Annotated in this window: 43 protein-coding genes and 2 riboswitches (2 of these 45 only partly in view); of the genes, 35 read left to right on the top strand and 8 right to left on the bottom strand. The window is 46.5% G+C overall.

Going from position 1 to position 57,671, the window contains the following annotated elements; all coding sequences use genetic code 11:
- The 7 genes from BS614_RS26820 to ptsP all read left to right on the top strand — a co-directional run.
- Positions 1-644 carry the 3' portion of an iron-containing alcohol dehydrogenase gene (locus BS614_RS26820; RefSeq protein WP_074096188.1) on the top strand. 520 nt of this gene lie to the left of the window's left edge, so only the last 644 of its 1,164 coding nucleotides appear in the window; the start codon falls outside the window, past its left edge; it ends in the stop codon at positions 642-644.
- A 278-nt stretch (positions 645-922) separates the two neighbouring features.
- A complete protein-coding gene (locus tag BS614_RS26815) occupies positions 923-1,459 on the top strand; it encodes an NfeD family membrane protein (RefSeq protein ID WP_017686844.1) in 537 nt (178 codons plus the stop codon).
- 63 nt (positions 1,460-1,522) lie between these two features.
- The gene (locus tag BS614_RS26810; protein ID WP_074096187.1) at positions 1,523-3,073 is read left to right on the top strand and encodes a flotillin lipid rafts scaffold protein FloT; all 1,551 of its coding nucleotides are present in this window, start codon (positions 1,523-1,525) and stop codon (positions 3,071-3,073) included.
- A gap of 165 nt (positions 3,074-3,238) precedes the next feature.
- Positions 3,239-4,093, top strand: coding sequence for a glucose PTS transporter transcription antiterminator GlcT (gene glcT, locus BS614_RS26805; protein WP_047844046.1), 855 nt, complete (start codon positions 3,239-3,241; stop codon positions 4,091-4,093).
- Between the two features lie 287 nt (positions 4,094-4,380).
- Complete coding sequence (ptsG, locus tag BS614_RS26800; protein ID WP_074096186.1) at positions 4,381-6,432, top strand: glucose-specific PTS transporter subunit IIBC; 2,052 nt, start codon at positions 4,381-4,383, stop codon at positions 6,430-6,432.
- Between the two features lie 77 nt (positions 6,433-6,509).
- The gene (locus tag BS614_RS26795) at positions 6,510-6,785 is read left to right on the top strand and encodes an HPr family phosphocarrier protein (RefSeq protein WP_036617010.1); all 276 of its coding nucleotides are present in this window, start codon (positions 6,510-6,512) and stop codon (positions 6,783-6,785) included.
- Positions 6,778-8,490 (top strand): phosphoenolpyruvate--protein phosphotransferase, encoded by a 1,713-nt coding sequence (ptsP, locus tag BS614_RS26790; protein ID WP_047844045.1) that lies wholly within the window; start codon positions 6,778-6,780, stop codon positions 8,488-8,490. Before BS614_RS26795 ends, ptsP begins: the two co-directional genes overlap by 8 nt.
- Before the next feature lie 771 nt (positions 8,491-9,261).
- Here the strand turns inward: ptsP and gcvPB are convergent.
- The 3 genes from gcvPB to gcvT all read right to left on the bottom strand — a co-directional run bounded on the left by gcvPB (position 9,262) and on the right by gcvT (position 13,327).
- Entirely contained in the window at positions 9,262-10,701 is a 1,440-nt protein-coding gene (gene gcvPB / locus BS614_RS26785) for an aminomethyl-transferring glycine dehydrogenase subunit GcvPB (RefSeq protein ID WP_074097008.1), read from the bottom strand.
- A gap of 137 nt (positions 10,702-10,838) precedes the next feature.
- Entirely contained in the window at positions 10,839-12,194 is a 1,356-nt protein-coding gene (gene gcvPA / locus BS614_RS26780) for an aminomethyl-transferring glycine dehydrogenase subunit GcvPA (protein ID WP_074096185.1), read from the bottom strand.
- The gene (gene gcvT, locus BS614_RS26775; RefSeq protein WP_036617019.1) at positions 12,191-13,327 is read right to left on the bottom strand and encodes a glycine cleavage system aminomethyltransferase GcvT; all 1,137 of its coding nucleotides are present in this window, start codon (positions 13,325-13,327) and stop codon (positions 12,191-12,193) included. Before gcvT ends, gcvPA begins: the two co-directional genes overlap by 4 nt.
- A gap of 216 nt (positions 13,328-13,543) precedes the next feature.
- Positions 13,544-13,644, bottom strand: a riboswitch (glycine riboswitch).
- Between the two features lie 3 nt (positions 13,645-13,647).
- A riboswitch (glycine riboswitch) is annotated at positions 13,648-13,770 on the bottom strand.
- A gap of 343 nt (positions 13,771-14,113) precedes the next feature.
- On the opposite strand from gcvT, the gene gcvH reads away from it, so the two are divergent.
- The 5 genes from gcvH to BS614_RS26750 all read left to right on the top strand — a co-directional run bounded on the left by gcvH (position 14,114) and on the right by BS614_RS26750 (position 20,094).
- Positions 14,114-14,506 (top strand): glycine cleavage system protein GcvH, encoded by a 393-nt coding sequence (gene gcvH, locus BS614_RS26770; RefSeq protein ID WP_074096184.1) that lies wholly within the window; start codon positions 14,114-14,116, stop codon positions 14,504-14,506.
- Between the two features lie 419 nt (positions 14,507-14,925).
- Entirely contained in the window at positions 14,926-16,380 is a 1,455-nt protein-coding gene (locus BS614_RS26765) for a PTS mannitol transporter subunit IIBC (protein WP_074096183.1), read from the top strand.
- 38 nt (positions 16,381-16,418) lie between these two features.
- On the top strand, positions 16,419-18,521 hold the full coding sequence (locus BS614_RS26760) for a BglG family transcription antiterminator (protein WP_074096182.1): 2,103 nt from the start codon (positions 16,419-16,421) through the stop codon (positions 18,519-18,521).
- Positions 18,518-18,952 (top strand): PTS mannitol transporter subunit IIA, encoded by a 435-nt coding sequence (locus tag BS614_RS26755; protein ID WP_017686856.1) that lies wholly within the window; start codon positions 18,518-18,520, stop codon positions 18,950-18,952. The genes BS614_RS26760 and BS614_RS26755 overlap by 4 nt, the downstream gene beginning before the upstream one ends.
- Positions 18,949-20,094: a mannitol-1-phosphate 5-dehydrogenase gene (locus BS614_RS26750; protein ID WP_074096181.1), complete on the top strand. Its 1,146-nt coding sequence runs from the start codon at positions 18,949-18,951 to the stop codon at positions 20,092-20,094. Before BS614_RS26755 ends, BS614_RS26750 begins: the two co-directional genes overlap by 4 nt.
- A 60-nt stretch (positions 20,095-20,154) precedes the next feature.
- On the opposite strand, the gene BS614_RS26745 is transcribed toward BS614_RS26750, so the two are convergent.
- Positions 20,155-20,406 carry a cysteine-rich CWC family protein gene (locus tag BS614_RS26745; RefSeq protein WP_074096180.1) on the bottom strand — a complete coding sequence of 84 codons (252 nt, stop codon included), beginning with the start codon at positions 20,404-20,406 and terminating at the stop codon, positions 20,155-20,157.
- 138 nt (positions 20,407-20,544) lie between these two features.
- Positions 20,545-22,548, bottom strand: coding sequence for an endonuclease MutS2 (locus tag BS614_RS26740; protein WP_074096179.1), 2,004 nt, complete (start codon positions 22,546-22,548; stop codon positions 20,545-20,547).
- Between the two features lie 527 nt (positions 22,549-23,075).
- Here BS614_RS26740 and BS614_RS26735 point away from each other — a divergent pair.
- From BS614_RS26735 to BS614_RS26670, 14 genes are all read left to right on the top strand, one after another.
- Complete coding sequence (locus BS614_RS26735) at positions 23,076-25,412, top strand: AraC family transcriptional regulator (protein ID WP_167544425.1); 2,337 nt, start codon at positions 23,076-23,078, stop codon at positions 25,410-25,412.
- Between the two features lie 282 nt (positions 25,413-25,694).
- Positions 25,695-26,648: an ABC transporter permease gene (locus BS614_RS26730; protein WP_017686861.1), complete on the top strand. Its 954-nt coding sequence runs from the start codon at positions 25,695-25,697 to the stop codon at positions 26,646-26,648.
- Positions 26,649-26,693: 45 nt separating this feature from the next.
- Positions 26,694-27,566, top strand: a complete 873-nt coding sequence (locus BS614_RS26725; protein WP_074096177.1) for a carbohydrate ABC transporter permease — start codon at positions 26,694-26,696, stop codon at positions 27,564-27,566.
- Between the two features lie 62 nt (positions 27,567-27,628).
- Positions 27,629-29,128: an extracellular solute-binding protein gene (locus tag BS614_RS26720; protein ID WP_036674498.1), complete on the top strand. Its 1,500-nt coding sequence runs from the start codon at positions 27,629-27,631 to the stop codon at positions 29,126-29,128.
- Positions 29,129-29,152: 24 nt separating this feature from the next.
- Complete coding sequence (locus tag BS614_RS26715) at positions 29,153-30,265, top strand: glycoside hydrolase family 88/105 protein (protein ID WP_074096176.1); 1,113 nt, start codon at positions 29,153-29,155, stop codon at positions 30,263-30,265.
- 179 nt (positions 30,266-30,444) lie between these two features.
- Positions 30,445-31,956: an extracellular solute-binding protein gene (locus BS614_RS26710; protein WP_084174766.1), complete on the top strand. Its 1,512-nt coding sequence runs from the start codon at positions 30,445-30,447 to the stop codon at positions 31,954-31,956.
- Positions 31,957-32,301: 345 nt separating this feature from the next.
- Positions 32,302-33,570, top strand: coding sequence for an S-layer homology domain-containing protein (locus BS614_RS26705; protein ID WP_074096175.1), 1,269 nt, complete (start codon positions 32,302-32,304; stop codon positions 33,568-33,570).
- 407 nt (positions 33,571-33,977) lie between these two features.
- Positions 33,978-37,262, top strand: a complete 3,285-nt coding sequence (locus BS614_RS26700; RefSeq protein ID WP_244898209.1) for a DUF5704 domain-containing protein — start codon at positions 33,978-33,980, stop codon at positions 37,260-37,262.
- A gap of 173 nt (positions 37,263-37,435) precedes the next feature.
- A complete protein-coding gene (gene pulA / locus BS614_RS26695) occupies positions 37,436-39,484 on the top strand; it encodes a type I pullulanase (protein ID WP_074096173.1) in 2,049 nt (682 codons plus the stop codon).
- 486 nt (positions 39,485-39,970) lie between these two features.
- Complete coding sequence (pulA, locus tag BS614_RS26690) at positions 39,971-42,847, top strand: type I pullulanase (protein WP_074096172.1); 2,877 nt, start codon at positions 39,971-39,973, stop codon at positions 42,845-42,847.
- Between the two features lie 280 nt (positions 42,848-43,127).
- On the top strand, positions 43,128-43,757 hold the full coding sequence (locus BS614_RS26685) for a 50S ribosomal protein L25 (RefSeq protein WP_074096171.1): 630 nt from the start codon (positions 43,128-43,130) through the stop codon (positions 43,755-43,757).
- Between the two features lie 158 nt (positions 43,758-43,915).
- Positions 43,916-44,437, top strand: a complete 522-nt coding sequence (locus BS614_RS26680; protein WP_074096170.1) for a hypothetical protein — start codon at positions 43,916-43,918, stop codon at positions 44,435-44,437.
- A gap of 272 nt (positions 44,438-44,709) precedes the next feature.
- Positions 44,710-45,681, top strand: a complete 972-nt coding sequence (locus BS614_RS26675; RefSeq protein WP_074096169.1) for a helix-turn-helix transcriptional regulator — start codon at positions 44,710-44,712, stop codon at positions 45,679-45,681.
- 42 nt (positions 45,682-45,723) lie between these two features.
- Positions 45,724-46,086 carry an HIRAN domain-containing protein gene (locus BS614_RS26670; RefSeq protein WP_074096168.1) on the top strand — a complete coding sequence of 121 codons (363 nt, stop codon included), beginning with the start codon at positions 45,724-45,726 and terminating at the stop codon, positions 46,084-46,086.
- 20 nt (positions 46,087-46,106) lie between these two features.
- Here BS614_RS26670 and BS614_RS26665 read toward each other — a convergent pair whose 3' ends face one another.
- Complete coding sequence (locus BS614_RS26665) at positions 46,107-47,210, bottom strand: glycosyltransferase family 4 protein (RefSeq protein WP_074096167.1); 1,104 nt, start codon at positions 47,208-47,210, stop codon at positions 46,107-46,109.
- A 215-nt stretch (positions 47,211-47,425) separates the two neighbouring features.
- Here BS614_RS26665 and BS614_RS26660 point away from each other — a divergent pair, with 215 nt between their 5' ends.
- From BS614_RS26660 to msrA, 6 genes are all read left to right on the top strand, one after another.
- Positions 47,426-47,737 carry a DUF3817 domain-containing protein gene (locus BS614_RS26660; protein WP_036617062.1) on the top strand — a complete coding sequence of 104 codons (312 nt, stop codon included), beginning with the start codon at positions 47,426-47,428 and terminating at the stop codon, positions 47,735-47,737.
- 274 nt (positions 47,738-48,011) lie between these two features.
- Entirely contained in the window at positions 48,012-48,833 is an 822-nt protein-coding gene (locus BS614_RS26655; RefSeq protein WP_082219174.1) for a TerC family protein, read from the top strand.
- A 501-nt stretch (positions 48,834-49,334) separates the two neighbouring features.
- Positions 49,335-50,798 (top strand): RtcB family protein, encoded by a 1,464-nt coding sequence (locus tag BS614_RS26650; RefSeq protein ID WP_074096166.1) that lies wholly within the window; start codon positions 49,335-49,337, stop codon positions 50,796-50,798.
- Positions 50,798-52,102, top strand: a complete 1,305-nt coding sequence (locus BS614_RS26645) for an AAA family ATPase (protein ID WP_074096165.1) — start codon at positions 50,798-50,800, stop codon at positions 52,100-52,102. The genes BS614_RS26650 and BS614_RS26645 overlap by 1 nt, the downstream gene beginning before the upstream one ends.
- Positions 52,103-52,412: 310 nt before the next feature.
- Positions 52,413-52,670 carry a GlsB/YeaQ/YmgE family stress response membrane protein gene (locus BS614_RS26640; protein ID WP_017686880.1) on the top strand — a complete coding sequence of 86 codons (258 nt, stop codon included), beginning with the start codon at positions 52,413-52,415 and terminating at the stop codon, positions 52,668-52,670.
- A gap of 178 nt (positions 52,671-52,848) precedes the next feature.
- The gene (gene msrA / locus BS614_RS26635) at positions 52,849-53,364 is read left to right on the top strand and encodes a peptide-methionine (S)-S-oxide reductase MsrA (RefSeq protein WP_074096164.1); all 516 of its coding nucleotides are present in this window, start codon (positions 52,849-52,851) and stop codon (positions 53,362-53,364) included.
- 77 nt (positions 53,365-53,441) lie between these two features.
- Here the strand turns inward: msrA and BS614_RS26630 are convergent, their stop codons facing one another.
- The gene (locus tag BS614_RS26630) at positions 53,442-54,713 is read right to left on the bottom strand and encodes a PQQ-binding-like beta-propeller repeat protein (protein WP_074096163.1); all 1,272 of its coding nucleotides are present in this window, start codon (positions 54,711-54,713) and stop codon (positions 53,442-53,444) included.
- 262 nt (positions 54,714-54,975) lie between these two features.
- On the opposite strand from BS614_RS26630, the gene BS614_RS26625 reads away from it, so the two are divergent.
- The 3 genes from BS614_RS26625 to BS614_RS26615 all read left to right on the top strand — a co-directional run bounded on the left by BS614_RS26625 (position 54,976) and on the right by BS614_RS26615 (position 57,214).
- On the top strand, positions 54,976-55,572 hold the full coding sequence (locus BS614_RS26625; protein ID WP_036617077.1) for a restriction endonuclease: 597 nt from the start codon (positions 54,976-54,978) through the stop codon (positions 55,570-55,572).
- 117 nt (positions 55,573-55,689) lie between these two features.
- Positions 55,690-55,917 carry a hypothetical protein gene (locus BS614_RS26620; RefSeq protein WP_074096162.1) on the top strand — a complete coding sequence of 76 codons (228 nt, stop codon included), beginning with the start codon at positions 55,690-55,692 and terminating at the stop codon, positions 55,915-55,917.
- Between the two features lie 49 nt (positions 55,918-55,966).
- Positions 55,967-57,214, top strand: a complete 1,248-nt coding sequence (locus BS614_RS26615) for a DNA glycosylase AlkZ-like family protein (protein ID WP_244898208.1) — start codon at positions 55,967-55,969, stop codon at positions 57,212-57,214.
- Between the two features lie 187 nt (positions 57,215-57,401).
- Here BS614_RS26615 and fabV read toward each other — a convergent pair whose 3' ends face one another.
- Positions 57,402-57,671: the final stretch of an enoyl-ACP reductase FabV gene (gene fabV, locus BS614_RS26610; RefSeq protein WP_074096161.1), read on the bottom strand. Its footprint extends 924 nt past the window's final position; only the last 270 of its 1,194 coding nucleotides appear in the window; the start codon falls outside the window, past its right edge — the gene reads right to left on this strand; its stop codon occupies positions 57,402-57,404.

The following is a 57,671-nucleotide window of genomic DNA, read 5'->3' as shown; positions in this document are numbered from 1 at the left end:
TCCTGGATCCAGTGAATACATACACTGTTCCACTGGACCAAACAGTATACGGCATGGTAGATATGATGTCCCACGTATTGGAGCATTACTTCCATCTGGATGCCAATACACCGGTTCAACTTGGCTTCTGTGAGACGATTCTGCGTACTGTCATGGGAGCAGCGCCTCGTCTGGTTGAAGATCTGGAGAACTATGAACTGCGCGAAACGATTCTGTATTGCGGAACAATGGCACTGAATGGCGTGCTGAATATGGGTCTCGCAGGCGACTGGGCAACACATAATATTGAACATGCGGTATCCGCAGTGTATGATATCCCACACGGCGGTGGACTTGCAATCTTGTTCCCACACTGGATGAAACATAACCTGGACGTGAATGTGGATCGATTCAAACGTCTGGCAATTAATGTGTTCGAAGTGAACCCTGAAGGCAAGTCGGACAGACAGATTGCCGAAGAAGGTATCGATGCGCTCAGCAAATTCTGGACATCCATTGGTGCACCTAACCGTCTGGCAGATTACGATATCGATGATAGCCAGATCGACGTAATGGCAGACAAAGCGATGCTGTTTGGCCCATTCGGTAACTTCAAGAAACTGCAACGGGAAGATGTTGTATCCATCTACAAGGCTTCTCTGTAATTCTATAATCACTGCAAAGTGAAAGGACACATTCCGTTGTCCAATAACCGCAAGTCTCCTTTATGGGGGCTTGCGGTTTTTTCATGTATTTGCCTCTGCACGAGAATTATGGAGGAACATGAAGCAAGAAGAACAGAATGTCGTGATAATACCCATTATCGGGTTCAGAATACATTTGAGGAAAGATTTTGAAACATTTTGATGTCAGCTACGTATTTATTTACATGTGGAATGCCCAGTTAGGATGAATTTGCGGCAGAGGAGAGGAGGAACAGGGGATGGAGACAATTTATTGGGGGTGTCTGATCGGAGGAGCAATATTTGCGGTTGTCAGCCTTGTGCTGGGTGACTTGATTGATGGCTTGCTGGACGGAGCCTTCGAAATGCCAGGTCTTGATTTTTTCAAACCCGTTGTGTTAGCTGGTTCCATTACAACCTTCGGTGGGGCAGGCATTATGCTGACACGTTATAGTTCATTAAGTGCGATGTCGGGTCTAATATTATCCCTGCTTATAGGTATTGCTGCAGCCATGCTGGTATTCTTCGCATATATCAAACCGATGCGTAACAGCGATGTCTCGATTGCATTTTCAATGAAAGAGTTATCTGGGAAAATTGGGGAAATCACCATTCCGGTGCCGGAAAAAGGTTTTGGCGAAGTGATGATTCGTTTTGCATCCGGTAGTACGATTCAAACGGCATCCAGTTTTGAACACCTCCCCATTGCGGCGGGAGCACGTGTTGTGGTGGTGGATGTTGTAGATGGTGTACTGCGTGTGTCGGAATGGGATGAAAATGTACTTAAAGATTTATAAAGTATTCTTATCACCTAAGTAGTTTAAGCACTCATCATGAATGAATAAGGGGAGAGATGTGGAATGGAAAATTTAGATTGGGATGTTTTGTTGATTCCCATAGTTGTAGTAGGTGTCATTCTAATTTTAGGTTTGGCTTTCTGGGCGAGATACAAAACGGTTGGACCGGATGAGGCAATGATCGTTACGGGATCATTCCTGGGTAGCAAAAATATCTCCGATGATGATTCTGGCCGAAAAATTAAGATTGTTCGTGGTGGCGGTGCATTTATCCTGCCAGTATTCCAGCAATCCGAGTTTATCTCCTTGTTGTCCCACAAGCTGGATGTCTCCACACCTGAAGTGTACACGGAGCAAGGAGTACCGGTTATTGCTGACGGTGTAGCTATTATCAAGGTTGGAGGCGCTGTAGAAGACGTTGCTACAGCAGCTGAGCAATTCATCGGTAAACCGGTAGAAGCGCTGAGAAGCGAAGCACAGGAGGTACTGGAGGGGCATTTGCGGGCCATCCTCGGTACAATGACGGTGGAAGAAGTATATCGGAACCGGGATCGGTTTGCGCAAGAGGTTCAAGGCGTAGCAGCTAGAGATCTGAAGAAAATGGGCCTTCAAATTGTTTCATTTACCATCAAGGATGTTCGTGATAAACAGGGCTACTTGGATGCTCTCGGTAAACCGAGAATTGCTGCTGTGAAACGTGATGCCGAGATAGCTGAAGCGGAAGCGATGCGTGATGCACGTATTCAGAAGGCCAATGCGGAAGAGCAGGGGCAAAAAGCGGAGTTGCTGCGGGATACCAATATCGCTGAGGCAGCCAAAGAGAAAGAATTGAAAGTAGCCACGTTTAAGCGTGATCAGGATACAGCAAAAGCGGAAGCCGATCAGGCTTACCATATCCATGAAGCGCGTGCTAGACAGACTGTGGTGGAAGAAGAAATGAAGGTTGAACTCGTTCGTAAAGAACGTGAGATTGATCTCCAGGAAAAAGAAATCGTCGTACGTGAGAAACAATACGATGCCGAAGTGAAGAAAAAGGCAGAAGCGGATCGTTATGCGGTAGAGCAGGCTGCCGAAGCGGATAAAGCCAAAAGAATGCGTGAAGCCGATGCAGTACAGTATTCCATCGAAACACATGCCAAAGCAACAGCTGAACAGAAGCGACTTGAAGGTCAGGCCATGGCGGATGCGGAACTTGCCAAAGGTACAGCAGATGCAGAAGTTATTCGTTTGCGTGGTCTTGCAGAAGCAGAAGCAAAAGAAAAACTGGCCGAAGCGTTCCAGAAGTTTGGCGAAGCAGCTGTACTCGATATCATTGCCAAAATGCTGCCTGAACTGGCTGGCAAAATTGCAGAGCCAATTGCATCCATTGATAAACTGACGGTGGTAGATACAGGTAAAGGTGAAGGTGCAGCACGAGTGAGTAACTATGTTACCGAACTTATGGCGACCGCTCCAGAGATGCTCAAAAGTGTATCCGGCATCGATGTAGAGCAGCTGATTAAAGGCCTTACGAAGTCTAAAACACCTGCGCCAGTTGCCATTCAACAGAGCGAGGCTGTTACAACTCCTTCTATAATCGACAAGATTGTGGAAAGAGCTGGAGTTGACGAGTAAGAAGCACTTCGAATCTTGCATGGTTGCTCTATTGACCTTAAGGCGAATTTTTGTTACTTTTTAAGCGAGACGTCCGGCGCGGTTTGCCCGCTCCGGGTGTCTTTTCGTTCGTAACAGGGTGTGACTTAATCACACCTAAGATGGTGTGAAAAAGAGGTGCAAACAATGAGCAGCTTGCATGTAGATAAAGCGCTAAATAATAATGTAATCATTGCACAGCATCCAGAACACGGGGAAGTCGTTGTTATTGGTAAAGGCATTGGCTTTAACCGAAAACCGAGTGATCACATTCCATTGATGGCTGTGGAGAAAATGTTCATTTTGAAAAACCAGCAGGAGCAAGAGCAGTACAAACAGCTTCTTCCACAGGTGGATGAAGCACTGATCGAGATTATTAACGAAGTTATTACGTATATTGCAGAGCGTACGGACGTTCCTCTGAATGAACATATCCATATTGCATTAACCGATCACATTTCTTTCGCGTTAAAACGCAAGGAGCAGGGCATTATCATACAAAATCCATTTTTATATGAAACCCGCGAGATTTATCCTGAAGAATATCGAATGGGAGAATACGCTGTTCGTCTGATCAAAGAGAAAATGGGTGTAGATCTGGGGATGGACGAGATTGGTTTTGTTGCCCTCCATATCTATAGCGCAATGACCAATCAAAATATATCCCAGGTACGTGAGCATTCACAATTGATCACTGATTTGGTGAACCTGGTGTCCGACCAACTCGATTATTCATTTGAAACGGAATCGCTTGATTACTCTCGTTTGCTGACTCATCTTCGTTTCGCCCTTGAGCGTGTTCGCCGTGGAGACAAAGTGGAAGAGCTTCATAAGTTGGATTCCCTGCTTAAATTGGAGTATCCCGAAATGTACTCGCTTGCATGGAAACTGACCAAAGTAATGGAGAAAAGACTGAAACTGCCGGTTTATCCTGCGGAGGTAGGTTATCTGACCATTCATCTGCAAAGGCTGAATCAGCGGAAGGAAGAAGAGAATAAGTGAGATCATTCCAGTGATGGAATGCGGAAATTATTTTTTTGGTGTAAAGGCTTGCAATAGATTAGAACTGGTGCTACAATGGTTTCCGTAATCAAGCAACTGAATAAACATAAGCGACGTGTTACTGACTCGATCAGGCATGAGTTAATTAAAGTGTGATTGTTCTTTCCTTGTACAGGGTATGCTATACCCCAAGGTTGGCACAGTTTACTTTATTAATTCATGCCTTTTTTTGTGTTCCCTTGCTTGCATCACAACATATAAATTAGACGAAAGGGAGAAACGACGCGATGTTCAAAAAGCTTTTTGGTGTATTGCAAAGAGTAGGTAAAGCTCTCATGTTGCCTGTAGCCATTCTACCTGCGGCAGGTTTGCTGCTCGGAATCGGTAACATGCTGGTTAATCCAGATTTCTTGCAATATGTAACGGCGCTCGACACCCCTTGGGTGAACTCGATCGCAACAATTATGATGAACGCAGGTCAGATCGTATTTGATAATCTGGCATTGCTGTTCGCCGTCGGTGTAGCCGTCGGATTGGCCGGTGGCGAAGGGGTTGCAGGTCTTGCAGCGATCATCGGTTATCTGGTCATGAACGTCACACTGGGTACCGCAGTAGGGGTTACTCCGGCAATGATCGGTGAAGTACCGGGTTATGCCAGCATCTTGGGTATCCCAACATTAAGTACAGGCGTGTTCGGAGGTATAATCATAGGTATTGCCGCCGCGCTGTGTTACAATCGATTTTTCAAAATCGAACTGCCGTCTTACCTCGGTTTCTTTGCAGGTAAACGTTTCGTTCCGATTATCACTTCGGTTGTTTCCCTCTTAATCGGGTTGCTTCTGGTGATTATCTGGCCACCGATTCAAAATGGATTGAATACTGTATCTCACTTCATGGTAGATACAAGCCCGACATTGTCGGCATTCATCTTCGGAGTTGTGGAACGGTCATTAATTCCGTTTGGACTTCACCACATTTTCTACTCCCCATTCTGGTTTGAGTTCGGTGAGTATGTGAACAAAGCTGGAGATGTCATCCGTGGTGACCAGCAAATCTTCTTCAATCAATTGCGTGATGGTGTGAACCTTACAGCAGGAACATTCCAAGTTGGTAAATTCCCGTTCATGATGTTCGGTTTGCCAGCAGCGGCACTTGCGATGTACCATGAAGCAAGACCGGAACACAAAAAGTATGTTGCAGGGATCATGGGTTCAGCTGCGCTGACCTCGTTCCTGACAGGAATTACAGAGCCACTTGAGTTCTCGTTCCTGTTTGTAGCACCAATCCTGTTTGCAGTACACTGTATCTTTGCAGGTTTGTCTTTCATGACCATGCAAATTCTGGGTGTCAAGATCGGTATGACCTTCTCCGGTGGGTTCATTGACTTCCTGATCTTCGGGATTATTCCGAACCGTACACCTTGGTGGGATGTTATTATTGTCGGATTGATTCTTGCGGTGATCTATTACTTCGGTTTCCGGTTTATCATTCGCAAATTCAATCTCAAAACACCAGGACGAGAGGATGCAACGCCTGAAACCGAATCTGGCGGAGGCTCTGGTTCGACGGATGATCTGCCCCATAACATTCTTGAAGCTTTTGGCGGCAAGGAAAATATCAAACATCTGGACGCTTGTATTACTCGTTTGCGGATTGAAGTTAATGAGAAATCCAATGTGAAAAAAGATCGTTTGAAACAATTGGGTGCATCTGGTGTACTTGAAGTGGGTAATAATGTTCAAGCCATCTTCGGAACACGTTCCGACACGATCAAATCTCAAATGCAGGATATTATTGCAGGACGAACACCGGCACCAACGCCAGCAGCTGCAAAACCAACTCCTGAAGAGGAGAAGGCACAAGGTGAGCAAGGCGAGCGCATTGTTGCTGAGGATATCGTCATGCCAGTCAATGGTGAATTGCTGGACATTACAAACGTACCTGATCCGGTCTTTGCTGAGAAAATGACAGGTGATGGGTTCGCAATTTTGCCACATGATGGTACGATAACTTCTCCTGTGTATGGTAAAGTGTTTAATGTATTTCCAAGCAAACATGCCGTGGGCATCATGTCCGATGGTGGCAAGGAAGTGCTTGTTCATATAGGTGTTAATACGGTGAAGCTGAAAGGTCAAGGCTTTAACGTACTGGTACAGGAAGGTGATCTGGTATCGGCAGGTCAGCCGATTATGGAAGTGGATCTGGAGTATGTGAAAGCAAACGCTCCTTCGATCATTTCACCAGTTATTTTCACCAACCTGCCAGAGGGCTCCACGGTAACTCTGAAGAAGAGTGGAGTGCTGAAAGTTGGCGAACAGCCAATCATTGAGATAAAATAAGAAGTGTTACGACGATGGCAAGCAAGTGTAAATATATGCAATGCCTAAACCAAACTACTGAAAGTGAGATGATTGTAATGCAACAAACATTCAGAATTACAGACGAAGATGGTATCCATGCACGTCCGGCGACAGCCCTGGTTAATACAGCAAACAAATTCAAAGGTGCAGAATCCTTTGCAGAAGCTAACGGTAAAAAAGTAACTTTGAAATCCATTCTGGGTGTTCTTTCCCTCGGATTGGAACAAGGCGACACCATCAGCATCATCGTTGAAGGCGAAGGCGAAGCTGAAGCTCTTCAAGCTTTGACTGACGTTATGGTTAACGAAGGGTTGGGCGAAATTAATGCTTAATGTCTCCGGGATCGCGGCTTCGGCGGGTATTGCTATCGCCAAGGCGTTTATCTTGGAGCATCCTGATTACTCTGTAGAAAAACGCCAAATTAACGACGTTGACGCAGAGATCGCAAAACTCGACTCAGCTCTGGGTAAATCCCAGGCTGAGCTTGAGGCGATCAAAGAGCGTACTTTACAAGAGCTTGGCGAGAAAAAAGCTGAGATTTTTGCTTCGCATTTGCTCATTCTGAATGACCCGGAACTGATTGATCCGGTTAAAGCTAGAATTGCAGATGACATGATCAATGCAGAATTTGCTTTGAACGAAACGGCATCGCAATTTATCTCCATGTTCGAGAACATGAAGAGTGCATACCTACAGGAACGTGCAGCAGATATGCGTGACGTTACCAAACGTGTGCTAAATCACTTGCTTGGTATTGACTTCATGAGTCCGGCTGAGATCAATGAAGAAGTGATCGTGCTTGCGGAGGATCTAACACCTTCCGACACGGCTCAATTGAACCGCCAATTTGTTAAAGGTTTTGCAACCAACATTGGTGGACGTACTTCTCACTCGGCGATCATGGCGCGCTCACTTGAAATTCCAGCTGTTGTTGGAACCAAGGACATCTTGGCTCAAGCGAAACAAGGCGATATGATCATTGTTGACGGTTTGGATGGTCACGTACTGGTTAACCCTACTGATGAAGTTATTGCTGAATACCGTGCCAAACAGGAACAGTATGATGCACAACGTGCAGAGTGGAGAAAACTTCGTGATGAGCCAACGGTAACGGTGGACAACGTTCATGTTGAACTTGCAGCCAACATCGGTACACCGAATGATGTAACGGGTGTTCTGGAAAACGGCGGCGAGGCTGTAGGTCTGTACCGTACAGAGTTCTTGTACATGGGCAGAGACAAGCTTCCTTCCGAAGACATTCAGTATAATGCTTACAAAGCGGTACTGGAAAAAATGGAAGGCAAACCTGTCGTTGTTCGTACACTCGACATCGGTGGAGACAAAGAGCTTCCATACCTGGATCTGCCAAAAGAAATGAATCCATTCCTCGGCTTCCGCGCAGTTCGTCTGTGTTTGGACCGTCTGGATATCTTCCGTACACAATTGCGTGCATTGCTGCGTGCAAGCGTACATGGAAACCTGCGTGTCATGTTCCCAATGATCGCAACACTCGGTGAATTCCGTGAAGCAAAAGCTGTCTTGCTCGAAGAGAAAGAGAAGCTGGTTGCTGAAGGCATTGCTGTTTCTGACAGCATTCAACTCGGAATCATGGTCGAAATTCCTTCGACTGCTGTTCTGGCGGATCAATTTGCCAAAGAAGTGGATTTCTTCAGTATCGGAACGAACGATCTGATTCAATACACGATGGCTGCAGACCGTATGAACGAACGAGTAGCGTATCTGTACCAACCTTACAACCCAGCCATTTTGCGTTTGGTTAAAATGGTTATCGATGCAGCGCATCGTGAAGGCAAATGGGTTGGCATGTGTGGTGAGATGGCAGGAGACGAAACAGCAATTCCATTGCTGCTTGGTCTTGGATTGGATGAGTTCAGCATGAGCGCAACATCCATTCTGCCAGCTCGTAGTCAGATCACCAAGCTGTCCCGTGCGGATATGCAGGAACTGGCTGCTAAAGCTCTGGATATGCAAACGGCTGAACAAGTCGTTGAATTGGTTCAAAGCATTCAAGCGTAATTTTGCCGGGGTTTCCTCCGGATTTGAGGTTTTTTCTTTTTCCGATAATGAGCTGCATTCATGCAGCGATTTTGCCGGTATCCGCGATTCATTGTGGATATCGGCTTTTTTTGTTATAAACAGGACATTTTGATTCGGACTCTAGTATGTATTCAACCCTTCTTCAAACCTACGGTCTGAGAACTGAATGGAGCTTGAATGTGGTTAAAGCAGACAAGTGCGCTGTATTCTGAATTGCCAGATGGCGTTCTTCAGTACGAGAATGCGTACTTCATAAGCGAAAGTGCAGAGAACTAAGAGATTAGTACTGGGGGTTAAACTTTGAGCATTAGGCGTGGGTGCTCATTGTTAAGGAACCTGAGACATTTTATTCCGGGATTTGAAGCACCCGCAGAAATCTAAAGAATCTGAGACACGTTATGTTGGAGTAAACAGCCATTTTAGCTTTTTTTTGAGGGGATTTAGAGAAATAACGTGTTTGATGTTCCTAAGAATTGAAAAAGTGAACCTGGAGGCCAAATAAGATTTCCTGGATTCGTTAGAACATCTTCTGGCTTGGTACTATCCATCACAGGCATCCGAAAGTCTGGGCTTCCAGACCTCAGACCTGTATGCTGGCATACGTCGGAGCATAGCTTGCCTACGTTTGAGACATACTCTAGCAGGAGGATGGTGGGCTGTAAGATTGACATCAGTAGACCGGGAAGGCAACACAAAAAGCTCTTGCTGATTGGAATATCAGCAAGAGCTTTCGTTATAACAATGATTTGATTAACTGCAAGCGCAGTTCAGTACAGGTTTGCGGGCCGCGGTAGTCTCATCGAGTCGAGTAACCGGTGTGCCATAAGGTGCGTTCAGTACCAATTCAGGTGTCTCTTCCGCTTCTTTGGCAATCCGTATCATCGTATCAATGAACCCATCCAACGTTTCTTTACTTTCGGTTTCCGTCGGCTCGATCATGATGCATTCCTCCACATTGAGCGGGAAGTACACTGTAGGCGGGTGATATCCAAAATCAAGCAATCGCTTGGCAACATCAAGTGTGCGCACACCGTATTGCTTCAAACCCCGACCAGACATGACAAATTCATGTTTGCATACACCCGGATACGGAATCTCGTAGTATGGTGCGAGGCGGGCCATCATATAATTAGCATTCAGTACCGCGCATTCAGAGACTCGGCGTAACCCTTCCGGTCCATAGGTGCGAATGTAGGCATAGGCACGTACCAAAATACCGAAGTTGCCGTAGTAGGCTTTTACCCGCCCAATGGATTGATCGCCTTCACGATCGAATGCATACATACCGTCATCATTTTTGATTACCATTGGCTTAGGCAGGAACGGAACTAAACGACTCTTCACGCCGACTGGTCCGGCGCCTGGTCCACCACCGCCATGCGGTGTGCTCATCGTTTTGTGCAAGTTCAGATGCACCACGTCAAAGCCCATATCACCCGGACGGGTAATGCCCATAATGGCATTGGAGTTCGCGCCATCGTAGTACAACAAGCCACCAGCCTGATGTACGATGGATGCAATCTCCTGAATGTCTTTCTCGAACAAACCAAGTGTATTCGGGTTTGTCAGCATCAAGGCTGCTGTATCCGAACCAACGGCTGCACGGAGTGCGTCCAGATCGACCAGTCCGTCTGCACGGGACGGAATTGTCACAGTCTCAAATCCTGCAACGGTTGCACTTGCCGGGTTGGTACCATGAGAGGAATCGGGCACGATGACTTTGGTACGTTGTTCGCCACGACCTTCGTGGTAGGCACGAATCATCATAAGTCCAGTCCATTCTCCATGAGCACCAGCGGCTGGTTGCAGGGTCACAGCGTCCATACCTGTCAGACCTGCAAGGTCGTTTTGCAACGTATATAACAGTTCAAGTGCACCTTGAATGCTGGATTCATGCTGGTACGGATGGATTTTGGCGAATCCATTATAACGAGCAACATCCTCATTGATCTTTGGATTGTATTTCATCGTACAAGAGCCCAGTGGATAGAATCCGTTATCTACGCCGAAATTGCGACGGGATAGCGCGGTATAGTGTCGAATAACATCTACCTCGAACACTTCCGGCAGTGCTGCTGCTTCCGAACGGAGCATTTCCCGGGGAATCAACGTATCGGCAGCCTGACGAGGAACGTCACATTCTGGCAAGGAATAAGCGACACGTCCAGGGCTGCTGAGTTCAAAAATCAATGATTGTTCAGGAGCAGGAGATAAGGTCTTTGCACTAAATGTTGTATCCTTCTCAGGTTGAACCGAAGTGGAGACAGAGGTACCTGTTTCCGATTGTCCTTGTACCGATGTTGTCGTTGTCGTCGTCGTTTCCTGAGTCACAGCGATCCCTCCAATGCTCGTGCGAATTCGTCAATCTCTTCCTTAGTGCGCCGTTCGGTAACAGCAATCAGCATATGTCCGGCAAGCTCAGGATAATCACGTCCAAGTTCATAGCCACCAATAAAGCCCGCATCCAGCAGTTTCAGTTGAAGGGCATCCACATCTGTTCCTTCAGGAAGTTTAATCACGAATTCATTAAATGTTGGTGCATTAAAAGTAAGGCTAACTCCAGGAATCGCAGTTAATGTATTCAGGGTGTAATGACTCTTTTGCAAATTCAGATCCGCAACATCGATCATACCCTGTTTACCCATGATGGACATATACACAGATGCGCTGAGTGCAAGCAAAGCTTGGTTGGAACAGATGTTGGATGTCGCCTTTTCGCGGCGGATGTGCTGTTCACGTGCTTGCAGTGTGAGTACAAAACCGCGTTTGCCGTTGCGATCCGTGGTCTGGCCTACAATTCGGCCAGGAATTCGGCGCATATGAGGCTGGGATACGGCGAAATATCCGCATGTTGGGCCGCCGAGTGAAGCGGCGATGCCGAGGGGCTGCGCATCACCTACAACGATGTCGGCACCCAGCTTGCCTGGGGCTTCCAGCAGACCCAGCGATAGCGGGTTGGCACTTACAACGAGCAGGCCCTTGTGCGCATGCACGAGGTCGGCAGCCTGCTTCACATTTTCCACGGCACCAAAGAAGTTCGGACTCTGGATCATGACAGCAGCGGTATCGTCCGATATGGCGGCTTGCAGGGCATCCCAGTCAGTGATGCCATCCTTATAGCCAATCTCGACAATATCCAGACGGAGTCCGTGCGCATATGCCTGCAATACCTGACGGGCTTCCGGATGAACAGTACGGGAGACGATAAGCTGTTTGCGACGTGTTGCCGCTGCGGCCAGATTACCGGCTTCTGCAAAGGCAGTTGCGCCATCATACATACTGGCATTGGCTACAGCCATACCGGTTAATTCACAGATGTAGGATTGAAATTCGAAAATGGCTTGTAGTTCACCTTGGCTGATCTCAGGCTGATAAGGTGTGTAGGCAGTGTAGAACTCGGAACGGGAAATGACATGATTGATGACTGAAGGAACATGATGATCGTATATACCTGCGCCGAGGAAGCTGGCGTGTGTTTCGAAATTGGCGTTGGCGCCGGCTTGTTTGGACATATGACGTGTCAGTGCATATTCATCAAGTTTGGAGGATACGGGCAGCTCGCCCTGATAACGAATCTCCTGCGGAATGTCCTGAAACAGTTCCTCCAGCGTATCCACACCGATGGTTGCGAGCATGGCGCTCTGATCTTGCTCAGTCATGGGAATATAACGGTGCTTGCTCATGCTTGATCAGCTCCTTGAGTAGGTGTCTTCGACGTACGTGTCCGTTTATGAAAAGGGGTCTTCACGACCTCGGCTTTTAATTTCTTGCCGCGGATCTCAATCTCAAGCGGGGTTCCCAGCGCAGCGTATTTGCTGTCGATGAGGGCAAGCCCCAGATTACGTTTCAATGTAGGTGATTGCGTTCCTGTTGTCACTTCACCAATCTGTACGCCTTCGGCGTAAATCGGATAGTGGGGGCGGGGAATACCGCGCTCCAACACTTCGATGCCGACCAGTTTGCGGGCGGGCCCGTCAGTTTTTTGCTGTAACAAGGCTTCGTGTCCGATAAAAGGTCCGGCATTCAGCTTCACAAACATACCTACGCCAGCTTCGAGTGGAGAGATAGTTGCCGACAATTCCTGTCCATACAGAGGGAGCTTTGCTTCAAAGCGCAGTGTATCCCGAGCACCGAGGCCTGTCGGTACAAGTCCGTGACCTTCACCGGCTTGCATTAACCCATTCCAGACCACAGCGGCCTGATCTGCAGGAACATATAGCTCAAAGCCATCTTCACCGGTATAACCGGTACGGGACAACAGTAATTTTACTCCACATACTTCAGCATCCTGCACAAAACGAAACGGTTCAATCGAGCTTACATCCGTATCTGTAACTTTCCCGATAATGTCTACAGCCAGTGGACCTTGCAAGGCGAGTAGCGCCGTCTGCTCAGAATCGTTGGTCATGCTTACGCCGGGGATCAAGTGCTCTTGCAGCCACGCCCAATCCTTGTCGATGTTGGAGGCGTTAACCACAAGCATATAATGCTGATCTTCCAGCTTATACACGAGCAGATCATCCACCACACCGCCATCAGGATAACACATCAGGGTGTACTGAGCTTGACCGGGAACCAGCGTTGTCACATCATTAGTCATCATTTGTTGCAAAAAAACTTCAGCCTGCTCACCCTGTACTGTGAATTCGCCCATATGGGATACATCAAACAGTCCAGCACGCTCACGCACCGCTTCATGTTCTTTCTGGATTCCGCTAAATTGCACCGGAAGCTCCCAGCCTCCAAAATCAATGCACCGTACGCCTTCGTATTGCTGATACAGTGGGAAGAGTGGTGTTCTAAGCAAATCGGACATCAAATCACCTCGTCATGGGCCGTCAACCGGCCGGATATACAATCGTGGATCAATGAACCAGGGTATTTTTAAATTTTTCAGCAGAGATTTTTAGTAGATAAGTATGGTAAGGCAGCTATGGCAGCGCTGATCTGAATCCTGTTTTTCGTTTTTTGGGAAAAAGGAAAAGGACAGGCCAAAGAATCGGCATGCCAAGTAGCACGCTGTATTCTAAGGCTCTGTCCCTTGTACCTGAGAGTTACCCCGCTGCCTTGTGCAGCAGGTTTCCCCTTGGGTGATCATAACGCCCGCTCAGGGCGAATAGATGCTCTCCAGAGTTGCGTCCCGTAAAAGTCCTTTTGCCTGAGAGATTCACCCCCGCTTATCGGTGGTTTACTCCTTCGGCGTTACCTCATGTACATCCCGAATCGGGTGTCACGGGTAATCTCTCCCTTTACATTCATCCGCGGGTATAACATAGTCCAATAAACACATTTACTCCTCTCATTAAAACGTGAATCCACTACCGATGTCAAGAACGATATCATATATAATGATTAAAAACCGAATATTTAATTTGTTTTTAATGTTATTGTTCGTATATTTAAAAAGACTGCGCTTACTATTCTAATATTCACCAGTATATGAAGAAAGAGTGTAATCCGGTTACAGGATTTAGAGGTGTTCAGCAAATAAATTGTGAGGTATCTTGACATTTGATTCATAAATATCATACGCTATGTTCTGGGAAAAAGGTTAAGGTCAAAGAACGCATGTACTCATTAATGAAAAGCGAGGCGGATATCGATGAGCGAATTGAAAAGTGATTTCCTGTACAGTGAAGAGCACGAATGGGTGCAAACCGTAGGGGAGGATACTGTACGTATTGGCATTACCGAGTTCGCGCAGCATCAGCTGGGTGACATTGTGTTTGTGGAATTGCCTGACCTTGAAACCAATGTAAAAGCAGAGGACAGCATTGGAACGATCGAATCGGTCAAAACGGTGTCGGACTTGTTTTCTCCAGTCACTGGTTCAATTATTGCAGTGAATGATTCATTGCAGGACTCCCCTGAACTTGTCAACAGCTCTCCATACGAGGAAGGCTGGATGATTGAAATCCGTGTTGATGGAGATCTGACAGCGGCATTGTCTACATTGATGAATGCAGACGCGTATCGTAAACATACGGAAGAATAGTATCAACGAACTTGTACTTATTAACATATATTTTATAACAAAATGAGATGTGCTTCATATTGTTTCGACCTGTGTGAGCCTGAGGCTTGCACAGGTTTTTTGTGCTTTCCGAGAATGGTTTCTAATGCGGATTGAAGCAGATTGTGGATGTGAATCGCCTGATTAGACCAAGCTATAGGTTAGAAATTGATTTTGGAAATGATAAAAGTCATAGGCAAGAAAAGCCTTGTGTACCAATGGGTTCAGCCATTATGCATCCATTAAAACGATTACATAACCTAATGTTGTCATCATTGTTCATGACGAAAGTACGCTTTCATTTCATTGAACAGGAGAGCATTCTCGCTTAGGATTACAGCAGGGGAGAAATGATACCCCTTTCATAAATCATAATCACTTGATCCAAGGAGGATAATACAATGAGTAATTTGGACCAATCGTCCAATTCCAAAGGTGGGCTACGGGTAGGTGTTCAGCGTTTTGGCCGATTCCTGAGTGGTATGGTCATGCCGAATATGGGCGCATTCATCGCCTGGGGATTAATTACGGCTCTGTTCATTCCAACAGGCTGGTTCCCTAACGAGACGCTTGCACAGCTAGTTGATCCGATGATCAAATATTTGCTGCCACTGTTAATTGGTTACACCGGGGGTACGATGGTGCATGGTCAGCGTGGTGGTGTCGTGGGTGCCATTATGACCATCGGGGTCATCGTGGGTAGTGATATCCCGATGTTCCTCGGTGCCATGATTGCCGGACCACTGGCAGCATGGATCATCAAAAAATTCGATAAATCCATTGAAGGTAAAATTAGAGCCGGATTTGAAATGCTGGTTAACAACTTCTCAGCCGGTATTATTGGCGGGATCTTGGGGATTTTTGCGCTACTGGGCATCGGGCCTGCTGTAGAAGCAATTAGCAAAGTATTATCTGCCGGGGTACAAGGCTTAATGAATCTGGGCTTGTTACCACTGGTCAACCTAATCATTGAACCAGGTAAAGTATTGTTCCTGAACAATGCAATCAACCACGGGATTCTGACACCGATTGCAACAGATCAAGCGAGAGAATTAGGGCAATCCGTATTATACATGCTTGAATCGAACCCGGGTCCGGGACTTGGTATCTTGCTTGCTTACTGTTTCTTCGGACGTGGAATGGCCAAATCTTCTGCACCAGGTGCCGTTATCATTCATTTCTTCGGGGGAATTCATGAGATCTACTTCCCTTACATTTTGATGAGACCGATTCTGATTCTTGCCGCAATCGCGGGTGGCGTCGCAGGTACATTAACATTCATGCTCACCGGAGCAGGACTTGTTTCGGCACCATCACCGGGTAGTATTATCGCGTATTTCCTCTTAACACCAAAAGGTGGATACCTGCCGATGCTTGCAGGGGTGCTTGTAGCAGCCGTCGTTTCTTTCCTGGTTGCAGCGGTATTACTGAAAACGGGTAAACAAAAGGACGAAGATCTGGAGTCCGCATCCAGTCGGATGAAAGACATGAAGAGTCAAGGAACCGTGCCAAACGCTGGCATTACGGCTAATCATCGTGAAGCAGACAGAGCCGCAGATATGGCTTCTTCTACAGTCAAGACAGACGTGAAGAAAATTGTCTTCTCCTGTGATGCAGGCATGGGTTCGAGTGCCATGGGTGCTTCCATTCTACGCAAGAAGATGAAGGCAGAGGGGATTGACGTTACGGTGACCAATACGGCCATCAGTGATATCCCACCGGATGCAGATGTGGTCATCACACAACAAGTATTAACCGATCGTGCCCGCTCCGTTGCGCCGAACGCAGAACATATATCCATCGACAACTTCCTAAAAAGCCCGGAATACGATGCGCTCGTTGAACGTCTGAAGTAATTGTACGCATTTGTTTTCCCTGAGCCGGAGGCTGAGATATGAGTATTACCAAAAGACAACGTGAAATCGTGGAGTTCCTGCTAGAGCATCCACATGAAGTAACTGCCGGCGAAATCGCCGTTGAAGTAAAGGTCAGTACCCGAACGGTTCACCGGGAGCTGCAAATGATTGAACAATGGCTTGAACCTTTGGGCATGAGGCTGGAAAAAAAATCAGGAACCGGTATCCGAATTGATGCCGGTTCCGATGATCTGGCTGTATTGCGCCAGCAACTAGAGGGTAAAGAATATGTAGAGTTTACGCCAGAAGAGCGTAAGCTCTTCATGCTTTGCATCCTGCTGGATGAACCGGAGCCTGTAAAGTTACTCGCCTTGGCTTCGGATCTGAAAGTGACCGTATCCACCGTAACCACTGATCTGGACGATCTGGAGTCACGAATTCGTCAGGCGGGACTGAAGCTGGTTCGCAGACGTGGATATGGCGTCAAGATTAACGGAAGTGAGACGATTCATCGCACAGCCATAGCTGCACTTGCTCTCGAATTTCTGGATGAGTCTGACTTGTTCGGAAGACAGCCAGAACAGGGAGGCTCCATCGTAAACCAAAAATTGTTGGATATGATTGGACACGGTGATGTGCTTACGGTCGAAAATGCATTATGGCAACCAGACATCGAATGGCTGGAGAACATCCCGGAACGCCAATACATGAAGTTGCTGATTCAATTATCCGTAGCGGTTGTACGTATTCGTAAAGGCTTTGGCATTGGCCGTATACCTCCCCTGGAGAACAAGGGAGATGAAGTCGCAGAGCAGGCTGAAATGAAGGTTCCACCTTATATGGCTTCCCGCTTGTGTGGTGTGTTATCCACCCAGCTGGGGCTGATATTCTCCCAAGATGAGCAAGCTTATTTTCATAGACTATTAATTGAGACAGAGCAGCGGATTCACTCTTCGCGGCTGTTGCCAATAGACGACTTGATTTTACTGGACAGGGTACATTCACTGATTGATCAGATGCAGGTGAGAACACATTACGCCTTTCATGAGGATCGTTTGCTTCGTGAAGGTTTGCTTGGTCACATGCAACCTGTCATGGAGCGAATTGAAGGACAACAGATGATTCGTAATCCGCTTTTGCAGCAGATTCGCAAGGATTATGATTCCCTCTTTGAAGAGGTTAAACAATCCGTGCATCAAGCTTGGCCAGGTACTGAAGTTCCTGATGAGGAAATTGGTTTCCTGGTCATGCATTTTGGAGCTTCCATCGAGAGGTTACGTGCATTGAAACGGGAGATCAGGGCGATCATCGTGTGTACAAGCGGAATTGGATCATCACGCATGCTTTCCAGCCGATTATCCAAGGAGATTCCCGAGATTCGGATCATGGATAGCGTGTCCTGGTATGAAGCTGCCCGGATGCCTACAGATCAATATGATCTGGTGTTATCCACTGTTGATCTGCCGATGGATGAGCATCAGTATTACAAAGTGAGTCCACTGCTTACGGCAGAAGAGAGCGAACGTCTGCGTCATTTTATTAGAACCACAACGCTACAACAGCAGCATAACAAGCCCCGTGAAACAGAGGTTCAGACGACGAGTCGTTACTCGGACCCTGACGGAATGGAAGCTATTTTAGTTGAAATCGTCCGAATTATTGGCAAGTTTCAGGTGTATCCGCTGGATAACCAAGATATCGGATTCTATAAAACGGTGTATGCGATGTGCAACGTACTCCATGGATCTGGTGTGTTGAAGGAACCGGAGGAGGTCGCGAAACGGTTGGAGGCACGCGAGGCAGTGGGGAGTCAGAAGATTCCCGGCACAAGACTTGCATTATTTCATACACGCAGTGAGGGAATTTACAGGCCGTCCATTAGCTTGTTTCAGCTCACGGAGCCACTTCTTCGTACGCCGGATGATCCGGCAGGAGTTACCCATATCCTCTTGATGCTTGGTCCCAGAGAATTATCCAAGGAAAGCCTGGAGGTTCTCAGTGAGATCAGCGCCCTGTTATTGCAGGAAGAAATGATTACATTGCTGGAAAAAGGAATCAGGGATGAACTCATTCATTACCTGTCCCAGGAACTTGTTGGATTTTATCGCAGTAAAACCGAAATTGGAGGTCAACCATTATGAGTATGTTAACAACAGATAAAGTCATCATGAATGCGACGGCTCAGGACAAATACGAAGCGATTCGCATGGCAGGACAGATTCTGAAGGATGCGGGACATATTACCGCTGATTACATTGAAAAGATGATTGAACGAGAAGAGATTGTCTCGACCTATGTAGGGAACGGCCTGGCTATTCCGCACGGTACAAAGGAATCCAAAGCTTTCATTTTATCCACAGGTATCTCTGTCATTCAGTATCCACAGGGTGTTGATTTTGGCGAAGAAAAGGCTTATATGGTCATTGGTATCGCGGCTCAAGGCGGGGAGCATATGGAGATCTTGACCAGCATCGCGGTAATCTGTGCTGAGGATGAGAATATGGAGGCTCTGCGTCTGGCGAAAACAGCCGAAGAAGTAATCGCTATTCTGGAAAGTGAAATGGAGCTATGAAGGCTCTACACTTTGGCGCAGGTAACATTGGACGCGGGTTTATCGGATTGATTCTCTCCCGTGCAGGGTATGAGGTGATTTTCTCTGACGTGAATCAGGCCTTGGTAACAGCTCTCCAGCAACGGGGGCAGTATACGGTGGAACTGGCCAACGAGAGCAAGGATCAGGAGACCGTCACAGGTGTAAATGCAATCGATGGAACCCAGCTGGAGACGGTTGCCCAAACCGTTGTGGAAGCTGATCTGATTACAACCGCGGTGGGTGTAGGCGTACTGAAACATATTGCACCAGGCATTGCGAAAGGACTTGAGAAAAGACTGAAATCCGGTCCTGCTCAAAACCCTCTTCACATTATCGCTTGCGAGAACGCCATTGGAGCCAGTACGCAATTGAAAGAGCATGTATATGCTCTGCTCAATGAAGAGGTACGTTCCCTTGCGGATCAGTACGTTTATTTTCCAGATTCAGCCGTAGACCGGATTGTACCTATTCAGCATCATGAAGATCCGTTGCATGTACAGGTGGAGCCTTTTTACGAGTGGGTGGTGGATCGTTCCCAGATGGCTCCTGCATTCAAACCGGTTGAGGGCATCGTATATGTCGATGATCTGGAGCCGTATATCGAACGTAAACTGTTCACTGTTAATACAGGACACTGCGTTGCTGCGTACATCGGTAATGTGCACGGTTATGACACGATTCAGAAGGCTATTGCCGACGAGAAGGTGAAATCGATTGTATACGGTGCTTTGCAGGAAACTGGAAAAGTTCTAGTGAAGCGTTTTGCATTCAACCCGGAAGAACATGAGCAGTATATTGTCAAAATATTGGGACGCTTTGTCAACCCGTATCTTACCGATGAGGTTACTCGTGTTGGTCGTTCCCCGCTGCGCAAGTTGTCTCCGAATGATCGTCTGGTTCGCCCGGCCCTTCAGGCATATGCGGATGGAAGCGAAACGACCTATCTGGCTATGGGCATGGCATCAGCCTGCAAGTTCGATGTCTCCGATGATCCCGAAGCAGTTGAACTACAGGACATGATCCGCCAGAAGGGGATAACAGCTGCGCTCCACCATTATACGTCTATGGATGAGCATCATCCGGTGCTTGAACAGGCTGTTGCCCAGTATAACCAAATGTAAGAGTAGTGATAGCCAGCTAATAGTATAGATGATGCATAATGAAGAAGAGCCATACAGTCGTTAACTGTGTGGCTCTTCTTTTGGTTGGTGTTTATCGGCATAATCATCCAAACAGCGTTGACATATGCACGATTTTCGGCGCTGCTCTGCCGGAATACGGTCAAATACACCTTCGGGGAATGTAGCCCGGTTACACCAACATTCCGAATGAGGATGTCCTGCGGCATAGGAACAGCGATTAGCTTCCCCGCATAATGGGCAGACAAGAACATCGATATGGATGTGCTCTTGATCGTCTTGTTCTGCAGACATTCAGTTCTTCCCTCCCTGTGGAATAGCTACGAGCTGAAGTAAACATACTGGTCCCAGTATAACAGAAATACGCCGGTGATTATGGATTTCACTCTGTAAATATGACTTCCAGTTCACCACATCTGTTTCTCCCATCGGCTATTCTTCAGGCGGTAATTCGATCTGTAGGCCTTCCACATGTTTGCGTCCCATCAATTTACGCTTCTTTCGATTTTCCTTTGTTTCTAGCACAATGTCCAAGTCATAATCGTCACCCGGATAAAGCTCATCAGCAGATATATGCAGGGTCAGGCGTTTCTTATGGATTTTGACTTTGCGTCCTCGCAGCATGACCCCGATATTTCCACGGCTATCCTCGACATCACAGACGATGCCCGACTGATTAAGATAGGCCGCATACACCCGATCTCCTTTGCGAAAAGTTTTGGCAGGGGCAGGAGAATCCGACTCTCTGGTTGTTGTCTTTTTGTTGAGACGGATTGGATCCTTTGACTGTTTCGACTGGTTCTTTCTGGATAACTCTGCTGGGCTGACTGATTCTGTACCAGAACGAGCAGGCGTCAGGGCCTTAGTTTCCGAAGGAGGCGACGTGAACCCTAATGTACGATCTCTCGAAATACTTTGATCGGACAGGGACTTGGAGCGCTCGATAATTCGCTGTGGCATGCCTAGCTTCAATGCGATGGAATAGGCGTAACTTTCACCAGCTTCTCCGATACGCAATCGATACAGCGGCTTGAGAGAAACGGTGTCAAATTCCATACGGGCATTTTCGAATCCTGGCGTGGCAGCTGCAAAATGTTTGATTTCACCAAAGTGTGTTGTCGCTACAACGGTTGCTCTGCGGCTGTGCAGTTCCTCCAGCATGGCGATAGAAAGTCCGACGCCTTCACCGGGATCTGTGCCGGAAGCCATCTCATCAATGAGCACCAGCGTCGAAGTATTGGCCTGTTCCAGTATGCCGATCATATTGCGAATGTGTGCAGAGAATGTACTGAGTGCTTGTTCCATACTCTGTCCGTCACCAATATCAACCGCTACCTCGTTATAAACAGCCATCTCGCCACCTTCCTCGACCGGAATAAGCAAACCGGATTGCATCATCAGGGTTAACAAACCAAGTGTTTTGAGTGCGACCGTTTTACCACCGGTATTCGGGCCCGTAATAATGAGCGACGAGTACGTTCTGCCGATGGCAAAATCGAGGGGAACCATAGAAGAACCCATGAACGGATGACGTGCACGTTGAAGGCTAATGTGGCCCTGAGTATTGACTCGAACGGTACGCCCATCCATGGTGGCCGCATATTTGGCTTTGGCAAACAGGAAGTCCAATACACCTACCGTTTCGGTGTTGAGGGCGATTTCACGGTTATACGATTCGGCCAGAGAGGTTAAATCACCGAGAATCCTCATCTCCTCTCGGGACTCCTCGGCTTGTAGAGCAGCCAATTCCATCTGCAGACTTACTAATTCAACGGGTTCAATATACACGGTTTGCCCGCTCCCCGATTCATCCAGCACACTGCCTTTCACCTGTTTGCGGAACTCTTTCTTAATGGGCAGAACTGTTCTTCCTCCGCGTTGACTGATGACATATTCCTGCATAATGGAGCGATGTTTACACACCAGAGAATCAAGTTTTCGTTTCATGCGTTCCGCATTCACCGTTATTTTTTTACGAATACGAATCAGTTCCTTGCTCGCCTGATCCTGAATGCGTCCACTATGGATGCAACGCTCGATCTCACTCAGCAAAGGTTCGATTAGAATCATGGATGCTGCATAACGACTGACGGTGGGAGCGGCCCCGGATTTGCCCTCCATGTATTTCATAAGTTGTGCACAGCTCCGCAGGAACTGAGCGAGATGACTGAAGTCGCGTTCACTGAATAGATAACCGGTGCCAAGCAGATCCATAATGGTTTCCATTCCGTCGAGTGAAGGGAGGGGGATACTGGCCCCGAAGCGAATCAATGCAGCAGCTTCTGCTGTTTCTTCCAGGCGAATCTCGATCAGGTGAGCATCTACCATCGGTTTTAGTTCTCTCGCATAACGTTTGCCCAGATAAGACAGGGCGCAGTCTGCAACATTTTTTTGAATTTGTGGATAGCCCAAACTGTTTAATGTGTTCTCATTCATGCGTAATCTCTCCTTGAATTTGAATTGGGATTTCAGTTGACGCGCTGAAACATATTCCTGGAAAACGCAAAAAGGGCGGAGAATGAACAAACGTCATTCTCCGCCCTAAACGTATGGGAAAGCAAAGTCCACTACAGGTCTATATTAAAAAATCCGCGCTGAACTCAGCGCGGAAATAGACCCGGACAATTACAATCCCGGAGGCGATTTATGATATCCGCTGTTCTTAACTAAGTACAGGGATCTGGCGCATCATGAAATACACGTATGCCATATGGGCACAAGCGCAATGAAAGGCCAAACTCCTGAATATGAAACTTGGTTAGTTAAGAACATTCACCGACATTAAAAATCTCTCCTTTGATTGAGGAATATGCAACCAATATAAACTGAAAATTAGTTTGAAGTCAACCTTTAGAATAAATGAGTGGACTTGAATAAGAATGGGTTTTAAAATAACAATAGTAAAATAATCCAATGAAAGCGATTTATTTTAATAAACATACGTATAAAGGAGGATGCTCTTCTTGCCGAAGTATTTACTGCGTTTGCTCTGTTTCACCCTGATCCTCGGAGCCCTTCCGGTCATTGTTATTGGTTCGGTCTCGTATACGATTGCATCACGTGACATTGAACAGAAAGTGCGTGAGAGCAATCTTCAGATATTACATCAGACTCAAATGAGGGTAGAACAAGTTCTGCGCAGCCTGCAATTATCCTCCATCCAGTATGTTAATTCGCCCTTGGTACTACAAGCAATGAAGAAACCACTAGACAGCAGCGAGTTTCAGGAGATTCGTGATCTGACCTCCGGTTTTAACAACTTACAAGCGGTTACGAACATTGACCAAGCCTATCTGGTTAATCTGGATGAAGATTGGGTCGTTTCGATGCGTTCTTTTGGCAAATTGGATGATTTTAGCATTCGAGACCGAATTGGATCCTACCTAAGTTATACCAACAGCCTGTTCTGGGTCACTCAGAATGCCAGTTCAGCGAAAGAAAGTGTACCTGTGTCAGCAGGTATGGGTGAACTAACACCCGAACAGGCACCTACCCTTATATCATCGGATAATGTGGTCAGTATGGTATTCAAAATCCCGATGATACCAACCAATGTGAAACCAAAGGGATTTCTTGTGATTGATATCGCCGATACGGAACTGAGTACCTACTTGAGCCGAAATACGAATTCTGGAGATATGTACGTTCTGGATCGGGAGCAGAAGTATTTTCTGAACGATATGCAGCAAGGGGGGAAATATGACGGGCTGAATAAGGAAATTCAGGAAATGGTGCAAACGACGGCCCAGTCAGAGGGTTTCTTCAGTGCGGAGGTGGAAGGTAATCAAGTGGCGGTTAGTTATAGGCAATCTCCGCTCAATGGCTGGTTATATGTGTCCGTTGTATCTCTTGGACAGATTACGGCCCAGTCACAGAAAATTGCACTGGTTACCGGTATCGCTACACTGGTCATGTTATGTGTAACGGGATTGTTCGCCATATACGGCAGTCGGCGGATGTACTCACCGATCTCCAGACTGCTGCAATTTACGAAGGGGTTGGATTCCCCAGTTGCTCCGTCAGGACGCCGTCAGGATGAATTTATCTATATTGAGGAGCAATTGTCAACCTTGTTCAGCTCGGAGAAAACGATGCGTGAGCAGATGAAGGGGCAGCATGTGCACCTCCAGGAGTTTTTTATGACCAAACTGCTCACAGGTAAAATCTCGGAAGAAGATTTCAGATATCAGGGCGAATTGTACGATTTCCCAACAGGGTGGGCGACTCTTGGCGTACTCATGCTCCAGATCGATACCTTGGAAGGGACCCGATATGAGGAACAGGATCGCGATCTGCTGCTGTTTGCTGTCAACAATATGGTAGGTGAGCTCCTTCCTTCAGCAGTTCGGTTCACCCCGGTCATGCTGGATGATGCTCAGGTCACCGTTCTTGCCTCCGAACTCACGGATGAGGTGAAGCTGAAGGAATGGATGCATACCCAGGCAGACTGGATTCGCGAACGTGTCGTGACCTATCTGAATCTGCCCGTAAGTATTGGCATCAGTCGTTCCTACGCTTGTATCGGAGATACGCCAAGAGCGGTTCAAGAGAGCCGAGAGGCTCTGCAGGGCCGGGTAAGTCTGGGTAGCCGTATTATTTTGCATTACGAGGATATTCAGCCACGTGGACAGATGGAGGCCGCGTTGTATACCCAGTTACGTATGATCGAGGATCAACTGGCCTCTGCGCTTAAGCAAGGAGATGAAGAGAAGACGGACGCCTATTTTAAGCAATATTTGGGGCTGCTTGCCGACAAAAAACTCCATTTCAGTGAATACCCCGTCATTATGGTTCAGTTATTGTCTCGTGTATATCAGCTTGTACAGGAGCAGGGCGGGGATGTAGCCGAAGTACTGGGTGAAAAAGCATCCATGTCACATTTGCTGAAGTTGTCCACATTGGACGAAATGACCAATTGGTTCCGCAAGCGGCTGTTCCTGCCCGTCATCCGTTTCTGGCGAGAACAGGAAGAATCCCAATACATGAATATTGCGAGACGCATGATTCGTTTGATCGAGGAACGTTATGATCGTGAATTGTCGCTGGAAGCCTGTGCCGCTGAGCTTAATTTTCACCCTGTCTACTTAAGTCGGGTATTCAAGAAGGAAGCGGGAGTTAATTTTACGGAATATCTGGCAGAGTATCGTATGGAAAAAGCAAAGACCTGGCTGCAAACAACAAATCTTAAAATATCGGAGATTGCCGAGAAATTAAACTATACCAACCCAACCGCATTTATCCGTACGTTTCGCAAAATCACAGGAACCACCCCCGGCAAGTACCGGGAGCAGCAGCGATAAAACAAACCTGCTCTGCCCGCGATGGCAGGCAGGCTTTTTTATGTTTGGATGAAGAAAGAAGACCGCTTTTCTCCATGAAGTTAAGACAGGAATATGGAGGTTGAAAGCAGTTCATTTCACCTTTAGATTCTGTGAGGGAAATGGGCTAAAGCCTTGCTACATAAGGAAAAACAAAAGGCTAAAACGAGACGATAGCCAGTCATTCGTTTATCCTCCACAATGAAGACATGAATTCAGGAAGTGATATTTTGTAATCGTTTCCAATGTGGGGAGGAAGACAATATGAAAGCCGAAACGGCGGCTCGAACACGGCCCGCTACCCGCAGTGACAAAAACCTGCTGTGGAGGGACATTATCAAAAACCGGTGGCTGTATATCATGTTAATACCGGGTGTGCTTTACTTTGTTATTTTCAAATACATACCCATGTATGGCATCACAATGGCTTTTCAGGATTACACGCCTTACAAGGGCATCTTGGGAAGTGACTGGGTAGGCTTCAAACATTTCCAGCGTTTCTTCGGAGAACCGCAGTTCTGGACATTATTTCGGAATACGTTTTTGCTAGCCATTTATAACATTGTGTTCTTTTTCCCACTGCCGATTGTACTGGCACTCATGATGAATGAAGTTCGCCGTGAACGCTTCAAACGATTTGTACAAACGCTCGTCTATGTTCCACACTTTGTTTCCTGGGTTGTTGTTGTCGGTGTATTCTACATGCTGTTCACAACCGAGGGTGGTGCCATTAATGAACTGCTCTATAACCTGACTGGACAAAAAGTGGCGTTCCTGCTTGAACCCGGATGGTTCCGTACGATGATTGTTGGACAATCCATCTGGAAAGAAGTTGGTTGGGGCACAATTATCTTCCTTGCAGCACTTTCCGGTGTTGATACACAGCTCTATGAAGCAGCACGGATTGATGGTGCCAATCGTTGGCGCCAAACCTGGCATATTACGCTGCCGGCCATTCGTAGTACGATCGTCATTTTGCTCATTCTGCGTCTGGGCAACTTCCTGGATACAGGCTTTGAACAGATCTTCCTGATGCTGACTCCGACAAACCGGGATGTAGGCGAGGTATTTGATACCTACGTGTACACGAAGGGTCTTACCCAGGCACAGTACAGTTATAGTGCTGCTGTCGGGTTGTTCAAATCGGTTGTCGGACTGGCGCTTGTCCTTGGTGCCAATACGCTGGCCAAAAAATTCGGGGAGGAAGGCGTCTACTAACCCTCGGGAGAAGACGTTCTTCACCAGACAGGAGTGAACATTAAGATGCAACAGGATAAAACGTGGGGCAACCGGATCTTTGATATTCTCAATCACGGCTTGCTGCTATTGATTGGAATTGTGACGGTTATCCCGTTCATTTATATTTTGGCCGTCTCGTTTACCAGTCCGCATGAAGTGGCTAAGGGAGGATTCATTCTTTTTCCAAAAGAGTTCTCTTTGGCTGCATACCGTTACATTTTCTCTACAGATACCTTGATTCGCAGTCTGGGCGTATCGGTCTATATTACGGTGATCGGTACTTTCATTAATCTGCTGTTTACATCACTTATGGCGTATCCGCTCTCCAGAAGATATTTGCGTGGACGCCAGCCCATTTTGCTGGGTGTATTGTTCACAATGCTCTTCAGTGGCGGGATGATTCCAACATACTTTGTCGTCAAATCTTTGCATCTGACGGATACGTTATGGTCGCTGATGCTGCCTACCGCTATTAGTGCATTTAACTTGATTGTACTGAAAAACTTCTTCCAGGCTATTCCCGACGAACTGGAGGATGCAGCCAAAATTGATGGATGTAACGATGTCAGCGTATTGTTCCGGATTGTACTGCCGTTGTCCATGCCAGCCATGGCGACATTTTCACTCTTTTACGCGGTGGCCCACTGGAACAGTTTCTTCAGCGCTGTTATCTATATCAACGATAGTGAGAAGTGGCCTGTCCAAGTCTGGCTACGTGAGATTGTCATTCTGGCACAGAGCCGAATCGGAGACACGAGTATCGAAGAGACAGAGATCCAGCCGCTTACCATTCGCATGGCGGTTATCGTATTCTCCACAATCCCGATTATGCTGGTATATCCATTCCTGCAAAAGCACTTTGCAAAAGGAGTGATGCTGGGTTCGGTGAAAGGTTGAGTCGGCACATGGTTCAAAGTCAGTTCACTATGACTGCATAATAAAAGGGAGGTTTTCATGTTATGAAAGCAACAAAAAAGAAAGCCGTAGCTGTCTTAAGCACACTGGCACTAGTGACAGGTTTGCTGGCAGGATGCGGATCAGATGAGGGCCAGGCTGCCGAGGGCGGCGTACAAAATGTGTCCATAGCCATTGCACAGGTGGGTGATGTGCCAAGCAAAGGCAATGAAGTTCAGCAAAAGATTGAAGCGTATACCAATACCAAACTGGATATCCAGTGGATTCCGGCTTCGGCCTATAATGACAAAATTAACGTGATGATCGCTTCAAGCGATATGCCAAAAATAGTGAAAGTACAATATAACCCAACGGTGACCAGCGCGATGCGTAATGACGTGTTCTGGGAAGTGGGGCCTTTGCTGAAAGACTACAAAAATCTGTCGGCACAGAACGAGCGTTTTTTTGACAACATCAAGGTAGAGGGCAAAATCTATGGGGTTCCTGTATTCTCCGATATTGCGCGGGCTACAGTGATCTATCGCAAGGATTGGTTCGAGAAGCTGAATCTCAAGGTGCCAGCTACACCGGATGAATGGTATGAAACGATTAAAACACTGGCAACCTCCGATCCGGATGGAGACGGTCAGGATAATACGTTTGGACTAATGCTTTTCAAAAAATATAATGAGGATCAATATTCCTTCACGACGCGCCTTGGCGTAAGTTTTGGTGCACCTAACAAGTGGAAGGTCGAGGATGATGGCAGCTTCACGCCAGAATTCATGACACCGGAATATATGCAGGTGCTGGATCTGCTGAAACGTTTGTACGATGAGAAACTGCTGAACCAGGATTTTGCTGTATTCGACTCTACGGAAGCGGAGAAAAAGTATGATTCCGGTGTTGTGGGTATCCGTGTTGGTGTTGCTCAGAACGGAAAAAGTCAGCAAGAGCGTTTGTCCAAAAACAATCCGGATGGTGTGGTAGACATCGCTGGTTTGCTTGGAGCGAACGGAGATCGTGTTGCAGGACAGACGGGTAACTCCGGCATTCTGGCATTCCCTAAATCAACGGTGAAATCTGAAGAAGAACTCAAGAACCTGCTCTCCTTCCTGGATAAACTGATGGACCCTGAGATGGCGACCCTGTTGATGCGTGGTATGGAAGACAAACATTACACCAAAGTGGGCGAAGATCAGGTGGAGATGAGTGACTTCGATGCATTCCAGCGTGAAGTGAAACCTTACCGTGACAACCTTCCTTATGTCGAAGGGTATAACGTACCGAAATTGAAGGACACCGAACTGGGGGAAAAAGGTACGGCACTTGCCAAGGAACTGGCGGAGCACGCTGTGCCAAACCCTGCGCTGACGTTATATTCTCCAACGTATGGTGACCGTGGGGCGGATCTGGATCAGGTGATTGCCGATGCACAGACGAAATACATTATGGGCAAGATCGATCAAAGTGGCTGGGAAAAGGAAATCGAGAATTGGGGCAATGCGGGTGGAAATAAGATTCGTGAGGAATATGCCGAAGATTACAAAAAACAGGCTCAATAAAGAGCCGGAAGCGGGGGCTTGATCATGAAGGAAACACTGCAACTCACATCGGTGCGCATGGCACAGCAATTCATGGAAAGTTATCGCAACCATGAGCTGTATTCCACTTGGCATTATGAGAACGGCTGCTTACTGAAAGCGCTGGAGGAGCTGTATACGCACACGGGGGAGCAAAAATATTTTGACTACATCCGTGAGCTCATGGATCATTTCGTTCAGGAAGATGGCTCCATTCGCTCCTATACGATCGAGGAATATAATCTGGATCAGATCAATCAGGGGAAATCACTGTTCCTGTTGCACGAGAAAACGGGAGAAGAGAAGTATCGCAAAGCTGCGGAGTTGCTTATGACTCAGCTTAAGGGACAGCCACATACGAGTGAAGGCGGGTTCTGGCACAAAAAGATTTACCCTTTCCAGATGTGGCTGGATGGATTGTACATGGCTACTCCGTATCTGACCCAGTATGGTGCAGTGACGGGAGAAGAGAAGTGGTTTGACAAGGCATCTCTGCAGCTCTTGCTGGTGGAGCAACGTACACGTGATCCGCGTAGTGGTCTCTTGTATCATGCCTGGGATGAGAGCAAAGAGCAGCGCTGGAGTTCGGGAGAGACCGGATGTTCTCCGCATGTCTGGAGTCGGGCGATGGGCTGGTATGTGATGGCGGTTGTGGATACATTAGATCACCTGCCAGTAGATCATCCGCAGCGCGGGCAGATTGTGGGTATCTTCGAACGTGTAGCAAATGCACTTGTGCATGTGCAGGATCAACAGACTGGATTATGGCCACATTTGCTGGATCAACCGGGACGTGAGCGGAATTATCTGGAGGCTTCCGGGACCTCGATGTTTGTCTATGCATTGGCCAAAGGTGTACGTAAAGGATATCTGAGTGGCAAGTTCAAAGCGGTTGCGGAAAAAGGGTACCAGGGTCTGCTACAGCATCTGCTGCAAAACGATCGTGAAGGCGTACTGTCCTTGACGCAGTGTAATGGCGGAGCCGGTCTTGGAGGAAGCCCGTATCGTGACGGGTCCTATGAGTATTATGTGACCGAGTCCATTCGGATCAATGATCCGAAGTCGGTCGCTCCGTTCATTTTGGCGGGAGTGGAGATTGAACTTTACAAGTCAAACTAACATGTACATGAGAACGGAGAGGGCAGAAATAATCTGATGAAGCGAAGCGTTCGCCTTTATCCCCGGATTTCCCCTTTTTAAAAGGGAATCAAAAAATCTGGGGATAACAGCGATCTGAAGGTTGTTCTGTCATCGGAGTGGTCTGTGTACATAACCTTATCCAAAAGGAGAGATGGTTCATGAGTCCAAAAGGTCCAATGTCCCGTTTAGGCGGAATCGTTGTAATTGGTGCAATGTCCGCTGGATTGCTTGCAGGTTGCGGGGGAGAAAAAGCACCTGCTGCAGGGGAAGGTAAACTTCCCATTTCCATCTCTTTAATGCAGGTAGGAGATATACCGGCCAAGGAGAACGGGATTGAAAAGAAGATTGAGGAATATACAAATACGGATGTCAATGTACAGTGGATTCCGCAGTCTGCTTTTGATGATAAGGTGAATGTTATGGTTGCTTCAGGTGAGATGCCGACCATTATGCGTGTGAATTATGTACCGACCACATTTAATGCCGCCAAAACGGGACTGTTCTGGGAACTGGGGCCTTACTTGAAGGATTATAAGAACCTGTCTGCCCAATCCGAAGCTTATTTTAACAATATCAAAATTGAAGGCAAGGTCTACGGTATTCCGAACTTCCGGGATATTGGCCGGACTGCGATCGTATATCGCAAGGACTGGTTTGATACGTTGAAGCTGGATATACCCAAAACGCTGGATGATTGGTATGAAGTGATGCGCTCTATTCGTAAGGATGACCCTGACGGAAATGGTAAGGAAGATACGTACGGTGCACTGCTCTTCAAAAAGTATAATGAGGGTGTCTCTTCCCCACTGACGCGGGTTGCTGTAAGTATTGGCGGTGTTAACAAATGGGGAGTGGATGATGCTGGGAAACTGACCCCGGAGTTCTTGACTACCGAATATGTGGATACAATGAAACTCTTCAAGCGACTGTTCAGCGAGGGACTGATTAATAGTGATTTCCCTGCTCTGGACCCTTCTGATGCGGACAAAAAAATGGATTCCGGCCTGGTTGGCATGAAGCTTAACGGTGTGGCCCAGAACGGAAAGTCCTCTCAGCAGCGGCTTACACCTAACGCTCCGGATGGAGAAATTGATGTGGCTCCGTTCCAGGGAACCGACGGCATTCGAATCGCCGGCGAGCCAGGAAACTATGGAATGCTAGTCATCCCGAAGGCGTCCGTAACGGATGAGGAGCAGTTGAAGCAGGTGCTCACGTTCCTGGATCAGTTGATGGATGAGGAATTAAGCGCGTTGCAGCTCCGTGGATTGCTCGATGTGCACTACACCAAGACTGCGGATGGGAAAACCGAACTTAAAGATTTTGACGCTTATCAGCGTGAAGTGAAGCCATACCGGGATAATCTGTTAAGTATTGAAGGTTATAATGTACCTGAACTGGTTGATGTTCCGATTGGTATGAAAGGTACGAAGATGGCGCGTGAGAATGAGCAATACGCCATCGCCAATCCGGCACTCACCTTGTCTTCGGCAATCTATACCGAGCGTGGTCAGGAGTTGGATCAGATGATCTGGGATGCGCAGACGAAGTACATCATGGGTAAAATCGATGACGCAGGTTGGGAGCAGGAAATCGCAAGCTGGAGAAAAGCCGGTGGTGATCAATTAATCACGGAACTTGAAGCATCCTATAAGGAATTGAACGGAAAATAAAGCTGGGTGAAATAAAAAAGGTTGATCAAATGGAATGATATGGTTTATTCTATGAGTGAATTCATTTTCCAATATCATAAGAAAGACCACACCCTTAAAGCATAAGGCTATGAATCTGCGGATTCATGGCCTTTTTTTGTGTTTTAGGCGAATGAAGTGGGTCTATGGAAGGAGGGGCGCACGCCTTAACGTGATGGGGATGGACGAAAAATAATACCAATAGCCTAGTACAACATGGTAGAATATTGATTATTATGGCAAATTTAGGTTTTGGTTATGAAGAGAATTGACTAGGTTGACCAAGTAAAGCATCCCCATACTAAGGTACATAGGAGCGTGAGTAGATTGAAGAAACGAATTGAAGGTCATGAGAAGAAGAAAAAACGGAACGGTTGGATCGTCGGGTTGTTAACGACAGCTGTATTGGCAGGAACATTATTGCCCGTTGGACCCGTACATCTGACGTCCACAGCTAATGCAGCATCGGGAACAAGTGACACGGCCCTTAGCAAGTTCAAAGATATCAAGGGCCACTGGGCTCAAGCAACGATTGCCAAAGCTTATGAAAAAAACTTGATCTCAGGTTACCAAGACGGAACGTTCCGTCCCAATGGCAAAATCACGCGTGGGGAATATGCAACCATACTTGCCCGTGCGACTGGACTAGAGAAGGTGGAGGGGCAAAACCCGTTTTCCGATCTCAAGGGACATTGGTCTGAAGCGGCGGTTAGCCAACTTGTTGGACAAGGATTCATTAATACTGGCGATTACGCCAAAGGGTTCAATCCAAATGTGGAGCTGACGCGTTACGAGATGATGAAATGGATTGCAAATGGACTGATTAAGTCCGGAACCAGCTTCCAGGATGCTTTTAACGATACCAAAAATACGCTGCTTCCCACACCGGAAGTGAACCGTGGCACCATTCGTGCTGAGCAGATTCCGTATCTTGCCCTTGTCCGTGGGACAGGCATTGTGGGTGGATTTCAGGATGGCACATTAAAACCTGCGGATTCCACCACTCGTGCAGAAGTATCGGCCATTTTACTGCGTTATATGGACGTGGAGGGCACGGATGCCGGGAAGTACAGTGATCTGAATGAAATGAGAGAGGTCGGCACGACGGGTACGAATTTAACGACAGTATCAAGTTACAAATATATTAAAGGTAACTTCGGAGATATAGTTAATACAGAGTACACATTGAAAAATAATGTGGGGGTCGTAAGGTACCATAGATTTATCGTAGTGGATACCCGAGGGACTAAGCCCAAGGGACTGTACGCAACGTTATTTGTAGATCAAAATAACTTGACTAGGGCACAAAAGGGGCGCTTTTCTACCTACGCTGAGATAACGTTTACTTCAAGACTTGATAAGTCAAATCTTTTAAATATTGCTAGAGCGAATGATAATATAGTTATTCCAATTCAACGGTTATTTAACGTGAGCTATTTGAAAGAAAAAGGGTTTATTACTTTACCAGACGATTCAAACGCAATGTTGAAGCAAGGGGTATCTACCAAATTTTGGTCATCACATACTCTGGATCCTGTAAAGGGAGGATATATGTTAAAGAATGATGCTGGTAAAGAAGTTCAAATCTATCAATAGAACTTTTGGTGGTGTTTAAATTTAATATTAAACGTTATCTACTAGGTGGTTTTAAAAGTTTATATAGAATCTTAGTAATTATATTTATGACATTACCAGTCTATTACTGCACTTTTGATACTCTTAAAGCTAATGCCGTAGAAGAACAATATGGTTCCAAATCCATGAAAGGGCCAGCAGTCACAGTTGATGCAAACCCAACTCAAGGAACACCAGGAGTTTACTGGTATCAACTTGATTCAGGAGAATTTAGGGCAGAATATCAAGGTACGCACAAAGATGTGGATAACGGAGGAACTGATTATGATGCATACCCTGTAAAAACAGAAATTCCTGATAATGTTGATATGAGTAGATGGCCCCCACTAAGTTGGAAGCCATATAGAGGTATAGGAATTGATAAGGAAATGGTAACTGATATTAAGTTAAAGAACGATCCTGATGGTGTAAAATATCAGCAGGTAAATAGTTATGAAGGAATAGGTAGTCCAAGAGTTACAAGTGAAAAAAATGCGGATCTTAGAACATATACTGGCAAAGGGTTTGAGTTCTTTGAAAGGGAACCTTATGGGACTAGGCCAGGCAATAAACCCAAATATAAGATGGTGTACCACACCCCTGTTAGCATCTTCTGGGAAGGTAAGATTCACGAAGAAAAAGAAATCGATGTAACCCCAGATTCAACCCTTACCATAGGGAAAACACAACAGATGGAAGCCAAGGTGAAGACGAAAGGTTATGGTGCGACAGCCTTTGGTGAGGGCATTGACGTATCCCGCAGGGAAGCAGAGATCAAATGGTTTTCTTCTGACGAGACAATTGCGAGTATAGAGTTGAAAACAGGGATGTTAACGGCCGAAAGTCCGGGCACGGTCACTGTGCGTGCAATCTGGAACAATGGTACATATCTGATCTCGGATACAGCCACCATAACCGTTACGTCTGAGCCAGGACTCGTGGTGAATTTGCCGAACGCTTGTAAAGCCAATACAACACCACTACAGGCGGAAGCAGTTCTAACCAAACCGGATCGCTCTGTTCATAAACTGACAGCTCATCCTAAATTGACGTGGCAAAGCTCGAATCCGGCTGTGGCAACGATCGGCGCAGATGGCAAAATCACGACTAAAGGGATCGTCGGTAGCACTACCATAAAAGCTCATTTTCTTGATTCTGCTCAGCAACTGGATGAACAAGGGACTCAGGTGCTTGAGGTGAAGGACTGCACGGATAATGGAGAGGGTGGTAATGATGGCGATCCGGGGGGTGACCCTGCGAACACTTGCCCTGTGACCATCAGCCCACCGAGTAGAGGCACGGTTATTGAAGCATCGGTTATAGACCCGTCTGTTCGAGGTGTGTTGAAGGCAGACGAGCGTGGATCTGAGAAGTTCGATGTTACCCGTGGTATTCCAACTTCGGAAGATCTCTATGCCAATGTTTTAGCCAAGGAATATCTGTTTCAGCACCGTTGGGTTAACATGACAGGAACGGTGACTTACACCGTTAAGGTGAAAAGGGTTTATCATAAAACCTGGACGATCCCGGGAAGAGCGTCTAGTGGTGAGGGGGATCCAGGAACACCTCCTGAGCCCAAAGAACGTGATGTGCCTGGGGATAAAACCATGCAAGTAACACGGACATATAGCTATTGGCAGATCGATAACCTGGAGGTATACAAGTTAAATGAGGCCAAGGTATCTAACTATGCGCTAGGCGGTTATGGCGACACCGTGACCCTGATGCCCAATGCATATACAGCACCGACTTTGCAATCGGCTATGGATACTGCGGTTACCAATCATGTGAAACCTGCGCCATGTCGAGAAATTGATCTTGGCATCAAAGGGGTTCCGGGTGGTTCTACTGAACCCTCTACGCCAGATGAAACGTCATTGTTTCAATCTGAAGCTGAAGCGGAGGTTAGAGAGAACACCGTTAATAACGACAAGGTAACCTTTAATGGAGCGACAATTATGGATTCTGCCCCGGTGGAAAAAACAGCTCCAAGACCTGGGACGATCCCCCAGCCTGGCATGATCGGAGACGATGTTCTGTACCAGAACCGTCTGACGATCAAAAACACATTGATGAACAAAGCTAACCAGCCAACCACGGGTGAGATAACGTATGGACTGCTCCCTGGCAATGTTAACGGAGGGCGGGATCAGAAGTTCCCCATTCTGGGCATCAACTCGGTGACAGTACATACTCCAGTTGTGAACTATGCCTGGGTGTCAGATGATCAGCCGCATAACCAGAAGACTACGCCTGATCCGACCAGAGCTGCACTTATTTTAGAGCGTCCGTTTATTGTACGCATCCCAACTTCAGGGCAGCATCTGGATGTAGCGAGTTACCCTGGTTATGGAAACCATGATTATGCGAAATATTTCCGGATCAAACAGGTTCGTTTCCCATTCGATGTCTATAACGGTGCCAGAAGTCAGTTTATTCCGGCCATGACATGGGTGGATATTCCGGTAAATCAGTTGGACACCCCTTTTTATCTTCCTGTATGGGTAGATGAAGGGAATTACCAGATTGAGTTTCGTAATATCGCCGAAAATGCACCGGCAAACTTCACAGAACAACAGGATGCCAATACGAATCTGACCCATCATGTCGCAGCAGATACCGTTGCTGTAGAGGTTATCGGAAGGTTGTATGATTTTCACATTACCGATGTTTCAGACTACAACTGGGAGAATGTGTTCCGCAAGCGGATGGGCAGCCCGGAACCAACGGGTGTGAGCTATTGGACCGGAGGAAACGGTATTGACGGAGATCCCCGAGGTAACTTGGCTCCCTATGTCCTGCCTATTCGTCCCGGCAGTCATCCGGTACAGGGTTTCCGAAATGCTGCAGTGAAGACAGGTTACCATTTCAAGTTTGATCTGAAAACCAAGGGCAATATGTTTGGGAAACAGGATGGTATCCGAATCACGCCGACGTTCTCTTTTGTGAGTAAAGATGGCACCACCCGGCAAGAAGTGGATTTATACTACCATCGAGGACAGGATCGACTCATTCGTATCGGATCTTCACAAGATTTAGAAAAACGTTTTGTTGTCCTGAACTCACGGTTGCGGAATGTCCCCAGTACGGAGTTGGGTGATACAGCGCGTTATCAGTATACCTATGAACTGTCGGCGGAGGAACGCATACAGGGTACAATGGCGGAACATATGGTTCGTTTCGTGGATCAGACCTCTCATCATAAAACGTGGGTAGGTCGTTATGACTGGATGATTCTTCCTTCACAGATCCGAACACTTATTGGCCCAAAAGCAGATATTCCCTCCAGTGTTAATGTGGATCGGGCGAATGCAGCGATTCAGCGCTGGTATGGGGAATATAGCTTGCCAGCAGATGTATATGCAGTGCCCAAAGGAACCGATCTCGAGTCGCTTGCCAGACAAAACCGGTTGGATGAGAAGGCGACGGTATTTCTGAGGGGCGGTTACATTGTGGTTAACTTCAATATCGAAACATTGCGCAGTGGCAATACGAATGCACCACATCTGCAATATATTCATGCACCGTTGATGAATCAATGGCAAATGGAAGGTTTTGATAACAGCCCGGTAGATGGTCAGGGGAGAAGTTGGCCGATGCAAGATGGGGACGTGGTTTTGTACCACGCGGATCAATCCAGCCGAAATGATTTCCAATCCCAGGTACCACATTAGAGGGGTATCGTTTTACCCATAAAGAAGGCAGGCGTCATGTGAATCTACATGACGTTTGTCTTCTTTTTTGTGTAATTTGGATTATGGTCGGGCAGCAGAACGGGTATAAAGGGTAAGGAGCACTCGTACCATCCATATTCATCAATTTTCTCAACGAGAGGGGAACAACACACATGATTGAAGAGGATAAGCAGGAACTATTGATTTCAGAAGATACATACAAAGGAAGAGATTTAGGCGTCACATTAGAAGCACAAGCCTGTCACTTCAAAGTCTGGTCACCGTTAGCTGTTCAGATGGAACTACTTCTGTACCCACCTTTGACAGGGGGGAGCCCGGAGGAAGAGCCCAATCAACGGAAACAACAGGCGTTACCTATGCAAAAGAAAGATCAGGGCATCTGGGTTCTGGAACTGGAGGGTGATTTAAACAGCTACCGTTACATGTACAAGCCTACTTTCGAAGACGGACATTCAACCCATGCTGTAGATCCCTACGCACGAGCAGTGACCATGAATGGAGAAATGGCTGTAATTGTGAGACTGGAGCAGACACATCCGAATGGATGGAGTGAGGATATTCGCCCGCAATTGACCAGTCCTGTAGATGCAGTCCTGTACGAACTGCATGTACGTGATTTTTCCATTCACCCATCATCGGGTATAACGAATAAAGGTAAATACATGGCTTTCACCGAGACGGGTCTGCGTGATTCGGAGGGCAACACACTGGGGCTCGATCATTTGGTTGAACTCGGGATTACCCATGTTCATCTGCTGCCTGTATTTGATTTTGCGACGGTGGATGAATCCAGGGTGGATGGTGATACGTCTGATGCCTCCAACTATAACTGGGGATATGATCCACTTCATTACAATGTCCCGGAAGGTTCCTATGCATCACGTGCAGATGATCCGGAGACACGGATTCGTGAGTTCAAATCAATGGTGCTTGCCCTTCATAACAAGGGAATAGGTGTCATTATGGATGTGGTATATAATCATACGTTTGATACGGCAGGCAGCTCTTTTGAAAAACTTGTACCAGGGTACTACTATCGTCAAAACGCTGATGGAACCTATAGCAATGGCTCAGGTACAGGCAATGAGGTGGCTACTGAACGCGCCATGGTTCGCAAGTTTATCATCGACTCGGTCCGTTACTGGGCAGAGGAGTACCATGTTGATGGTTTTCGATTTGATCTTATGGGCCTGATCGACACAACTACGATGAAACAGCTTGCAGCGGAATTGCACACAGATGTGTCACCTTCCATATTGTTATATGGTGAACCATGGGGCGCGCTGGATTCGCCGCTTGGGGATGATATGACCCTAAAAGGAACGCAGCGCGGAGCGGGTTTTGCTGTGTTTAACGATAATTTCCGCGGAGTGATCAAGGGAGACAGTGATGGCATGGGTACGGGATTTGCGACGGGTGCGGACGGAAAAGAAGACGAATTGTGGACTGGCGTCCGGGGAGCCATTCAAGATTTTACGGATGGTCCATCCGAGACGATTAACTATGTAACAGTGCATGATAATCTCAACCTGTGGGACAAAGTCGCACGTACACAAGGACTCCACGATACCTTGAATTTCCTCACCTATGACGAGGATGGAAGTATTCGTGGATGCCAGAGTGTGGAGGAGGCCGTAGAGAAGGCTAAGCCTTACCTACAGATTGATCCGGAACACATTCTGGAGAATGAGACCGTTAGGCGTAGTCTGCTTGCCAATGGTATCGTTCTAACCTCCCAGGGTGTTCCCCTGATCGCGGCTGGTGATGAGCTGCTTCGCAGCAAATATGGGGACGCCAACAGCCACCAGAGTGGAGACGTGGTCAATGCCGTACATTGGGAGCAGAAGAAGCTGTTCAAGCCGGTGTTTGATTATTATCGTGGGCTGATCCGTCTTCGGCGAGAACATCCAGCCTTTCGGCTTCGTACACGGGAAGAGATCGAGAAGCATGTTCGTCTAATCGAAAAAGGTAATGGGCTGTTAGCGTATGAACTGAACGGTACAGCAGCCAGCGATTCATGGGAACGTATTGTTGTCATCTATAACGCGGCAAAAGAAAACCGTGACATCGCTGTTCCCACAGGGACATGGAATGTGATTGTAGAAAAAGGACAAGCAAGCGTTGATACGATACGCACCATACAGGACGGAAAGGTACATGTGAATGCGATATCCCTAACGGTGATGTATTCGAATTCCTAATGAACGCAATGCTTGCCAAGAATTGAAGGGTACCAACAAACCATTAGTAAATCGCTAACAAGGAAACGTTCAAGATATCCAATCAATCGAATTTAATCAAATAAATTGAGATATAACAAATCCCCCTTTCCCGTATGAAAGGGGGATTTGTTGATGCTTCAGAGACCATTGCCTTGGTCGCAGGGCTGTACATTGTCATGTCTCGAACTTCTTTATGCTGTGCACCGGTTAGTACATTTTTAATCTCAACTAAATGACATCCTGTAATTTATTCTCGTATATTCCAAATTTTTTTGTCGGGACAGGTACAAATGCTGTCAATCTATGGCGCTTGTTTTCATATCCTATATTTTGAAAGCGATTGCTAATTGAATACGCAAATTGGACCGATATGATGAGTACAGACAACCCCGGGTTGACAAACAACGTCCCACTCCGTAACATCGGGACAACACGAAATCAATGGATATAAAGGCGGTGGGAACGATGCCGGAATGGACTTCTTTTTGTTACGAAGGCAACGATCTTGGCTTAACATATACTCGTGCAGCAAGTACTTTTAAATTGTGGGCACCTACGGCACAACAGGTTTATATATTGATTTTTGACGATGAAGGGCATTACAACGATAGTGGTAAAGTACAAGATCATGAAAATGGGCAGGAACATTTCTTGACACGTGATGCGGACGGAATATGGAATCTGAATCTCAGCGGCGATTGGGCAGGACATTATTATATGTACCGAATTATCCATGATGATCAGCGGATTGAAGTAGTTGTTGATCCTTATGCCAGAGCGGTAACGGCTAATGGGCAACGAACGGCTATTATAGATCCGGAGACCACCAATCCGGTCGATTGGGACCTGGATGTCAAACCTGCTTTTCTGCGTCCTGTTGATGCCGTGTTATATGAGTTGCATGTCCGTGATTTCTCCTCAGACCCACATGCAGATATTCCGTATAAGGGAAAATATCTGGCATTCACGGCATCCGGTCTGACGGATAGAGCAGGCAATAGTATTGGCGTAGACCATCTTGCCGAACTGGGAGTCACTCATGTACATCTTCTGCCTGTGGCGGATTATCAGACGGTGAATGAACTTGCTACGGCAGAAGTGGGTTCAAATGTCAGAGCACCATACAACTGGGGGTATGATCCCCAGCATTATAACGTTCCCGAAGGTTCGTATGCTACCGACCCTCGTGATCCTGCAGTTCGAATTCGGGAGCTCAAATCACTCGTTCAATCGCTGCACAGACAAGGCATTCGCGTTGTACTTGATGTTGTCTATAATCACACGTATAGCGTGGAAGAGGGTCCTTTTGAACGGATTGTACCAGGCTATTATTACCGTTATCGGGAGGATGGCACCCTCAGTAATGGTTCTGGTGTAGGCAATGAATTGGCGACAGAACGTCCAATGGTGCGAAAATATATTCTGGATTCTCTCCGATATTGGGCAGAAGAATATCATGTGGACGGATTTCGATTTGACCTTATGGCCCTGATTGATACGGAAACGATGAATGAATTGACACGTGAATTGCGGGAGCAGATCGATCCGGCGTTTCTGATCTATGGGGAACCCTGGATGGGTGGAGATTCACCTTTGGACCGTAAAACATTAAAAGGAACCCAGCGAGGTCAGGGGTTTGCAGTGTTTAATGATCATTTTCGCAGTGCAATCAAGGGCGATAGTGATGGCAGTGGCAGAGGGTTTGTTACGGGTGCCGGAGGGCAGGAATATGAGCTTATTAGGGGATTAGCGGGAGCATTGGATGATTTCACATCTTCACCTGTGGAGGTTGTCAATTATGTAACTGCCCATGACAATCTCAATCTGTGGGATAAAATTGCGACAACAATGAACCTTAGACAGGAATTAGGATTTCCCGTATGGAAGGACGGACAGCCCGTGGGTGGCGGAAGTGCTGAGTCCGCGGTAAAAGCAGCAGATCCTTATCGGTATGTGGATGCAGATGATGTTTTGAATCATGAGATGGTTCGTCGCTCGTTACTGTCCTCCGGCATTCTGCTTACTTCTCAGGGAATTCCGTTTCTGCATTCAGGGGATGAGATGCTCAGATCCAAAGCCGGTGATCATAACAGTTATCGGAGCGGGGATGCGGTGAACGCCATCACATGGGCCAACAAATCACGCTTCAGACCGGTGTTTGACTACTATCGTGGTCTTATTCATTTGCGGCGAACACATCCCGCTTTTCGTATGATTGATGCTGAACAGGTACGAAATCACCTTCGTGTTATTCGTGCGGATGGCAATGTAGTTGCCTTTATACTTCAGAATGGTGCGAATCAGGACACCTGGAATCAGATTATGGTCATCTATAACGGAACGGAACATGAGCAGCATGTTGATCTGGGGGAAGGGGACTGGCATGTTGTAGTCAATGATCATCAGGCAGGCACAGACGTGATCGAGACTGTTCGTGGTACTGTTCAGGTAGAACGATGGTCCTTAATGGTACTGTATGACACAGAGCATGCTGGAGGCGCTGAACCATCAACAGTGGAGATTAGTTTTCCTCGCCAGGTATATAGTCCGAAGGAGACCACTCAACTGCGAGCGATCGTACGGGACAGCATTGGCAATGTTGTGGAAAAAGCTCCAGTTACCTGGACTTCTTCTGATCCGGATATTATTCAGATCCAGCCTGATGGAACAATCCATGCACTGGAACGAGGGGAAGCTTCGATTACAGTCCACTGTGGGGACATAACGGCAAGCTGTATGTTACAAGTGGATTATCGTCATGCTGAACGAATTGAAATTGTGGGCGAACCTGTCATGTACATGACTCGAATCAGTCGCTTCCGTGCCTTGGTTTTGGATCAATTTGGTCAGCCGCTTCAGGATTCAAATATACGCTGGAGCTCTTCTCATCCAGAACTTGCAGCGGTGAGTGCAGCAGGGATCGTACGTGCGATGACACCAGGAGTAACCCATATTATTGCTGAAGCTGGAGGAATCCGGGCAACGTTTGGCGTAACGATTCATAAACAGATTTCGCGAACCGTCACGCTTCGATACGAACGGGAAGACCAGCATTATGAAGGTTGGGATGTCTGGGTATGGGGCACAGGTATGGAGGACGGAGCCGTACGGCTGGAACAAGTCGGTAATGCCGCCGAAGCCCGCTTCCGCGTTGCTCCGGGTCTGCATCACCTGGGATTGATCATTCGATTGAACGAATGGGAAGCTAAAGATACGTGCGGAGACCGTTACGTGGACATTGTACCTGAAGACGGGGATGTACACATTATTGTCCGTAGCGGATCAGACGAGATGCAGATCATTCGTGAAAGTGAAAAAACAGAGGATCGTAATAGCGCATAGTTTCTTTATGTATAACGTCGAATGTAGTTCGTCAAAACCTTGTTAAACCAGCAGTTGGAAGAGATTCCTACTGCTTTTTTGGTCTGATTAGAAGCCACATAACTTGCCAAAAAATAATTAATTGTCCTGTTTCGTGTTTGAGATCCTCTATCATTGGGGTAAATATAGATATAGCCCACGATTCGGCCAAAGGAAAAAAGACCATTATGGTCTATGAGATAAGCCTTAGTGCTTTCCAACAAATATAATGTAGTGATCCCTTGAAGGAGGATGTTCAATCATGAAATCCAACGGAAAAATGGCTCAACTTACAGCAACGCCAAGAACGGAAAAGAAAGGTGCAGCACTGCGCCTGTTAAGACAAGGCGGACGAGTTCCCGCAGTCGTTTACGGCCCGGGACTTGAAGGTGCTTCAATACATGTAGATGAAAAAGAAATGCTGAAAGTGGCACGCACAGGCCGCTCCGAAATGTTCAACCTGAATGTTGAGGGCGGTAAAACGGTTCCGGTGCTGATCAAGGATCAGCAAGAGCGTAACGGACGTTTGCTGCATGTAGACTTTTTGCAAATTTCCAAGAACAAGCCGATCAGTGTAAGTGTATCGATCGACTTCCAGGGTACAGCGGCCGGCTCGAAAGCTGGCGGTGTATTCCAGACACAGGAGACACAGCTGGAAGTAGAAGGATTGCCTGCGGATCTGCCAACGTCCATTGAAGTTGATGTTAGTGGATTGGATATTGGCGATCGCTTGACTGCTGCGGATATCAAACTGGATAAAGGTTTGACACTCATAACATCACCTGAATCCATCATCGCTTCCGTCATGCCGCCACAAGCGGCTGAGGAAGAGCCAACGGCCTCTGCTGAGGAAGCTGAGCCGACAGCTGAAGAAAAAGCTACAGAAGAATAAGCCAAGCTACGGGATCTTGCCAGATCTCATGCTTAACCAAAGCCCAGTCCTAGTGACTGGGCTTTTTATATTTCCAGGACAAGAGAGTGTGCTAGTCGCATGAAAAATGAGAATGTACTACAATACATGTTAAAGGGTTAGAAAGTAGGTTTAATTCAATGTTTGATCCAACGGTGTATGACAATCTGAAAGTCGGGTTTGAGAATTATCTCTATGATATGGATAACCTGGACGAACGTATTCAGATTACGGGGCGTAAAGATCGGCTGGAGATGGCAGTGATGTCCAGAGAGTTTACATTACAATTCTGTCTCAGGGATCGTCCGGAAGTAACAGGAGAAGTTGTATTAAGCAGTTCCCTTGAGGAGCTTGCAGCGGAGATCCTGGAGACGCCTGGTGCGAATCCGGGTTGCCGCTTGGAACTACGGTTTAGTATGGTTGTGAAGGAGCCTGAGAAGCAGTGCCCAGCCATTCGTTCGATATTACAGAAGAGCTGGCCTGAGCAGAGGATGTGCCAGAGCATCAAGTATATCTTTGATGAACAGCCAATCATGTATAACGTCACGGCTCACGTTTATTTTGACCGCAGTGTGAATGAAGACCAGATGGGGGACATTGCTGAACTCTGTGAGCATATGGCAAATGTGATGAATCAATTATTACAGTTGCATAACCAGTAATTCCGAGAAAAGCCTTGTCTCTTTGTGGAGATCAGGGCTTTTTTTGTATTATTTTTAGAAAATTGTATAGGCTTTCAGGCTTAGGTTTAAGGTCTTTTGGGTTAATGTTTTACGCAAGCGAGTAAGAGAATGTATATTAAAAGGGGGTAAGAGTGCAATTGGACTATACAAAAATGGTGAAATTGCGAAAATAATATTGGGACTAAAGATTTAGTTCTGTACTAAAGGAACTAGTTTTCCTTGCCGATAAAATATCGAAGGGGAGAAACTACATGACAGAGAAATTAATTCGTCTGCTGCGTATACTTCAGGCTATACAAGCAAATCCTGGAATTTCGGCCAAGGAATTGGCGCTGAAATGCGGTACGACTGTACGCACGATTTATCGTGATCTCCGGATTTTGGATAGGGTCGCCCCGATTATGAATGAAGGATACGGCAAAGGTTACCGATTTATTGGTGAGTTTGCGATGTATCCATTAGATTTTACTGAACAGGAAGCAATGGTTTTCTCCTTGCTCCCGTCCGTAGTTGATACCTCCAAGTTACCTGCTGAGTTTGATTCAGCGTTTGACAAGGTTATGTCGGCTCATACCAAATTAAAATCAAGAAACAGTGACATTGTAGAGAATATTGCGGGAATTATTCGGATGGGCACGCCAGCTTATCGTGAGGAAGGAAAAGACCCTAATTTGCTGATTCCCATTATCGAAGCTATTCTAAGCCAGCAAACCATTCGTACTCAATATCATACGCTGACAAGAAATGAGATCACAGTCCGGGATATCGATCCCTATTATCTCATTCCACGTGATCAACGTTTTTATTTGATCGGATACTGCCATTTGCTGCAAAAAGTTCGATTGTTTCGGATCAGCCGTTTTTTGGATGTGACACGAACAAATGCCGGTTTCGACAAGGGTGATTTCAACATAACGCAGTACATGAAGAACACATGGTCTATTGACCGTGGCGACGAAAATATCCATTTCAAGGTAAGATTCTCTGAGAAAGTGGCCCCCTACATAAAAGAAGAAGAAATGTTTGTTCGCCCGCGAATGACGAATATGTCGGATGGGGGATTGTTATTTGAAGTGACACTGAATAGCAGCAGAGAATTTTTGAAATGGTTGTATCAATTTGGGCCCGAGGCAGAGGTACTTGAACCTCGTGAGTTTCGTAAAGAGATACGCAGGCAACTTGTCGAGTGGTTGGAACATTATGAAACCGATGTATCATTGTAAAAATTTTAATCATGGAGAAATACAGGAAAAGGAGCAGGTAATATGAGCACCAAATTATTCGCAGCTATGTATGGAATGGATCACTACCATGGAGTACAGGCTTTACATGTGGGGGATACCGTGTATCTCGTCAAAGATCCAGATAATCGTTTGGATCATCAAGCAATTAAGGTTGTTATTCCCCCGATTGGAGCCGTAGGTTATATCGTTAATGATCCGCTGGTCGTACCTCATGGATGTTGGGCTGGGACGGCATTCTACGATGTATTTCATCAACTAACGTGTGCCAAAGTACGATTCATGATGAGAGATATGGTGATTATGGAGTTAATTGAGATGAGTCACATTCCTGTTCCGCAGATGGATGCTTTGATTACGGGATGGCAATTTCGTGAAAAGGCTTGATCATCCTAACAAAAGAAGGCTCATTTACGGATGAGCCTGGTATAGGTCGCTTCCAGATGCATGGCTGTTCTTGCCCAACTGAAATATGCCCTTGCGCTGTCTCGACCAGCCTTTCCTAACTTCTCGGCAAAAGTGTGATTGCTTGCAAGTTTGTACAGGTAAGAGGTGAAACGTTGAGGGCGCTTATAAGCGGTGACAAGGTATCCATTGATACCTGATTCAATAATCTCACGAATACCTCCGTTATCCGAAGCAATGACGGGTAATCCTGAAGCCATCGCCTCAACATTAACCAAGCCAAAAGCTTCATGTTCTTGAGACGGACAGACCAGACAATCGACTGCCCGATACAACTGATCGATATGCTCATGGTTTATCTGACCACGGAAGGAAACATGGACCTTTTGTTTTTGGGCAAGTTGGCGAAGTTTACGCATGTAATACGGGGGTCCTTTGCCTGCAACAACCAGTTGAACAGGTACCTGTTGCTGAAGGAGGGCAGTCGCACGAATTAATACGTCTACACCTTTTCCAGGGATCAGCCTGCCGACATACAGAATAGAGAATGGTTTAGTTACTCCAAATTGTGTACGCAGATGAATCTGTTCTTCGCTGGATTCAACAGGCCTGAAGCGGCTTAGATCTGCACCCAATGGAACAACACTCATTCGGTGTTTTACCAACGGAAATCTGCGGCCTAACCTTTGTCGTAGGGAATGACTGTTGACGGCAATCCAATCAGCTTTTTTCATTAATGTGAGTTTGGAAGGCCCGGGCTGAGCAAACGTTAACGAGTGAAGATAGAGTACAACGGGAGTGCGTGGAAAAGCTCGTTTGATGGTAGCCATACTTCGTGGCCTGTTATCCACTTGAATTACATCGTAGGGTTGTTGGGATAACAAACGTATGACTGCTTTGGTGTACATGACAGGACTCGACGCAGGGACACGTTGAATGGTGATCCCATCGATCTGTTCTGTGGCGGCGAGACCTTGCATTTGACGACTTATAATGGTCACCTGATGGCGATGGGCTAGTTCACGAGCGATGCCCAGGATACAGATTTCCACGGAACCATTACCGGGCAAAGGCAATTTCTCGGGCGCAACCATAGCTATTTTCATGATCCGGCTCCTTCTTGTCCGACATCTGTAACAATCTTCGTCATATATCTTATGAGAAGTTGAAGCATTTGGCTCCTGCGAAATGGTAGGTGAGCCAACCATATAAGCGTGCAGGAATAATCTGCTGCATGGAAGGAAGCGAGATATTCAGCTTTTGTGATATACTGTACGGGAACAATTGAATTCGTTACATGTATAAAAGCAGGAGGAAAATAATGTTACATTCTACGCTGGGACGCTTCCGGCTGATGTTGTGGTTGCAGGGCATTTCGTACGTGTTGTTACTGTTTGTTGCTTTTCCGTTGAGAGATGCCGGGGTTATGCCACAGGCTGTCACATGGTTTGGGAATCTGTACGGTTTTTTGTTTTTAATGTATTTGTTATTTATGGTGACTATGTACACCTCACAGAAATGGCGTCTGCGCCGTCCAATTGCTCTGTTCTTTGTTTCTTTCATTCCACTGGGGAATATGATCTACGATGTTGTCGTATTCCGTAAGTTGTATCGTCAACTAAATAAAGCTTGACTTTATTTAACGTTATGAAATATGATGAGTACAGGTTAAACAACCCGTTCCAACTAAAACTACATATTCCTGTTAAAGGGGAGTAGCTTTTACAGTAAAGTCGTCAATTCGGGATCATATCCCCGGCTTTATTGGCAGCAATTTTGTTGTTAGCGAGACCTTTACCAAGTTTTCATGCTCGGTAAAGGTCTCTTTTTGTGGATATAAAAGGACCTTACCAGTGATGGTAAAGGTCCTTTTTTTTGTACATCATAAGAATATTAAGGAGGAGTCAATGTTGGATGTTTCATTATTATTAGAATATGGGTGGGTGCTTGCTGTCTTAGTGGTCCTTGAAGGATTACTCGCAGCAGATAATGCATTGGTACTCGCAATTATGGTTAAACACTTGCCTGAAGATAAGCGCAAAAAAGCGTTGTTCTATGGTCTGATGGGTGCATTTGTTTTCCGTTTAGGTTCGTTGTTCCTGATCTCTTTCCTCGTCGATGTATGGCAGGTGCAAGCGATCGGTGCCCTGTATCTCCTGTACATTTCGATTAACCATATCGTTAAAAAGATACTGGGTAGTCGCAATAAGACAGATGAAGCAGCTGATTCAACGCCGAAGAAACCGAAAAAACAATCCGGTTTCTGGATGACCGTTTTCAAGGTCGAAGTAGCGGATATCGCATTTGCAGTTGATTCCATTCTGGCTGCTGTTGCTTTGGCCGTGGCGTTGCCACCAAGTGGATTGCCTCCAATTGGCGGACTCGACGGTGGACAGTTTATCGTTATCTTCCTCGGTGGATTCATCGGGCTTGTGATCATGCGTTTTGCAGCCTCATACTTTGTAAAATTGCTACATTCCCGTCCAGGACTTGAAGTTGCGGCCTTTGTCATCGTAGGTTGGGTAGGGGTTAAGCTGGCAGTTATTACACTCGCACACCCTTCATTGGGTGTTCTGGATGAGCATTTCCCGGAAAATAAAATTTGGAAATTCGGATTCTATATTGTACTGATCACCATTGCGGTATGTGGTTGGTTCTTGTCTTCCAAAGTTCCTGAAAAAGAAGACGAAAATCCGGTTGAAGAGTTGGAAAAACAAGCAGGACTGTAATAATCATGTTACGCTAACAACATCATTATTATTTGGGAAACAGGAGATTGTCCTAGGACAATCTCCTGTTTTTGTTTACATATGCAATCTACACCATGGACCAATTTCCAAGAAAAGGGTTGACACATGAATTCTAGTCCCCTTAATATAAGACTAACATTAACGAAGGGAGGCCGAGAGACATGATGCTTGGTTATGATTTGATTAAAACAGGGCGCAACGTAGACACAATAGCATATCCGGCTCATCGTTTCATTGGCCTCATACGGTCGACATAGGGGATAGGCATATCGTTTAGCAGTTTTATAATCGATATGCGTTCTTCGCTTATATTATAGCGATGGATGACAGACACACAGCATGTTTATGCTGTTCTGTTCTCCGTTATTGTCATTCAGTAGAAGTCATGGGCGATTAGCCTATGGCTTTTTTTAGTTTTATTTTACAGATGAATCAGCAAACCGAATTTGCTGAACGTACAGGAAGGAATAATACACTTTTATGAATACAGAATTTAATTTATTTACCAATCCAAATGAAATCGCAGGTGGCTACCGGCATGAAGTAAAATTGCCTGCAGGCGACCTAACCGTATATGCGGCGCAACAACTCTTCTCCTCGCTTGATTACAAGGTGTTTGAGATGGCAAACAATAATCTGCAGATTCCGGGAATCTCTTATATGAGTTACACGCCAGACGTACACGTCGGTGTAGGTACGTGCATTGGAACGACAGCCGTGTGGGATGCGCAGACCGGATATGTTTCTCCCTCCATCGTGGGCAGTGACATCGGCTGTGGCATGCGAGTGCATATGACAAACTTGCACAAGGACGAATTGAAAGACATCAAGCTCCGTCGCAAACTCGTCAAGGCCATTGAGAAAGTATTGCCGATGGAGGCGAACCAGCGAGGTCATTACTCGGATATCAGACTGGAGCATATTGTTCGTAAAGGACTGCATGGTTTACCCAAAAAGTATATTCCGGACAGCTATACACCGAAAAAATCAACCGCGATGACACATGTGGAAAGCAGTAAGTTCAGTTACGATGAGGATGTGTTAAACCACGTTCCTGATATGACATGGCATCGTTCGCATCGTCAGCTCGGAACACTGGGTGGGGGGAATCATTTTGCCGAGATCCAGGCGATTGAGATCGCTGAAGAGAATCGTGAAATCGCCGAAGCTTGGGGATTGTATGATGGACAGGTCGTGATCATGATTCATTCCGGCTCTCGTGCATGGGGTGGGTATGTAAGCCAGACGAGTTCGTCAGCGATTGCCAAAGTCATGCAGCGGCTTAACCTGGGTACATCCGATCCCAGACTGGTATTTGCTCCACTGGAGCATGCGGAAGGTCGTCATTATGTGAACATGATGTATTCTGCATTGAATTACGCTGTTGTCAATCGTCACCTGATTGCGTATGCTATTCGCGAAGCATTCCGGGATGTGTTTGGCTCCAAATGTGAATTTCGTACGTTATACGATCTGATGCACAACTATGCCTGGGAGGAATCTCACGCAGACCAAGGTTCTGTTTTTGTGCATCGCAAAGGGGCGACACGTGCGTTGCCGGCAGGTCATCCGGACAATCCAAAGCCTTATCTGGCAACAGGGCATCCGGCGCTTATTCCCGGTTCCATGGGAACTGCTTCATATATCATGGTAGGTCAGCCGCAGGGTGCTGATAATTATTATTCAATATGTCACGGTGCGGGTCGGATCCGTTCACGGACGGCAACGAAACGATTGATTAGCGTGGAAGATTTTGCTACGGCACTGGGTGTGGGTACAGAAGATGAGATCGTGGTAAATCAACGCTCACTTGAATCCATTATTGATGAATCACCTCAGGCTTATAAAAATGTAGATGAAATTATAGACAGTGTTACCGGCGCAGGCCTGGCTCAAGTTGTAGCCAAATGCAAACCGCTTGTAGCGGTAAAGGGAGCGAAATAATGACAATAAACGAAAAACAAACAGATCCAACCCAGGCGATCTATACCTATGACGAACAACATGATACCCGAATTCGAGTGGAAGGGTACGCCATCTATTCAAGGCTGATTCGTGGAATCAGTGAGGCGCTCCTTCAGCGCTATGGAGTTGAGTACAAGCTTTATGCCAGTTCTGATCCGAACAATGAATACTGGGAGTTACTCCGGGAAGATCTGCAAAATGGCAGTGACGAAGTGGAGTTGGTAGCCCGTATATTCGAAGATCTGGAGCTTCAGACCTTGCATTACGACGATGATGGAGATGTGCCTACTTATGGTGTGCACTACTCCATTCGCAATAACGTATTTGCTTATCCGAAATGGGGCGTAGCACTTGTGCGGGTTCCGTTTTTCCGAGAAAACGGGATCTACAGTGAAGACTTTGTCTTTGCCGTCGGTGATGAGGAGATGAAGCAATTTCTGGGAAGTGTCCGGGAACGGGAACGTCAGCAAAATATGAAAAAAGTAACGGTCTACACCGATGCCCGCAATGGCAGCGATCGTCATGTGGAATCCATCACTCGCTCCGTGGGAAGAGAGGATGTTGTTCTTTCGGCACAGATCAAGCAGGATATTTTCCGCTCGCTGGATCAGTTCTTCGAAGCGGATCGTTCCTTTTACAGAGATTATGATATCCCGTACAAACGGGGCATTTTATTGTATGGGCATCCGGGGAATGGTAAGACCACGTTGGTAAAATCCATTGCTGGAAGTATCCCGGGCCCGGCTGCGTATTGGCAGATTACGGAATATACCAACAGTGAATCAGTGCGTGAAGTGTTCGAGGCTGCCAAACGGTTGGCGCCGATGGTACTGATCATTGAGGACATCGATTCAATGCCGGATGAAGTCCGTTCCTTTTTCCTGAATACATTGGATGGAGCTACGTCAAAAGAAGGCATTTTCCTGATTGGGACAACGAATTATCCGGAGAAAATAGATCCTGGCCTCATGAACCGTGCCGGACGGTTTGACCGGGCTTACGAAATTCCGTTGCCAGATGAAGCGCTGCGCCTGCAATATTTGCGCCAACGAGGCTTTACCGTATTTGCGGGTGAAGAAGGCACGGTAGAAGCAGCTCGTCTGACCGACACGTTTTCTCTTGCACAACTAGGTGAGTTGTATGTGAGCGCTGCGCTGGAATGGCATCAGAATGGACAGACAGACATTGTGAAAGTCATTCAGTCGATGCGTGGCGAGTTGGACAAGAGCCATAAACATACTTGGCTGGCGCAGCCAGGTAAGGGCCGTGCAGGCTTTTATTGATCAGACCTAACCCATCCATCCTATAATATGACGCAAATTTATAAATAATCCTACCTCAATTGGTGATACTAACCTTGTCTGCTCTAACATACAATGACTTTCGGGAGGTACATAACGCAGCCCTGAGCTGGTGAGATGCCGGAAAGTAACGCGATCTGTTTTCCATACCTGACTAAGGCTTGTTTTGCAGAGAAAGATGCATGGGGACAAAAGGTAATATGCAAAAATTTTTATGCCAATTGTTTAAATGCTTCTGTAGCGGTTAATAGTAGACAGACAACAACAAAAACTTTAATTAGAGGTGAATGATATGGGTTGGTTATGGTCATTAATTATCGGTGGTATCATTGGATGGTTGGCAGGTTTGATCGTTGGTCGTGACATTCCAGGTGGTGTTATCGGTAACATCATTGCTGGTTTTATCGGTGGATGGTTAGGTGGAGTAATCTTGGGAGATATGGGTCCTGAGATGGGCGGATTCTACATTGTACCTGCATTGATCGGTGCGATCGTTCTTGTAGCCATCGTAAGCTTGATCTTCCGTTCGATGGGACGTAGTCGCGGGTAACTTAATTAAGATAATTTCTTGAATTAGTTGTCAGCCAAATGTTTTACCAATGAAGAGGTTGATTGAGAGCCATAACCATGGCTTTCAATCAACCTCTTGTTGTTTTAAAATATAAGAATGTATGCGTAACTTAGCATCAGTATTCTATAGATAGTTTCGATAAGAGGGGATGAACGGAATGGAAAAAGCTACATTCGCCGGCGGATGTTTCTGGTGTATGGTTACACCGTTTGAAGAACAACCGGGCATTCATGGCATTATATCGGGTTATGCTGGCGGTCACGTCGAGAATCCAACATATGAGCAGGTCAAAACAGGGGAGACCGGTCATGTCGAAGTGGTTGAAATTACATTTGATCCAGATGTATTCCCTTATGAACGACTGCTGGAGCTGTACTGGCCACAGATTGATCCGACGGATGACGGAGGCCAGTTCCAGGATCGGGGGACACAGTATCGTACGGCGATCTTTGTGCATAATGAACGTCAACGTGAGCTTGCTGAACAGTCCAAACAGGAACTGGCAGCCAGCGGACGATTCACTCAACCAATTGTTACGGAAATACGTGAGGCAGCTATGTTCTATCCGGCTGAAGACTATCATCAGGATTACCACAAGAAAAACGAAAAACATTATAAGGAAGACCGTGCGTTATCTGGACGGGACGAATTTATAGACGAGAATTGGAAATAGGATGATTCTATCCTGCCAATGAATAAGCCGGGAGAGCTCCTTATGGAACTCTCCCGGCTTATTATTAGATCGAGTATTTATTTTGCAGAATTGGACTTCAGTACATATTTGGACAATGTCTCATCGTTCATGGAATAGATGACATCATCCACATAAGTAGAGACACCTTCTAATGAAGGAACCGAGGCACTGGTCGTGTAGATATGCACGTCTTCCAGCGTCTGTGGATCAAGAATGTATCCTGTTTTGGCAAAATCAAGCTGATACTGACCATCCTGTGTCTGGTCAACACGCATAAGTGCAGGCTGTGCGTCCTTGAATGTACGCTCAGTCACTTTGCCTTTCATCGTGTACAATTCCAGCTTCTGCCCTGTAAAGACTGTATAACCGTTGCCAGCTGTCTGAATGTAGGCATCACCCGCAATGGCACGTCCCCAAGCAAGCTTGCCATCAACACCAAAGCCCATCAGTCGGTTACCGGTGTTTTCGACATTGGCACGCATAATAATGGATCCATCGTCGAGAATGGCCAGCGATTCACCGCCGCCATCTCCGAGTGTATTTGCATTGGCAGGGAATTGGTAGAAGGACAGACGATTCAACGTACGATCATAGATCTCCACTTTGGGATTCGCAGCTTGCTGCCAGAAGTTGCCTACCTTGGTTTGTTTACTGGCATCCACTACAATTCGACCATGATCAGCCTTAAGCACGTTGCCGTTGATGGTCTTTTCGGTAATCAGCTTGCCCTTTTTGTCATATAACGAGATGGTGGAGCGAACCGAACCATTCGATTGCACGCCCTGACTTGAAGCAACCATCAACGTATCGTTATCCAATAGGGATATGCTTGCAGGTGAATTCACCGTTTTGATCCAGTTGGTTTTACCGGATGTATTGAATGAATACAATTTTTTGGTTTTGTCTGAATATTCCATATACACATAAGCTGTACCGTTGCTGGCATATACCGAATCGGAGTATGTGGTATAAGGACCACTTTTCTCATGGAATATCGTATTCCACTTCAATTGTCCAGTTGTCGCATCGAATGCTTGGAGAGAGTCCAGTTGCCAGTCGAGTGTTGTTTTGCTGCTTGTTTTGGTCACGGGCTGGGAGGCATGTACATATACAAGATTTTTGGATGGCACGGCATGGATTCCCTTGATCAGGACATCTTTCTCTGTATTAGCCTCAGATAACATCAGGGAAGATGACGTCCACGCCGGTTTGGGCATGGATTCGGTTGAAGCAGCGGCGTAACCTGTTGTATTCATGGTGAAGAGGAGCATGCCGCTGAGAATGAGGGCAGCCCATGTTTTGGACTTGTGTTTGGTCAATGTATGCAAGTGATAAACCACCTTTCTTCTTCGGTTCAAAATAGAACCGATTGTTGAATTTTATCATTAAAGTCAAGCTGAATTCAACCGAACGCACTGTAACCTTTTATCATTGGTTTGTCGGAATGACTATGTTTGGTGAAGTATAACGGTTACAGGGAATTCATCTTCTTTCGATGAAGGTGGAAGTCTGATATATTTAGTGCGGTGACAAGCCATATCAGCGTAAGACTTTGGATAGAACATAGGAAATGAAACAAGGAGAATAGCTATGAACTGGAGTGAAAATGTGACCCTATGGGTCATTGGATGTATCATCATATTGTTGCTGCTGGCCTGGATTATTCGGCGGGTTATCGGGCGCGGGCAGCGGATTCGAAGTGAAGCCAACCCTCGTAAGATTACAATAAAGGACATCGACAAGATGGAGGATGGTTCGGAGTTTGAATTATATCTCTATCATTTATTCGAAGAGCTTGGGTACGATGAGGTGCATAAGACAACGAGCAGCAGGGATTTTGGTGCAGATCTGGTGTTTGTTGATAGACTCGGCAGACGAAGTGTTATACAGGCGAAGCGATATGGTGCGAACCATCCGGTAGGGTTGAGTGCTGTGCAGGAGATATATACATCGATGCGTTATTATGAAGCCGACCGGTCGATTGTATTAACGTCCGCCCGTTACACCGAAGCCTGTCGGACGCTTGCAGCGGTTAATGGAGTGAAGCTGCTGGACCGGGAAGACCTGATGGAATTAATTCTGTTATTCAAAGCCAGAAGAGTGGAAGAAGCATTGGAACTGATCGAAGAAGATGACCACGAGCCAATCGAGACGTGGCAGTCCCGGCGAAAGCGGCAATCCCGCTAAGTACTTGGGTGGAAGCCTTTTTAATGATGTATCTCATTCCAGCAGGAAGCACCTTCACTTGCGTAGCTGCACATGATATATTGAGTGTATATCAACCAAAGGAGTGTGTGATCCATTATGGCACGTACACAAACACAAAAAGCATTACGTAAAGCAGAGCGGTCAGGTCAATGGTGCTCGAAACAGAGCCGAAGAGTTAATGGAGATTATGGTGCGTTATCCCAGCATGTACGGCTCATGCCTACGAAGCAGGAAAAATTGCAAAAGGTCAAACACAAGAAGCAGATCATCCAGGATGGTGGTGCTTCTTTTTATTTTTTCTATGAGGCGCCGATTGCTGGATAAGTAAGACGATAGAATTTTGTACACTAAATGAAGGGAAGAACCTATACATATGACAACAGCGCTGCACATGAATAAAAAAATCGTTCGGCGTTTTTTGCTGCAAACGCAAGCTTTACTTGGACGTTGGCCCACAGTTTCCTTACCTTCGGGACCCGATCAAGTTTTGAGTTTGATTCGTTCCCTTGGATGCGTGCAGATCGATCCTGTGGCTGCTGTAACTGGAAACCAGCATTTGGTGCTGGGGGCTCGTGACCCTGGTTATACTGCTGACAGCTTAAATACGCTGCTGAGTGATCACAAGGTGTTTGAATATTTTGCAAATGCCGCTTGTGTCATTCCAATCGAGGATTATGCTCTCTTTGAACCTGTGCGTGCTCGGTTAAGGGAGCGTCTGGCTCCGTCCTTGCAAGGTCTGGAGAAAACAGTGCAGCATGTGTTACAGCGTTTGAAGGAAGAAGGACCTTTACCTTCAAGAGCCTTTCGTGCTGTTGAGCGGGTAAGTGGATATTGGGACAGTGCAGATGTGCCAAAGACAAAGGATACCACACTTGCTCTTAATCTACTGTTAGACTCCGCTGTGATTCGTGTGGTGGCGCGGCAGGGGAATGAACGTTATTTTCATATTACCGAATCCAGATTGCAACAACAGGGACTTACGATAAAAGAAGACATCGATGTGTTGGCCCAGAGACAGGCTCTGCTGGATAAATACATTTATGCGTATCGTGTCGTAGATGCCCGTGATCCCCGTCTGGGTTGGCTGAAATCTACAGCGGCTGAAAGACGCGCCGATATTGCAGCCCGTGTGTCAGATGGGCGAATGATCCCGCTTAAGGTGGAGGACGTGGCCACGCCTTATTATATTCGTGCTGAAGATGAGGATTTGCTACTGCACATGGAAAGGGAAGAGCCACACTATGATCCGTCTGGCCCGGTCCGTTTCCTGCCGCCGCTGGACAACCTGTTATGGAGAAGAGAACGTATTGTTGATTTATTTGATTTTCATTATAAATGGGAGATTTATACGTCAGAGGTGAAAAGAACCTACGGTTATTATGCCATGCCTATTCTTCACGGTGATCGGTTGATTGGACGTATGGACCCACGACTTGATCGCAAAACTGGAGTACTTACCGTTCGTTTGTTATCGATGAAAGAGACTGCTCCACCTGTGGAGGAATGGATTACGGATTTTCGGGAGGGGCTTCAATTCTTTGCGTCCATGCATGGAGCGCATTCGATCACTATCGAGAAGACGGTACCGAAAGAGCTGAAAAAGCTGCTTAAATCGATTTGATTAGGGGATACATGAAAGAATGTATGGACACGGAAATTGGATTTTTTGAGCGGAATTAAAAAGGACAAAAAAGGAGGAGCCAGAGGGCCCCTCCTTCTTCATTTGATTTTAATATCATATCTCTAGCATGACATCAGAAGTGCTAACGAAAACAAAAACCTAGGTTCACGTCCACGCCAAAACTTCTTTAGTTCACCAGATGAGGCATTTCAACGTTGGGATCAACATCTGCTTCATAATCCACACCATCGGTTTCAAAACCAAACAGCTGGAAGAATTCGCGACGGTAACCTTCCAGATCGGACAGATCGTAGATGTTCTCTGTGGTCAACTCATTCCAGAGCTTAGCCACTTCTTCCTGAACGTCAGCTCTCATCTCCCAATCGTCAATGCGAATGCGACCTTCAGCGTCGGTTGGAACTTCTCCCCCCGCATACAAGCGATCAGCGAACAGACG

Origin of the sequence: Paenibacillus xylanexedens, assembly GCF_001908275.1 — a bacterium.
Taxonomy (GTDB): Bacteria; Bacillota; Bacilli; order Paenibacillales; family Paenibacillaceae; genus Paenibacillus; species Paenibacillus xylanexedens_A.
Note: the sequence above shows the minus strand (reverse complement) of the source record. Positions and strands in the feature narration are given on the sequence as shown.

Coding starts and splice junctions, on each gene's coding strand:
- pulA (WP_074096173.1), top strand. CDS start 37,436: ATGATTGAAGAGGATAAGCAGGAACTATTGATTTCAGAAGATACATAC.
- gcvT (WP_036617019.1), bottom strand. CDS start 13,327: ATGTCCGATTTGCTTAGAACACCACTCTTCCCACTGTATCAGCAATAC.
- BS614_RS26645 (WP_074096165.1), top strand. CDS start 50,798: ATGACAATAAACGAAAAACAAACAGATCCAACCCAGGCGATCTATACC.
- ptsG (WP_074096186.1), top strand. CDS start 4,381: ATGTTCAAAAAGCTTTTTGGTGTATTGCAAAGAGTAGGTAAAGCTCTC.
- ptsP (WP_047844045.1), top strand. CDS start 6,778: ATGCTTAATGTCTCCGGGATCGCGGCTTCGGCGGGTATTGCTATCGCC.
- BS614_RS26760 (WP_074096182.1), top strand. CDS start 16,419: ATGAGTATTACCAAAAGACAACGTGAAATCGTGGAGTTCCTGCTAGAG.
- BS614_RS26745 (WP_074096180.1), bottom strand. CDS start 20,406: ATGTCTGCAGAACAAGACGATCAAGAGCACATCCATATCGATGTTCTT.
- BS614_RS26755 (WP_017686856.1), top strand. CDS start 18,518: ATGAGTATGTTAACAACAGATAAAGTCATCATGAATGCGACGGCTCAG.
- BS614_RS26815 (WP_017686844.1), top strand. CDS start 923: ATGGAGACAATTTATTGGGGGTGTCTGATCGGAGGAGCAATATTTGCG.
- BS614_RS26725 (WP_074096177.1), top strand. CDS start 26,694: ATGCAACAGGATAAAACGTGGGGCAACCGGATCTTTGATATTCTCAAT.
- BS614_RS26615 (WP_244898208.1), top strand. CDS start 55,967: ATGACAACAGCGCTGCACATGAATAAAAAAATCGTTCGGCGTTTTTTG.
- BS614_RS26620 (WP_074096162.1), top strand. CDS start 55,690: ATGGCACGTACACAAACACAAAAAGCATTACGTAAAGCAGAGCGGTCA.
- gcvPA (WP_074096185.1), bottom strand. CDS start 12,194: ATGAGCAAGCACCGTTATATTCCCATGACTGAGCAAGATCAGAGCGCC.
- BS614_RS26625 (WP_036617077.1), top strand. CDS start 54,976: ATGAACTGGAGTGAAAATGTGACCCTATGGGTCATTGGATGTATCATC.
- glcT (WP_047844046.1), top strand. CDS start 3,239: ATGAGCAGCTTGCATGTAGATAAAGCGCTAAATAATAATGTAATCATT.
- BS614_RS26680 (WP_074096170.1), top strand. CDS start 43,916: ATGTTTGATCCAACGGTGTATGACAATCTGAAAGTCGGGTTTGAGAAT.
- pulA (WP_074096172.1), top strand. CDS start 39,971: ATGCCGGAATGGACTTCTTTTTGTTACGAAGGCAACGATCTTGGCTTA.
- BS614_RS26700 (WP_244898209.1), top strand. CDS start 33,978: ATGGTAACTGATATTAAGTTAAAGAACGATCCTGATGGTGTAAAATAT.
- BS614_RS26750 (WP_074096181.1), top strand. CDS start 18,949: ATGAAGGCTCTACACTTTGGCGCAGGTAACATTGGACGCGGGTTTATC.
- BS614_RS26665 (WP_074096167.1), bottom strand. CDS start 47,210: ATGAAAATAGCTATGGTTGCGCCCGAGAAATTGCCTTTGCCCGGTAAT.
- BS614_RS26720 (WP_036674498.1), top strand. CDS start 27,629: ATGAAAGCAACAAAAAAGAAAGCCGTAGCTGTCTTAAGCACACTGGCA.
- BS614_RS26650 (WP_074096166.1), top strand. CDS start 49,335: ATGAATACAGAATTTAATTTATTTACCAATCCAAATGAAATCGCAGGT.
- BS614_RS26670 (WP_074096168.1), top strand. CDS start 45,724: ATGAGCACCAAATTATTCGCAGCTATGTATGGAATGGATCACTACCAT.
- BS614_RS26660 (WP_036617062.1), top strand. CDS start 47,426: ATGTTACATTCTACGCTGGGACGCTTCCGGCTGATGTTGTGGTTGCAG.
- BS614_RS26715 (WP_074096176.1), top strand. CDS start 29,153: ATGAAGGAAACACTGCAACTCACATCGGTGCGCATGGCACAGCAATTC.
- BS614_RS26640 (WP_017686880.1), top strand. CDS start 52,413: ATGGGTTGGTTATGGTCATTAATTATCGGTGGTATCATTGGATGGTTG.
- BS614_RS26810 (WP_074096187.1), top strand. CDS start 1,523: ATGGAAAATTTAGATTGGGATGTTTTGTTGATTCCCATAGTTGTAGTA.
- BS614_RS26730 (WP_017686861.1), top strand. CDS start 25,695: ATGAAAGCCGAAACGGCGGCTCGAACACGGCCCGCTACCCGCAGTGAC.
- BS614_RS26710 (WP_084174766.1), top strand. CDS start 30,445: ATGAGTCCAAAAGGTCCAATGTCCCGTTTAGGCGGAATCGTTGTAATT.
- BS614_RS26795 (WP_036617010.1), top strand. CDS start 6,510: ATGCAACAAACATTCAGAATTACAGACGAAGATGGTATCCATGCACGT.
- BS614_RS26740 (WP_074096179.1), bottom strand. CDS start 22,548: ATGAATGAGAACACATTAAACAGTTTGGGCTATCCACAAATTCAAAAA.
- BS614_RS26655 (WP_082219174.1), top strand. CDS start 48,012: ATGTTGGATGTTTCATTATTATTAGAATATGGGTGGGTGCTTGCTGTC.
- BS614_RS26765 (WP_074096183.1), top strand. CDS start 14,926: ATGAGTAATTTGGACCAATCGTCCAATTCCAAAGGTGGGCTACGGGTA.
- gcvH (WP_074096184.1), top strand. CDS start 14,114: ATGAGCGAATTGAAAAGTGATTTCCTGTACAGTGAAGAGCACGAATGG.
- BS614_RS26675 (WP_074096169.1), top strand. CDS start 44,710: ATGACAGAGAAATTAATTCGTCTGCTGCGTATACTTCAGGCTATACAA.
- BS614_RS26685 (WP_074096171.1), top strand. CDS start 43,128: ATGAAATCCAACGGAAAAATGGCTCAACTTACAGCAACGCCAAGAACG.
- msrA (WP_074096164.1), top strand. CDS start 52,849: ATGGAAAAAGCTACATTCGCCGGCGGATGTTTCTGGTGTATGGTTACA.